This window comes from Meridianimarinicoccus marinus, from assembly GCF_040689105.1.
Classification (GTDB): Bacteria; Pseudomonadota; Alphaproteobacteria; order Rhodobacterales; family Rhodobacteraceae; genus Meridianimarinicoccus; species Meridianimarinicoccus marinus.
This window is the reverse complement of the sequence record NZ_JBFBVU010000030.1, coordinates 1-49,749: the sequence shown is the minus strand read 5'-3', so window position 1 is coordinate 49,749 and position 49,749 is coordinate 1. Positions and strand designations below refer to the sequence as shown.

Annotated in this window: 53 protein-coding genes, 1 tRNA gene and 1 pseudogene; 23 read left to right on the top strand and 32 right to left on the bottom strand. The window is 63.6% G+C overall.

From position 1 onward, the window contains the following. Nucleotides 1-345 precede the first annotated feature (345 nt). A pseudogene (locus AB0T83_RS17295) lies at nucleotides 346-1,029 on the top strand (IS3 family transposase); the annotation flags it as partial. A 454-nt stretch (nucleotides 1,030-1,483) separates the two neighbouring features. Here AB0T83_RS17295 and AB0T83_RS17290 read toward each other — a convergent pair. The 3 genes from AB0T83_RS17290 to AB0T83_RS17280 all read right to left on the bottom strand — a co-directional run bounded on the left by AB0T83_RS17290 (nucleotide 1,484) and on the right by AB0T83_RS17280 (nucleotide 3,560). After that, nucleotides 1,484-1,559: transfer RNA gene (locus AB0T83_RS17290), tRNA-Thr, on the bottom strand. Nucleotides 1,560-1,623: 64 nt separating this feature from the next. Continuing rightward, complete coding sequence (locus AB0T83_RS17285; protein WP_366194478.1) at nucleotides 1,624-3,270, bottom strand: ABC transporter permease; 1,647 nt, start codon at nucleotides 3,268-3,270, stop codon at nucleotides 1,624-1,626. A 26-nt stretch (nucleotides 3,271-3,296) separates the two neighbouring features. After that, nucleotides 3,297-3,560: a DUF2312 domain-containing protein gene (locus AB0T83_RS17280; RefSeq protein WP_366194477.1), complete on the bottom strand. Its 264-nt coding sequence runs from the start codon at nucleotides 3,558-3,560 to the stop codon at nucleotides 3,297-3,299. A 121-nt stretch (nucleotides 3,561-3,681) separates the two neighbouring features. Here AB0T83_RS17280 and AB0T83_RS17275 point away from each other — a divergent pair, with 121 nt between their 5' ends. Then, nucleotides 3,682-3,897, top strand: a complete 216-nt coding sequence (locus AB0T83_RS17275; protein WP_366194476.1) for a hypothetical protein — start codon at nucleotides 3,682-3,684, stop codon at nucleotides 3,895-3,897. Between the two features lie 28 nt (nucleotides 3,898-3,925). On the opposite strand, the gene AB0T83_RS17270 is transcribed toward AB0T83_RS17275, so the two are convergent. After that, a complete protein-coding gene (locus AB0T83_RS17270) occupies nucleotides 3,926-4,138 on the bottom strand; it encodes a hypothetical protein (protein WP_366194475.1) in 213 nt (70 codons plus the stop codon). A 351-nt stretch (nucleotides 4,139-4,489) separates the two neighbouring features. Here AB0T83_RS17270 and AB0T83_RS17265 point away from each other — a divergent pair, with 351 nt between their 5' ends. Genes AB0T83_RS17265 through AB0T83_RS17255 form a run of 3 tightly spaced genes read left to right on the top strand, consistent with a single transcriptional unit; the run spans nucleotide 4,490 to nucleotide 5,785 of the window. Continuing rightward, complete coding sequence (locus tag AB0T83_RS17265; protein WP_366194474.1) at nucleotides 4,490-4,918, top strand: YeeE/YedE family protein; 429 nt, start codon at nucleotides 4,490-4,492, stop codon at nucleotides 4,916-4,918. Then, nucleotides 4,918-5,349 (top strand): DUF6691 family protein, encoded by a 432-nt coding sequence (locus AB0T83_RS17260; RefSeq protein ID WP_366194473.1) that lies wholly within the window; start codon nucleotides 4,918-4,920, stop codon nucleotides 5,347-5,349. The genes AB0T83_RS17265 and AB0T83_RS17260 overlap by 1 nt, the downstream gene beginning before the upstream one ends. A 10-nt stretch (nucleotides 5,350-5,359) precedes the next feature. Beyond that, entirely contained in the window at nucleotides 5,360-5,785 is a 426-nt protein-coding gene (locus AB0T83_RS17255; RefSeq protein WP_366194472.1) for a protein tyrosine phosphatase family protein, read from the top strand. Here AB0T83_RS17255 and AB0T83_RS17250 read toward each other — a convergent pair. The 5 genes from AB0T83_RS17250 to AB0T83_RS17230 form a co-directional block, all read right to left on the bottom strand. Further along, nucleotides 5,782-6,762 carry a FliM/FliN family flagellar motor switch protein gene (locus AB0T83_RS17250; protein WP_366194471.1) on the bottom strand — a complete coding sequence of 327 codons (981 nt, stop codon included), beginning with the start codon at nucleotides 6,760-6,762 and terminating at the stop codon, nucleotides 5,782-5,784. The two genes, AB0T83_RS17255 and AB0T83_RS17250, sit on opposite strands and share 4 nt — an antisense overlap. 72 nt (nucleotides 6,763-6,834) lie before the next feature. After that, nucleotides 6,835-9,528: an ATP-binding protein gene (locus tag AB0T83_RS17245; protein ID WP_366194470.1), complete on the bottom strand. Its 2,694-nt coding sequence runs from the start codon at nucleotides 9,526-9,528 to the stop codon at nucleotides 6,835-6,837. Between the two features lies 1 nt (nucleotide 9,529). Further along, on the bottom strand, nucleotides 9,530-9,826 hold the full coding sequence (locus AB0T83_RS17240) for a hypothetical protein (protein WP_366194469.1): 297 nt from the start codon (nucleotides 9,824-9,826) through the stop codon (nucleotides 9,530-9,532). Further along, a complete protein-coding gene (locus tag AB0T83_RS17235) occupies nucleotides 9,819-10,190 on the bottom strand; it encodes a response regulator transcription factor (protein WP_366194468.1) in 372 nt (123 codons plus the stop codon). Before AB0T83_RS17235 ends, AB0T83_RS17240 begins: the two co-directional genes overlap by 8 nt. A 53-nt stretch (nucleotides 10,191-10,243) precedes the next feature. Then, a complete protein-coding gene (locus AB0T83_RS17230; protein WP_366194467.1) occupies nucleotides 10,244-11,584 on the bottom strand; it encodes a helix-turn-helix domain-containing protein in 1,341 nt (446 codons plus the stop codon). A gap of 416 nt (nucleotides 11,585-12,000) precedes the next feature. Here AB0T83_RS17230 and AB0T83_RS17225 point away from each other — a divergent pair, with 416 nt between their 5' ends. After that, on the top strand, nucleotides 12,001-12,906 hold the full coding sequence (locus AB0T83_RS17225) for a leishmanolysin-related zinc metalloendopeptidase (RefSeq protein ID WP_366194466.1): 906 nt from the start codon (nucleotides 12,001-12,003) through the stop codon (nucleotides 12,904-12,906). 93 nt (nucleotides 12,907-12,999) lie between these two features. Further along, a complete protein-coding gene (locus AB0T83_RS17220; RefSeq protein ID WP_366194465.1) occupies nucleotides 13,000-13,275 on the top strand; it encodes a hypothetical protein in 276 nt (91 codons plus the stop codon). 72 nt (nucleotides 13,276-13,347) lie between these two features. Here AB0T83_RS17220 and AB0T83_RS17215 read toward each other — a convergent pair whose 3' ends face one another. The 9 genes from AB0T83_RS17215 to AB0T83_RS17175 form a co-directional block, all read right to left on the bottom strand. Further along, nucleotides 13,348-14,337 carry an ABC transporter substrate-binding protein gene (locus tag AB0T83_RS17215; protein WP_366194464.1) on the bottom strand — a complete coding sequence of 330 codons (990 nt, stop codon included), beginning with the start codon at nucleotides 14,335-14,337 and terminating at the stop codon, nucleotides 13,348-13,350. A gap of 25 nt (nucleotides 14,338-14,362) precedes the next feature. Next, nucleotides 14,363-15,217: an ABC transporter permease gene (locus AB0T83_RS17210; RefSeq protein WP_366194463.1), complete on the bottom strand. Its 855-nt coding sequence runs from the start codon at nucleotides 15,215-15,217 to the stop codon at nucleotides 14,363-14,365. Between the two features lie 115 nt (nucleotides 15,218-15,332). Then, nucleotides 15,333-16,199, bottom strand: a complete 867-nt coding sequence (locus tag AB0T83_RS17205; RefSeq protein ID WP_366194462.1) for an ABC transporter permease — start codon at nucleotides 16,197-16,199, stop codon at nucleotides 15,333-15,335. A gap of 12 nt (nucleotides 16,200-16,211) precedes the next feature. Further along, a complete protein-coding gene (locus AB0T83_RS17200; protein ID WP_366194461.1) occupies nucleotides 16,212-17,036 on the bottom strand; it encodes an ABC transporter ATP-binding protein in 825 nt (274 codons plus the stop codon). A gap of 6 nt (nucleotides 17,037-17,042) precedes the next feature. Beyond that, on the bottom strand, nucleotides 17,043-18,503 hold the full coding sequence (gene hydA, locus AB0T83_RS17195) for a dihydropyrimidinase (protein WP_366194460.1): 1,461 nt from the start codon (nucleotides 18,501-18,503) through the stop codon (nucleotides 17,043-17,045). A 112-nt stretch (nucleotides 18,504-18,615) separates the two neighbouring features. Continuing rightward, nucleotides 18,616-19,347: a class II aldolase/adducin family protein gene (locus AB0T83_RS17190; RefSeq protein ID WP_366194459.1), complete on the bottom strand. Its 732-nt coding sequence runs from the start codon at nucleotides 19,345-19,347 to the stop codon at nucleotides 18,616-18,618. Continuing rightward, nucleotides 19,340-19,621 carry a hypothetical protein gene (locus AB0T83_RS17185; protein ID WP_366194458.1) on the bottom strand — a complete coding sequence of 94 codons (282 nt, stop codon included), beginning with the start codon at nucleotides 19,619-19,621 and terminating at the stop codon, nucleotides 19,340-19,342. The genes AB0T83_RS17190 and AB0T83_RS17185 overlap by 8 nt, the downstream gene beginning before the upstream one ends. Beyond that, complete coding sequence (locus AB0T83_RS17180) at nucleotides 19,615-19,902, bottom strand: hypothetical protein (protein WP_366194457.1); 288 nt, start codon at nucleotides 19,900-19,902, stop codon at nucleotides 19,615-19,617. Before AB0T83_RS17180 ends, AB0T83_RS17185 begins: the two co-directional genes overlap by 7 nt. 123 nt (nucleotides 19,903-20,025) lie before the next feature. Beyond that, entirely contained in the window at nucleotides 20,026-21,276 is a 1,251-nt protein-coding gene (locus AB0T83_RS17175; protein ID WP_366194456.1) for a Zn-dependent hydrolase, read from the bottom strand. A gap of 130 nt (nucleotides 21,277-21,406) precedes the next feature. Here AB0T83_RS17175 and AB0T83_RS17170 point away from each other — a divergent pair, with 130 nt between their 5' ends. Together AB0T83_RS17170 and AB0T83_RS17165 are read left to right on the top strand one after the other, a co-directional pair. Then, complete coding sequence (locus AB0T83_RS17170; RefSeq protein ID WP_366194455.1) at nucleotides 21,407-22,042, top strand: TetR/AcrR family transcriptional regulator; 636 nt, start codon at nucleotides 21,407-21,409, stop codon at nucleotides 22,040-22,042. A 133-nt stretch (nucleotides 22,043-22,175) separates the two neighbouring features. Continuing rightward, nucleotides 22,176-22,571: a hypothetical protein gene (locus AB0T83_RS17165; RefSeq protein ID WP_366194454.1), complete on the top strand. Its 396-nt coding sequence runs from the start codon at nucleotides 22,176-22,178 to the stop codon at nucleotides 22,569-22,571. 89 nt (nucleotides 22,572-22,660) lie between these two features. Here AB0T83_RS17165 and preA read toward each other — a convergent pair whose 3' ends face one another. Further along, nucleotides 22,661-23,965 carry an NAD-dependent dihydropyrimidine dehydrogenase subunit PreA gene (gene preA, locus AB0T83_RS17160; protein WP_366194453.1) on the bottom strand — a complete coding sequence of 435 codons (1,305 nt, stop codon included), beginning with the start codon at nucleotides 23,963-23,965 and terminating at the stop codon, nucleotides 22,661-22,663. A 57-nt stretch (nucleotides 23,966-24,022) separates the two neighbouring features. Beyond that, nucleotides 24,023-25,378 (bottom strand): NAD(P)-dependent oxidoreductase, encoded by a 1,356-nt coding sequence (locus tag AB0T83_RS17155; RefSeq protein ID WP_366194452.1) that lies wholly within the window; start codon nucleotides 25,376-25,378, stop codon nucleotides 24,023-24,025. Nucleotides 25,379-25,644: 266 nt separating this feature from the next. Between AB0T83_RS17155 and accB the strand changes: the two genes are divergently transcribed. From accB to aat, 3 genes are read left to right on the top strand one after another with little or no spacing between them, the layout of a single operon-like run. Beyond that, complete coding sequence (accB, locus tag AB0T83_RS17150) at nucleotides 25,645-26,145, top strand: acetyl-CoA carboxylase biotin carboxyl carrier protein (RefSeq protein ID WP_366194451.1); 501 nt, start codon at nucleotides 25,645-25,647, stop codon at nucleotides 26,143-26,145. A gap of 8 nt (nucleotides 26,146-26,153) precedes the next feature. Further along, a complete protein-coding gene (gene accC, locus AB0T83_RS17145) occupies nucleotides 26,154-27,512 on the top strand; it encodes an acetyl-CoA carboxylase biotin carboxylase subunit (RefSeq protein ID WP_366194450.1) in 1,359 nt (452 codons plus the stop codon). Between the two features lie 58 nt (nucleotides 27,513-27,570). Then, nucleotides 27,571-28,212, top strand: coding sequence for a leucyl/phenylalanyl-tRNA--protein transferase (gene aat / locus AB0T83_RS17140; protein WP_366194448.1), 642 nt, complete (start codon nucleotides 27,571-27,573; stop codon nucleotides 28,210-28,212). On the opposite strand, the gene AB0T83_RS17135 is transcribed toward aat, so the two are convergent. From AB0T83_RS17135 to AB0T83_RS17115, 5 genes are all read right to left on the bottom strand, one after another. Beyond that, nucleotides 28,176-28,535 (bottom strand): DUF2155 domain-containing protein, encoded by a 360-nt coding sequence (locus AB0T83_RS17135; protein WP_366194447.1) that lies wholly within the window; start codon nucleotides 28,533-28,535, stop codon nucleotides 28,176-28,178. The two genes, aat and AB0T83_RS17135, sit on opposite strands and share 37 nt — an antisense overlap. Further along, entirely contained in the window at nucleotides 28,532-28,978 is a 447-nt protein-coding gene (gene mlaD / locus AB0T83_RS17130; RefSeq protein WP_366194446.1) for an outer membrane lipid asymmetry maintenance protein MlaD, read from the bottom strand. Before mlaD ends, AB0T83_RS17135 begins: the two co-directional genes overlap by 4 nt. Before the next feature lie 18 nt (nucleotides 28,979-28,996). Beyond that, nucleotides 28,997-29,380, bottom strand: coding sequence for an NADH:ubiquinone oxidoreductase subunit NDUFA12 (locus tag AB0T83_RS17125; protein WP_366194445.1), 384 nt, complete (start codon nucleotides 29,378-29,380; stop codon nucleotides 28,997-28,999). A gap of 350 nt (nucleotides 29,381-29,730) precedes the next feature. Continuing rightward, a complete protein-coding gene (clpX, locus tag AB0T83_RS17120; RefSeq protein WP_366194444.1) occupies nucleotides 29,731-30,993 on the bottom strand; it encodes an ATP-dependent Clp protease ATP-binding subunit ClpX in 1,263 nt (420 codons plus the stop codon). A gap of 131 nt (nucleotides 30,994-31,124) precedes the next feature. After that, on the bottom strand, nucleotides 31,125-31,757 hold the full coding sequence (locus tag AB0T83_RS17115) for an ATP-dependent Clp protease proteolytic subunit (protein ID WP_366194443.1): 633 nt from the start codon (nucleotides 31,755-31,757) through the stop codon (nucleotides 31,125-31,127). Nucleotides 31,758-32,046: 289 nt separating this feature from the next. Between AB0T83_RS17115 and aroQ the strand changes: the two genes are divergently transcribed. Then, nucleotides 32,047-32,490 carry a type II 3-dehydroquinate dehydratase gene (aroQ, locus tag AB0T83_RS17110; RefSeq protein ID WP_366194442.1) on the top strand — a complete coding sequence of 148 codons (444 nt, stop codon included), beginning with the start codon at nucleotides 32,047-32,049 and terminating at the stop codon, nucleotides 32,488-32,490. Continuing rightward, on the top strand, nucleotides 32,487-33,242 hold the full coding sequence (locus AB0T83_RS17105) for a helix-turn-helix transcriptional regulator (protein ID WP_366194441.1): 756 nt from the start codon (nucleotides 32,487-32,489) through the stop codon (nucleotides 33,240-33,242). Before aroQ ends, AB0T83_RS17105 begins: the two co-directional genes overlap by 4 nt. Before the next feature lie 374 nt (nucleotides 33,243-33,616). Here AB0T83_RS17105 and tsf read toward each other — a convergent pair whose 3' ends face one another. Together tsf and rpsB are read right to left on the bottom strand one after the other, a co-directional pair. Further along, nucleotides 33,617-34,492, bottom strand: coding sequence for a translation elongation factor Ts (gene tsf / locus AB0T83_RS17100; RefSeq protein ID WP_366194440.1), 876 nt, complete (start codon nucleotides 34,490-34,492; stop codon nucleotides 33,617-33,619). A 78-nt stretch (nucleotides 34,493-34,570) separates the two neighbouring features. Next, nucleotides 34,571-35,377: a 30S ribosomal protein S2 gene (gene rpsB, locus AB0T83_RS17095; protein WP_435891188.1), complete on the bottom strand. Its 807-nt coding sequence runs from the start codon at nucleotides 35,375-35,377 to the stop codon at nucleotides 34,571-34,573. Between the two features lie 263 nt (nucleotides 35,378-35,640). On the opposite strand from rpsB, the gene AB0T83_RS17090 reads away from it, so the two are divergent. The 4 genes from AB0T83_RS17090 to AB0T83_RS17075 are packed head-to-tail and all read left to right on the top strand — an operon-like array spanning nucleotide 35,641 to nucleotide 38,856. Then, nucleotides 35,641-36,537: a PfkB family carbohydrate kinase gene (locus tag AB0T83_RS17090; RefSeq protein ID WP_366194438.1), complete on the top strand. Its 897-nt coding sequence runs from the start codon at nucleotides 35,641-35,643 to the stop codon at nucleotides 36,535-36,537. Beyond that, on the top strand, nucleotides 36,534-37,463 hold the full coding sequence (locus tag AB0T83_RS17085; RefSeq protein WP_366194437.1) for a pseudouridine-5'-phosphate glycosidase: 930 nt from the start codon (nucleotides 36,534-36,536) through the stop codon (nucleotides 37,461-37,463). The genes AB0T83_RS17090 and AB0T83_RS17085 overlap by 4 nt, the downstream gene beginning before the upstream one ends. A 59-nt stretch (nucleotides 37,464-37,522) precedes the next feature. After that, complete coding sequence (locus AB0T83_RS17080; RefSeq protein WP_366194436.1) at nucleotides 37,523-38,245, top strand: DUF502 domain-containing protein; 723 nt, start codon at nucleotides 37,523-37,525, stop codon at nucleotides 38,243-38,245. Further along, nucleotides 38,242-38,856: a LysE/ArgO family amino acid transporter gene (locus AB0T83_RS17075; RefSeq protein ID WP_366194435.1), complete on the top strand. Its 615-nt coding sequence runs from the start codon at nucleotides 38,242-38,244 to the stop codon at nucleotides 38,854-38,856. The genes AB0T83_RS17080 and AB0T83_RS17075 overlap by 4 nt, the downstream gene beginning before the upstream one ends. A gap of 44 nt (nucleotides 38,857-38,900) precedes the next feature. Here the strand turns inward: AB0T83_RS17075 and AB0T83_RS17070 are convergent, their stop codons facing one another. From AB0T83_RS17070 to AB0T83_RS17055, 4 genes are all read right to left on the bottom strand, one after another. Beyond that, on the bottom strand, nucleotides 38,901-39,017 hold the full coding sequence (locus AB0T83_RS17070; RefSeq protein WP_366194434.1) for an entericidin A/B family lipoprotein: 117 nt from the start codon (nucleotides 39,015-39,017) through the stop codon (nucleotides 38,901-38,903). Nucleotides 39,018-39,086: 69 nt separating this feature from the next. Further along, nucleotides 39,087-40,154: a patatin-like phospholipase family protein gene (locus AB0T83_RS17065; RefSeq protein WP_366194433.1), complete on the bottom strand. Its 1,068-nt coding sequence runs from the start codon at nucleotides 40,152-40,154 to the stop codon at nucleotides 39,087-39,089. Next, entirely contained in the window at nucleotides 40,151-40,498 is a 348-nt protein-coding gene (locus AB0T83_RS17060) for a pentapeptide repeat-containing protein (RefSeq protein ID WP_366194432.1), read from the bottom strand. The genes AB0T83_RS17065 and AB0T83_RS17060 overlap by 4 nt, the downstream gene beginning before the upstream one ends. Then, the gene (locus AB0T83_RS17055) at nucleotides 40,498-41,271 is read right to left on the bottom strand and encodes a 3-hydroxybutyrate dehydrogenase (protein WP_366194431.1); all 774 of its coding nucleotides are present in this window, start codon (nucleotides 41,269-41,271) and stop codon (nucleotides 40,498-40,500) included. Before AB0T83_RS17055 ends, AB0T83_RS17060 begins: the two co-directional genes overlap by 1 nt. Before the next feature lie 269 nt (nucleotides 41,272-41,540). On the opposite strand from AB0T83_RS17055, the gene AB0T83_RS17050 reads away from it, so the two are divergent. The 5 genes from AB0T83_RS17050 to AB0T83_RS17030 all read left to right on the top strand — a co-directional run bounded on the left by AB0T83_RS17050 (nucleotide 41,541) and on the right by AB0T83_RS17030 (nucleotide 48,124). Then, nucleotides 41,541-43,349, top strand: a complete 1,809-nt coding sequence (locus tag AB0T83_RS17050; RefSeq protein WP_435891187.1) for an extracellular solute-binding protein — start codon at nucleotides 41,541-41,543, stop codon at nucleotides 43,347-43,349. A gap of 6 nt (nucleotides 43,350-43,355) precedes the next feature. After that, the gene (locus AB0T83_RS17045; RefSeq protein WP_366194430.1) at nucleotides 43,356-44,474 is read left to right on the top strand and encodes a hypothetical protein; all 1,119 of its coding nucleotides are present in this window, start codon (nucleotides 43,356-43,358) and stop codon (nucleotides 44,472-44,474) included. Between the two features lie 57 nt (nucleotides 44,475-44,531). Further along, nucleotides 44,532-46,061, top strand: a complete 1,530-nt coding sequence (locus AB0T83_RS17040) for a class I adenylate-forming enzyme family protein (RefSeq protein ID WP_366194429.1) — start codon at nucleotides 44,532-44,534, stop codon at nucleotides 46,059-46,061. After that, on the top strand, nucleotides 46,058-46,693 hold the full coding sequence (locus AB0T83_RS17035) for a DsbA family oxidoreductase (protein WP_366194428.1): 636 nt from the start codon (nucleotides 46,058-46,060) through the stop codon (nucleotides 46,691-46,693). Before AB0T83_RS17040 ends, AB0T83_RS17035 begins: the two co-directional genes overlap by 4 nt. A 198-nt stretch (nucleotides 46,694-46,891) precedes the next feature. Next, on the top strand, nucleotides 46,892-48,124 hold the full coding sequence (locus AB0T83_RS17030) for a multidrug effflux MFS transporter (RefSeq protein ID WP_366194427.1): 1,233 nt from the start codon (nucleotides 46,892-46,894) through the stop codon (nucleotides 48,122-48,124). 6 nt (nucleotides 48,125-48,130) lie between these two features. On the opposite strand, the gene AB0T83_RS17025 is transcribed toward AB0T83_RS17030, so the two are convergent. Then, on the bottom strand, nucleotides 48,131-49,519 hold the full coding sequence (locus AB0T83_RS17025) for an aspartate aminotransferase family protein (protein WP_366194426.1): 1,389 nt from the start codon (nucleotides 49,517-49,519) through the stop codon (nucleotides 48,131-48,133). Nucleotides 49,520-49,749: the final 230 nt, after the last annotated feature.

Sequence of the window (49,749 nt, the reverse complement as noted above, 5' to 3'; positions counted from 1 at the left end):
TCAAGCACGCCTATGAGATGGGCAGATCGGAAGTGCATCGAACCCGCATCATGTTGGCAGTCTCCGCGCTGACCACGAACCGAAGTATGTACCCGAAGGATCTCAGGCGAAGGCCCCGCAGATCGACGAGGAGCAGGTCAAGGAACTGCATGCCAAGATCGGCGAGCTGGCCGTGGCCAACGATTTTTTGTCCAGAAAGCTCAAACCGTGGATCGGCAAGTGAGGCGAAAGATGGTCGAGCCCGCCAATCCCGGCCTGCCGATCGGCGAGCAGTGCAAGTTGCTGTCGATCTCGCGCTCGTCGTTCTACTACCAGCCCAAGAGCGAGACGGCGATGAATCTGATGCTGATGCGTCAGATCGACGAGCAGTTCCTGGAGACCCCGTTCTTCGGCGTCCGGCAGATGACATGGCACCTCCGCAACGAAGGCCATCTGGTGAACGAGAAGCGCATCCGACGCCTGATGCGGCTAATGGGCCTCATGCCGATCTACCAGAAGCCCAGCACCCGCAAAGCCGGGAAGGGACACAAGACCTGACCTTATCTGTTGCGCGGTCTGCGGGTCACACGGCCCAATCAGGTCTGGGCAGCCGACATCACCTATCTACCTATGCGACGGGGCTTTCTGTATCTGGTTGCCATCATGGACTGGCACACCCGCAAGGTGCTGGCATGGCGCATCTCGAACACGCTGGAAGCCGACTTCTGCGCCGATGCGCTGAACGAGGCGATTCACAAGTTCGGCCCGCCTGAGATCATGAATACGGATCAGGGCAGCCAGTTCACGTCCTTCGCCTGGACGGACCGGTTGCGCCGATCTGCTGTGCGCATCTCGATGGATGGCAAAGGCCGCTTCCTCGACAACATATTCGTGGAGCGGCTCTGGCGGAGCCTGAAATACGAGTGCGTCTATCTGCACGCCTGGGAAACCGGATCAGAGGCCAAGGCCGGCGTTGGCAAGTGGATCGAGTTCTACAACCGAAGGCGCCCCCATTCCGCCCTTGGCGGCAAACCACCAGCCATGGTCTATTGGCTGAAAAACGACGAAACCCAACCCGATCAGCAGGAGCAAAGAGTAGCTTAAACTACGCGGAAGTCTGTCCAAACATTGGGGAGTAGCTAACATGCCGACGCTCACCTCGCGGGCATATCGATCCCGAATCTCGCCAAACAGTTTCCGCGAGACGATCAGGTCGCGATTGCCAATTTCGTACTCTTCGCGCGCGGCCCAATCCTTCGCGGCCCGCTTGGCTGGGAACACTTTGGACCGCCGAACACCACCGACGCAGACATGCGCGCGCCACTTCCCATTGAACTGTTGAATCGATGCCATTGCCCAACGCGGTTTACGCACGATGTGTAATTCGTGCGTAAGAGGTTGCGCATTTTTTGCGCCTTCTAGGCAAGCACCCAAGCGCACATCGCAAAGAAGTCCTTAAAATGCAACGGGCTGCGCGTCAGTGACGTGCAGCCCGTTGCGTTAATGGTGCCGGTCGAGGGACTCGAACCCCCGACCACCTGATTACAAATCAGATGCTCTACCAGCTGAGCTAGACCGGCGCCATGCGCGCGGTGGGTACCGAGTTTGCCCTGGCGTGGCAAGGAAAAATTGCGTTTTCCGAGCCTACTTGTTCGACCGCGCCAGAACCAGTACCGCGGCCAGGCCGACGCCGATCACCAGCATGGCCGGCGGGGCCGCGTCGCCGATACGCTCCAGCGAGGCCTGACCATAGACCCGCGTGGCCAGCGTGTCGAAGTCGAAGGGGCGCAGCAGCAGGGTCGCCGGCAGTTCCTTGACAGAATCCACGAAGACCAGAAGCAGCGCCGTGCCGATGGACCCCGAGATGATCGGCAGATGCACATGCCGCAGCGTGCCGCCTGCCGTGCGCCCCAGCGAGCGTGCCGCCATGGGCAGACTGGGCGACACGCGCCCAAGGGCGCTGTCCGCCGCGCCCTGAGCGATGGCAAAAAAACGAACCGCATAGGCCAGAACCACCGCGAAGGCGGATCCTGTCAGCAACAGCCCCGGATCATGGCCCGTCACCGAGGTGATCAAATCGGCAAGGCGGTGATCGACGGCGGCCAGCGGCATCAGGATGCCCAGCCCAAGAACCGCGCCGGGCGCGGCATAGCCAAGCGTGGTGACCGGCAACACCGTGCGCGGCAGGCGTTTTCCGGACAGGCGCACGCCATAGACCATGAACAGCGCCGCCGCGACGGTCAGGATGGCCGCACAGCCGCCCACAAGCAGCGTGTTGCCAAGCGCCTGCACCAGCGCGGGGTCTTTCCATTCGGCCGCGTTGCGCAACGCCAGAAGGCCGATGACGCTGATGGGCAAGCCAAAGCCACCAAGCACCGGGGCCGCGCAGACGCCGGTGGCAATCCAGGCCCGCAGGCCCCTCAGGGTCTGTTTCTGCAAGGGGCGTTGCTGGCGGGACAGGCGGAAGAACCGGCTGCGGCGACGGCTGGATTTCTCAAGTCCGACCAGGAAAAACACCAAGGTCAGGATCACGATGGCGATCTGGGCGGCGCCGCCGGGGTTACCTGCCTCCAGCCAAGTCGTGAAGATGCCGGTGGTCAGGGTCTGGACTGCGAAATATTCCACCACGCCGAAGTCGCTGACGGTCTCCATCATGGCGATGGCGGTTCCGGCTGCGATGGCCGGACGGGCCAGCGGCAGGCCGATGCGGAAGAAGCGGCGCACCGGGCCGGCCCCCAGCGTGCGCGCCACGTCGAAGGCACAGACCGATTGTTCGCGGAAGGCGGCGCGGGCCAGCAGGTAGACATAGGGATACAGGGCCGCGCCCAGCACCAGAACCGCCGCGCCGCGCGACCGCACTTCGGGGAACCAGTAGTCGCGCGAACTGGTCCAGCCGAACAGCGACCGCAGGCCGGTCTGCACCGGGCCTGCGTATTCCAGAAGATCGGTCAGCGCATAGGCGCCGATATAGGCCGGAATCGCCAGCGGCAAAAGCAGCAGCCACTCCAGCCAGCGGGCGCCCGGAAAGCGGTACATGGTGATCAGCCACGCGGTGACCGTGCCGGTGACGGCGGTGGTCAGGCCGACGGCGATCATCAGGAACAGCGTGTTGGACAGGTAGCGCGGCAGGGTGGTGGACCACAGGTGCATCCAGATGCCGTTGCCGGGGGTCAGCGCCAGCCAACCGACGGCGATCAGCGGCGCGGCCACCACCGCCGCCACCAACAGCGCGCCCACCGACCAGACATCGATGCCCGCGCGGCGGATCTTCATTCCCAGTGCCTGCGCCATCCGTCAGCCCCTGCCCTGCGTGCCGCTCACATTCCCAGCGCTTCCTTGTAGAGTTCCAGAACCGCTTCTTCCTCGGCGATGTCGTCCTTGTCGCGCTTGCGCAACGCGACGACCTTGCGCAGCACCTTGGTGTCATAGCCGCGTGCCTTGGCCTCGGCCATGACCTCTTTCTGCTGCTCGGCCAGGTCTTTCTTTTCCGCTTCAAGCCGTTCGAAACGCTCGACAAACTGGCGCAGCTCGTCGGCGGTTACACGGTAGTTCGCATCGGTATCGGTATCGGTCGCGCTCATCTTGTCCTCTGGGTTGTCAGGGCGCAGGGATACCCCCGCACGCCGTGGCCCGCAAGGCCATGCGGGTTGAACATCGGTCAAGACCGCGCTACGCCCGGCGCGCAACTATTGGAGCGGTGCCATGGACATTCTGATCTGGATCGGGGCGGGAATTTCCCTGCTGGGCGTGGCAGGGCTGATGGCCTGTGTTCTCATCGCGACAAAGGCCAGACGGGCCGGGCTGTCCGATGACGAATTGCGCGCCAAGCTGAAGTCGGTGGTCGCCTTGAACATGGCCGCCCTGATGGTTTCTGCCATCGGGCTGATGTGCGTGGTCATCGGCATCATGTTGGGATGATGCCGATAATCGCCTCGTCCGGCCGGTGTCAGACCGGCAGATTGTCGTAGAATTCCTCGAGGATCTCGGCCTCGAGCGTTTCGATGGCTTCGCGAAGGTCGGCCGGAACCGGCTCCTGCGAGGTTTTCAGGATATCGACCATTACGCGCACTTCGTCGTGAAGATCCTTGGGCTGTGTATGCGGCTGCGCCAGTTTGCTGCGCAATGCGTCAAGCTTCTGCTTCAGAATTTCGGTGGCCATGTCGTGTTCTCCCTTTCTGTACTTCGACGCGATCCGTATCTTATCGCTTGGGTGACGACCAGCCTGCATGGAAACGGGGGAGCCGGTCGCGGATTTTGCCTGTTCGGCTGACAGTAGCAGCCCGTTTGCCCTGAAATGTGACAGCCGGGCACGGCTTTGGTGGCAATTTCAGCGCGTATCACCTGAGCTTTACCACGCGCACCCCCCTGGGGACGTTGATCAGCGTCAAACTGCTGGAAAAAGGTTTATCAAACCTTGCAATGCATAGTAAAGTTTGCATATGTGGCGGAAGCGCGCATGGCGCGAGATCGGGCGGGGAACGGACCACCGCTATAGCGAAGGGAACAGACAATGCCAGTCGAATGGATTTTCGGATTGATCGGAGGGCTGATAATCGGAACCGCCGGCGCGGTGTTCTTGCTGGCCAATGGCCGGATCATGGGCGCCAGCGGCCTGATCGGCGGGCTGGTCGACGGCTCGGGCCGCGCCAACCGCAATGAGCGTCTGGCCTTCTTGGCCGGGCTGGTGGGCATGCCGATGATCATTGCCCATGTCTTCGGTTTCGTGCCTGACACCGCGGTGACCGGCAAAATTGCCGCTCTTGTGGCCGCCGGGCTTCTGGTCGGAATCGGTACAAGGGTGGCCAACGGCTGCACCTCTGGCCATGGGGTCTGCGGGATTTCCCGGCTGTCGTTGCGGGGGATCGTCGCCACCGTGTTCTACATCGGCGCCGGCGGTCTGACCGTCGTGGTGTTCCGCCACATTCTGGAAGTGATCTGATGCGCAACCTTTTCGCAGCGCTGGCCGGCAGCCTGTTCGGCACCGGTCTTCTGATCTCGGGCATGACCGACACCCGCAAGGTACAGGGATGGCTCGACATTTTCGGGGATTGGGATCCGACGCTGGCCTTCGTCATGGGCGGCGCAATCTTGCCGATGGCGGTGGCCTGGCTCTATACAAGGGGCCGCAGCCCGCTGATGGGCGGGCAGTTTCCCGCCCCGCCCGAACAGAAACTGGGCCGAAATCTGATCCTGGGCTCGATCCTGTTCGGCATGGGCTGGGGGCTGGTCGGCCTGTGTCCTGGACCGGCCATGGCCTCGCTCAGTTTCGGTGGGCCGGGGGTCTGGATTTTCGTCCTGGCGATGGTGGCCGGGATGTGGGCGGCGCCGCATGTGCGGATGCGTCTGGACGCCCTGAACGCGAGCGCATAACCTGCGGCCCATGAACATCAAGCCACTCTCTGACAGCTACGCTGTCTCGCCCCAGATCACGCCCGACGACCTTGCCATCATCAAGGCCGAGGGCTTCACCACGGTCATCAACAATCGCCCCGACGAAGAAATTCCGTCGGAGCTGCAGGATGCAGCTATGCGCGCCGCGGTCGAGGCCGCGGGACTGGCGTATGTGGTCAACCCGGTCCGCCATTCCGGCATGACGGCAGACAATCTGACCGTGCAGAAGGACGGCATGGCCTTGGGCAAGGTTCTTGCCTATTGCGCCTCGGGCAACCGGTGCGCCATCGTCTGGTCGCTGATCATGGCGCCCGAGCTTGGCGCCGATGGCGTGCTGTCGGCCACGCGCGCCGTGGGCTACGACCACAGCGCCTTCCGCCCGCAATTTGAAGCCGCCGCGCAAGCAGTCGGCTAGACCGGCGTCGGGGTCGAGGGGACGAGCGCCCCTCCCCCACTTTCCGCGTCGGGCGACGTGTCCGAATCCGGGCGCGCTGTGACAGCCTTTGGCAAGGGCATAACTTTTTCTGCCAGTTTGACCGCCCGGAATTCGCCGCTTTTGCCCAGCATCACCCTGGCGACCTTGCGACCGTCGGTGCCGACAAGGTGAAGCCGGTCAAGCGTCTGTTCCGAAAACGGCAGGGTGTCGCCCGGCACAAGTCGGGACACTTTCGACAAGGGCAGGCGCACGGTCATCAGCACCGCCTCAAGCGTGGCGTTGCTGTCGAGGATGCGCTCGTGCCAATCGGCGGTCCAGTTATCCGGGCGCGGCTTGGGATCCTCGGCGAGTGTCGGCGGTTCGGTGGTCACGGGCTGCAACGGCAAGATCAGCGTCAGCCGCCCCCTGCGCTTGCCCTGGGCAATGTCGACATCAAGCCCCAGCACGCGATGTGGCGCATCCGCCAGAAGATGCGGCAGTCGTCGATGGCTGAGCACCTGATCGCGCGGCAGAAATCCTTGGGCCCAGTTGCTGTCCGGCATCCCCTGCAATCGCTCCGCCAGACTGCCCAAACAGATGGTCAGGAACCGCCGACACAAAACCGCGTCGGTTTGCGTGGCAACCCGCAGGGGCGGTTCTTCATCGGTGATCCGGCGGGCGGTTTGCGCCTGAAGGATGGCGGTCAGCAGACTGTTGTCGAAGGCCGCCATGCCCCAGGCCTGACCCGGACCGCGCAGGGACACCAGCAATACCGCGTCGGATGCGTGATCGGCGACCGCTTCCACCGTCATTTCGCCGACGTCCGTCCCCGCGACCGCCAGCGGCAGCTTCAACGCGTCCTGTCCGGCCCGCGACACGGCCAGCGCCGCCGCACGCGGCAGCGTCATCGGTTGATCCCCCGGCGCCAATCGGGAGGGTTTGGCCATGCGTTTCAACACCGGGGCGGGGTCAGTCATCGGGTATCCAGCAGCAAGAGGGTTCGCTGCCACATTGTCCCGGCAGGGTTAGTTTTTCCTGAACATTCCGGCTCAGGCGGCGCGTTCCATGGGAACTTTCGGCAGAATCACCCGAAATGCCGCGCCGCCCTGCCCCGGCAGATAGGTGACCGAACCGCCCAGTTTGGCCATGATCTCGCGGCAGATGGCCAGCCCCAGACCGGCGCCACCGGCGGCAGAGTGATCCGAAAGACGCGAGAATTTCTCGAAGATCAGGCTTTGGCTTTCCGTCGGAATGCCACTGCCATTGTCGACAAAATCCACCGCCAGAGCGCCATCCACCCGCACCACGCGGATGGTCAGACGTGGCCGCGGCGAATCGCAGTACTTCCGGGCATTGGCGATCAGGTTGATGAACACCTGGCTGAGGCGATCCAGATCGGTGCAGATCTGCACGGCCTCGCGCACCTCGTTGCGGTCGATGGTGAACACCCGGTCCGCCGACACCGCCGAGGTGGCGAACACCGCGCGGTCGATCACGTCGCGCAGGACCGCGCGCTCCTGTTCGATGGTGACGTGGCCGTGTTCCAGCACGTTGAGATCCAGAAGCGCGTCCAGCAGCCGGGTCAGGCGCAGCGCCTCGTCATGGATGATCCTGGAATACTTCGCCTTCTCCTCGGCATTCAGCGCATCGCCCAGCATCAGGATCTCGGAAAACGCGCGGATCGAGGTCATGGGCGTGCGCAATTCATGGCTGATCTGGCTAAGGAAGGCATCCTTCTGCACCGACAGCGCGGTGAGCTTTTCGTTGGCATCCCGTAGCTGCCCGGCGGTGCGCGACAATTCCTGCGACTGCGCTTCCAACTGGCTGGAATATTCCATGATCTGCGCGGTTTCATCGGCCACCGCCATCAGATCCTCGACCGACAGGGCAGAGCCCGAGGTCATCTGTCCGATCATCGCATGGGCCGTCGCCGCGCCCACCGACCCCGCCAGGACACGTTCGAAACTGTCGATGAAATCCGGCGTGATCTCGGGCAGGTAGCCCTGCTTGCCCTGCGCGTCCGCTGCCGCCTGGAACAGCGCCTGCGCTTCGCTGGGGCCCAGGATGCGCTGCGCCATGATCAGCAGATCCTCGGCATCGACATTGCTGCGGCTCCAGCCACGATGGCTGGCGGTATAGTCGAAGACATTGACGAATTGCGCGCCCTGCACCCGTTCCAGCGGGTTGGGGAAACTCAGCAGCGAGCCGATGCAGAAGGCGGTGGTGTTGAACGCCATGCTCCACAACAGCGCGTGGACCAGCGGATCGACGTCATGCAGGCCAAACAGGGCCTGAGGCCGCAGCCAGCCGATGCCCAGCGGCCCCTCCAGCATCATCCGGGCCGACAGCAGGACGTCGGGGCCAAAGCTGGGCAGGAACATGACATAGAGCCAGACCAGAAACCCCACAGATACGCCAAGCGCCGCGCCCACGCGCGTTGCCCCGCGCCAGAACACGCCGCCCACCAGTGCCGGCAGCACCTGCACCACGCCCGCGAAGGACACCAGCCCGATGGAGGCCAGCGCCTCGCCACCGCCCGAGAACCGGTAATAGACATAGCCCAGCCCCAGCACCGCCGAAATCGACAGCCGCCGCGACATCAGCACGACCTCGCGCACATCGCCCGAAACGGTAGCGGCTTGCCGGCGGATGCCCAGCCAGATCGGCATGACCACGTGGTTCGACACCATGGTCGACAGGGCAATCGCCGCGACGATCACCATCGAAGTGGCCGAGGAAAACCCGCCCAGGAACACCAGCATCGCCAGCGAGTTCTGCCCCTGCGACAACGGCAGGGTCAGCACGAAAAGATCCGGGTTGGACCCCTGCGGCAGCACCGCCAGCCCCATGGCGGCGATGGGCAGAACGAACAGGTTGACCAGCGCCAGGTACAGCGGAAACGCCCAGGAGGCGGTGGAGAGATGATGCTCGTCATCGTTTTCCACCACCAGAACCTGAAACATGCGCGGCAGACACAGGAAGGCCGCGCCGGACAGGAAGATCAGCGCCAGCCAGCGGCTGGAATGGTTCGGCACCAAAGCCATGGGCGACTCGTTGATCCGCTGGATGATTTCGCGCGGACCATCGGCAATGCCCCAGACCACGAAGGCGCCCACCGCCAGCAGGGCCGCCAGTTTGACCAGCGCCTCGACCGCGATGGCCATGACCACGCCGTGATGGCGTTCGTTGGCATCCAGATTTCGGGTGCCGAAGACAATGGTGAAGACGGCAAGCCCGACCGCGACCCAGATCGCCGTCGCGTGCTGGCTTTGCACGGGCCAGTCGCTGGGCGACGCGGCGGCGAACACGCCGAAGGACAGGGTCACCGATTGCAATTGCAGGGCGATGTAGGGCGTGGTGGCAATCACCGCCAGCAGGGTCACCAATCCGCCCAGCATCGCGGATTTCCCGTAGCGCGACGAAATCAGGTCGGCGATCGAGGTGATCCTTTGCATCCGGCCGATGCGCACCAGCTTGCGCAATCCCCACCACCAGCCGATCATCACAAGGGAGGGACCGAGGTAGATGCACAGGAATTCGATCCCCGACCGCGCGGCGTAGCCCACTGCGCCGTAGAACGTCCAGGCGGTACAATAGATCGACAGCGACAGGGTGTAGACCAGCGGCGAGCGCAGCCAGCCGATCTTGCCCTGTCGGGCGCGGCGGTCGGCCACATAGGCCACGATGAACAATAGCACGACGTAGCCGATGCAGACCTCGATAAGGATGTCGAAGGCGAACATCTCAGTCGGTCTCCGCCTCGCGATCCACCTCTTCCAGGCCCCGCGGCACGTTCAGATCGCCCGGCCGCAGCTTGAAGGCCAGCACCGCCGCAACGGCGACCAGGCTGAACCAGACCGCGAACATGTACAGAAGTTTTTCCGCCAGGAAGGCCTCGCGCCCGGATCCGACATCATCCCACAGCAGCGGGATCAGGAACAGGAACAACCCCAGCAAGGGCAGCAGCCGTGACGCGTCGATGACCCGGCGCCGCAGATAGGTCTGCCGGGCCAGGAACAGTTGCTTGGTCTCGTCAGCCATGTCCGACCATGCTGCGCAGTTTCTCCAACACCTCGGCGTTGGAAAACGGCTTGGTCATGAAACCGCTGCTGCCCAGTTGCTCGGCCCGCTCGCGGTCCTTGCTCTGGCCCTTGGCGGTCAGCATCAGCACCGGCAGGTCCCGCGTGCCGGGTGCGGCGCGCAATTCCTTCAGCACGTCGAAACCGCTGCGGTTGGGCAGCATCACGTCCAGAACAACGACGTCGGGTGTGATCCGGTTGACCTCGGACACCGCCGTTGCCCCGTCCGAGTGGCACGACACCTTCCAGCCATCGCGCGACAGGAAGAAGCGGATCGCTTCCATGATGTTCGGCTCATCCTCGATCAGAAGCACGTGATGGCTCATATGATGTTGTCCCCCCCAACGGGCTGTACCGTATACGGTATGTCCCAGACAGACTATTGGGATAATTGCGCAGCGGTGTCAAAGCCATCGGAAAGAATCGAAGGTTCGCGGCGTGCGGCGCAATTTTCGACCGGACAGATGCGGCACGAGGTGCCGATGACCTCGACCGGGCCTTCGGCTTCGGTCGGCTCTACCAGTGCCGGGGGCACAAGGATCATCGAGGCCTCGTAGACGGCGGGCCCTCCGAACCCAAGCGGATAGCTGGCGTGCGACATGGCATAGCACAAGAACCGGTAGCCCGGTCGGCCCGCATGTTCCAGAACCGCGCGCACCGGTGCCATTGGCCGGGTCAACGCCCGGTACAGCGGCCAGAGCGCACAGGCCGCGCCGAACCGCGGCAAGGGCAGCAATTCGGTTGCCTTGCGCAGGATCAGCGCCCCTGCCCCGTCGCAGACCACGAGGCCGATCCTTCGGCTGCCCTGATCGCTGGGCATCGAGGCCAGACGCCGGAACACCGCCGGAATATCGCATCCAAACCGTTGCGCCAGCCGCGCCGGGTCATAGCCAAGCTCCTCGGCGGCTTCGGTGAAATCCTCCAGCGGCATGGCCAGCGCCTCTTCGCGGTAGCGCCACAGATAAGTGCGCACCAGATCCTTGCCCCCGCGCGAGGTGATGGCCTTGTCCTGATCCAGTATGGACTCGGCCAGGTCCGGGACTTCGGTTTCAAGACCGTCGATGTGGAAGGCGCGACTGTTGAGGAAGGATTCCAGCTCTTCCTGCGGGCTGACCATCCCCAGCTCGGCATCGCCCTCGGCATCAAGGTAATCAACCAGCGACGATGCGCCTTCGGCCAGCTTGCCACTGTCCGCATGCAGGTTGCGATGGAAGCGACGCTGCCAGACCTCGTCCAGATCGTCGGTTTCCACAAGGATCGAGGCCGTGGACTGGATCGCCGACACTTTCGACAGGATGTCATGAAGGGAATCCGACAGGAACGGGTCGTGCGCCAGACGGTCCACCAGGCTGGCCACGTGGTGTTCCAATTGCACCAGCCGCCGTTGCTGGGCACTCATCAGCGCGGCCCAGCCGGGGAAGCGACCGACGAACTCGTCGATGCGATCAATCTCGGCGTTGACCTCGGGATGCGCTGCGGCGGCCGCACTCAACTGATCGACTTGCTCGGTCTCGGCGCCCTGCGTCAGGTTCGCGACCTCGACCTTCAGCGTGCGCGCGATACGCGACAGCAGCGCGCCACCGATCCGGCGCCGGTTGTGCTCGATCAGGTTCAGGTAGGACGGTGAGATTTCGACCGTGCGGGCCAGATCGGCCTGCTTGAGTCCCAACATCGTCCGCCGTTCACGGATACGTGTTCCGGTCAGCGCACTGCGTGGCATCGACGAAAGCTCCCCATCAGTCAGGCCTGCGCCGAGTCTCCATGACCCACGGAAATCAAGGTCAGGACAATCTGCACGACACGGCAAGGTTGCCTGCAACTGTTTGACAAACAAGGTCCGAAGGCAAGCGGTGATGCAGGCAACTGCTCCGGAACCCTCCGCGCGTCACATCCTGTCTTTGACCTGTCGGCAGTTTCCGGCCCAGAAACCCGTCGGCGGGAATCCACCGTCTGCGTCCTGAACCCACATTGACCGGAATCAGGACTAGATGCACGCTTGGCGCATCATTATGGCACCGAGTTCTTCAAATGTGCATTCAACATAAGAAATGTGCTCACATTCTGCTCGCGGCAATTTATTCTCTTGGCGCAACCTTGGCGTGCGCCTCGACCACATTACCCTTGCCGCCATCCGTGGTGACGCGCCCCCTGGTCGAGGTGCATTCCGCGCCAGCCACACCCTCCCTGCCGACCGAAAGCGCGCCGGTACCGGGAGGGCCATATTCCGGCGGGCCGTATTTCGACATCAATGTCGGCTTTTCGCTGCCGGGACTGACCAACACCCAGTCCCTGTTGGTGCAAAACGCCTATCAGTTCTCGGAATCCTTCTTTGAATCCGTCATCACCGGTTATCAGTTACCGGGTCCAATCATCGATCCGCTGAACCCGGGATCCTTCATTTCCGCGATAGACATCACAGCAAGCGTAAAGCCCATCGACGGTGTAGGCGGCGCCGTGGGACAGGCCGGACCCCGGCAGGTTGTCACCTATTCCAGCACCGCCGGCGACAAGCTGACCTATGTGACCGACGGCATCATGGAGTTCGACGCCGCCGATGTGATCAACTTGCTGGTCACGGGCACGTTCCAGAAGGTCGTGCTGCATGAAATGGCCCATGTTCTGGGCTTCGGCACGCTCTGGGATCCGGCTTTCTTCGATGGTGGTTTCGCCATCTACGACAAGGTCAACGCGCCCGGCCAATATGTGGGCAGCGCCGCGCTGGCCAAATACCAGCAGGAATTCGGCACCGCAGCGACCTTCGTGCCCGTCGAGTTCCAGACCAGCATCGACGGCACCGATCATTCACACTGGTCACAGTTCTCGACCCCAAGGTTTGCCGGCGGCGCACATGAGATCATGACCGGTTTCCTGAACCGGCCCACTTATGTCTCGGACACCACCCTGTTTGCTTTCCGCGACCTCGGCTACACCACCGTCGACTCCCTGAGCATGGTGTCCGTGCCCCTGCCGGCGGGCCTTCTTCTTCTGTCCGGCGCGCTGCTGATGCTGCGCGGCCTGCGTACACCGCGCGAAGGCAGATAGGCCGCAAGCGACGCTGCGCAGGCAGGCACTTACAAAAGGTTGTTTCCCCTGTTCCGCAGCCCTAGTCTTTGCGTGGACACATAGGAGAGACCAATGATCCGTTCCTTCGTACTGCCGCTGGCCCTCGTCTCGGCACTTGTCGTTTCGGCTTGCGACAACCCCAACGCACAGAACCAGGCGGGCACGGCCGTCGCCGCGGGCGCGATCGGCGCCATTGCCGCGACAGCACTTGGCGCCAACACCGCCTGGACCGTCGCCGCAGCCGGTGCCGCCGCCACCGCCGGCGCGCTCTACGCCCGCAACCACCAGACCAACGAATGCGCCTATCACACCGGCAACGGCGATGATGTGGTCATTCGCCCCTGCTGAGACCCCGGCCAGTTTCGGGAGCAGAAACACAAAAGCGGGCCCGAAGGCCCGCTTTTTTCGTCACCGGGCGCCTCAGTTCAGGGCCGCATCGGTGATGGCATGGGTCCAGGCCCCTTCCGGTTCTTTCGAGATCACCGGATCTGAGCCACCGGCCAGCAAAGTGGCCACCGTGCGCTCATAATCCGCCGGATCCAGTGCACCGTTCGACCCTGCGGTCAGCTTGGCAATCTCGCCCATCATCCGCACCTGGTGCTTTTCGGTCTGCGCCCCGGTCGCATCGTTGTCCAGCACGATCATCGCGGCGTCCTCGGGATTTTCCTCGGCCCATTTCCAGCCCTTCATCGAGGCCCGCACAAAGCGCACCATCTTGTCCACGAAGGCCGGATCCTCAAGATTCTCTTCCAGCACATACATGCCGTCTTCCAGCGTCGCGACGCCATGGTCGGAATACTTGAATGTCACGATCTCGTCTTCCGAGACGCCCGCGTCGATCACCTGCCAGTATTCGTTATAGGTCATGGTGGTGATGCAATCCGATTGCCGTTGCAGCAGCGGATCGACGTTGAAGCCGATCTTCTGCAAGGTCACACCCTCGTCGGAACCATCCATCGGAATGCCCAGTTGCGACAGCCAGCTCAGCAGCGGGTATTCATTGCCGAAAAACCAGGTGCCAATGGTCTTGCCGCGGAAATCTTCCGGCGTTTCGATCCCGGTGTCCTTCCAGCAGGTCAGCATCAGGCCCGAGGATTTGAACGGCTGGGCGATATTGACCACCGGCAGCCCCTTTTCCCGCGCCGACAGTGCCGAGGGCATCCAGTTCAACATTACATCGGCCCCGCCGCCCGCCAGAACCTGCGGGGGCGCGATGTCCGGACCGCCGGGCTTGATGGTGACGTCTAGGCCCTCTTCCTCGTAGAACCCCTTGTCCAGCGCCACGTAGTAGCCCGCGAATTGCGCCTGCGTGACCCACTGCAACTGTAGCGTTACATCGTCGTCAGCCTGCGCCATGCCACCGCTGAACCCAAGCGCGAGGGTCGCGGCGATTGCCAGTTTCTTTGTCATGTCGTCTCTCCTGTTAGTTGGTTTTTTACGTTTTCTGCCGCCGCTGCGACGGATGCCAGAATGTCAGAAGGCGCTCGGCCAGGGCCACCAGCCCGTAGAACGCCGACCCGGCCAGGGCCGCCACGGCGATCTCGGCCCAGACCATGTCCAGCGCCAGTTGGCCGACACTTGTGGATATCCGGAATCCCATCCCGACAATTGGGGAACCGAAGAACTCCGCCACGATTGCGCCGATCAGGGCAAGCGTGGTCGCAATCTTCAACCCGTTGAAAATGAACGGCAGTGCCGAGGGCAAGCGCAGCTTCCACAGGGTCTGCCAATACCCGGCCGCATAGGTCGTCATCAAATCCCGCTGCATCCGCTCGGCCGAGGTCAGGCCCTGCACGGTGTTCACCAGAACCGGAAAGAACACCATCACCACAACGACGGCAGCCTTGGACTGCCAGTCGAACCCGAACCACATGACCAGGATGGGCGCTGTGCCAATCACCGGCAGCGCGGCGATGAAGCTACCCACCGGCAACAGACCGCGCCGCAGAAACTCATAGCGATCCACCGCGATGGCCATGGCAAACGCCGCGCCGACACCGATCACATAGCCCGACAGCGCGCCCTTGATGAAGGTCTGACGGAAATCAGCCCAGAGGATGGACGTCGACACCGCGAACCGCGCGGCGATCATCGATGGCGGCGGCAGGATGACGCCGGGCACATTCAGGCCGCGCACCAACCCCTCCCACAAGACCAACAAGGTTACGCCGAACAGCATCGGGACCGCTGCCATGCCAAAGCGGGTATCGGCCATCGTCGAATTGGCCAGCCGGATGTTGGCCCACCATGCCAGCAACCAGAACAGGATTGCACCGAACGCGAGGATCACCGCGACTCCTCCCGTTGGAAACTGAACTTTCTTGCCTCCGGCGGGAGTATTTGAGCCAAGAAAAAGGCGCGCCCTTTGTCCTTTTGCTTGTTCCAAATACTCAGATACCGACGCTTCATGTGCGCATCCCCATCTTGTGGAGGGTAAGACGCTCCAGCAGGCTCACGATCCCGACCAGCGAGGCCGCCAGCACGGCCGCAGCGATTAGAGCCGACCAGATCTGAATGGTCTGTCCGTAGTAAGACCCGGCCAGAAGCCGCGCGCCCAGGCCTGCCACGGCGCCGGTGGGCAGTTCACCGACGATGGCGCCCACCAGGCTGGCGGCAATCCCGACCTTGAGCGAGGTGAACAGGAATGGCACCGAGGCCGGCAGACGCAGGTTCCAGAACACCTGGCTTTGGCTGGCGCTGTAGGTGCGCATCAGGTCAAGCTGCATCGGTGCCGGGCTGCGCAAGCCCTTGACCATGCCGACGACCACCGGGAAAAAACTCAGGTAGGCGGAAATTATGGCCTTTGGCAGCAGGCCGGTCACGCCCACCGAATTCAACACCACAATGATCATCGGTGCGATGGCGAGGATCGGGATGGTCTGGCTGGCGATGGCCCAGGGCATGACGCTCATGTCCATGGCCCGGTTGTGCACGATCCCGACCGCCAGCAGAACACCCAGCCCGGTCCCGATGGCAAAGCCTAGCAGCGTCGCCGACAGCGTGATCCAGCCGTGGTAGACCAAGCTGCGCTTTGAGGTGATTTTCTTTTCCGCCGTGGTTTCCCAAAGTTCCACCGCCACCTGGTGCGGGGCCGGCAACTTGGGGCGATCCTGCTGCATGGTGTCTTGCAAGACCTCGACGGTGGACAGGGTCTGTTCGGCCCGTTCGGCCTGTTGCAGGGTCCAGGTGGAATTCATCCAGGCGGCGGCCAGATACCAGATGCCGAGAATGATCAGCACCACCGTCAGGACCGGCAGAATTGACTGGCGCATCAGCGGGATCCCTCAGTCATAGGCATGTCCGGCGCGCAGCCCTTCGCGAACCCTATGTGCGATTTCAAGGAACTCCGGGGTGTCGCGAATGTCCAGCGGGCGTTCCTTTGGCAGCGTGTTGAGGATTACGTCGGAGATCCGGCCCGGCCGCGGGCTCATCACCACGATCTTGGTCGACAGGTACACCGCCTCGGGGATCGAATGAGTGACAAAACCGATGGTCTTTTCGGTTCGCGCCCAGAGCGCCAGCAATTGCTCGTTCAGATGATCGCGCACAATTTCGTCCAGCGCGCCGAAGGGCTCGTCCATCAGCAGGATCTCGGCGTCAAAGGCCAGCGCCCGCGCGATCGAGGCCCGTTGCTGCATGCCGCCGGACAACTGCCAGGGATACTTGCGCTCAAACCCCTCCAGATCAACCAGTTGCAGGACTTTCTTGACGCGGCTTTCCTGATCCGCCTTCGAATAGCCCATGATCTCCAGTGGCAGGCGCACGTTGCGGGCTATGCTGCGCCACGGATACAGGCCCGCCGCCTGAAAGACATAGCCATAGGCGCGGGCGCGCCGGGCCTCGTCCGGCGTCATGCCGTTGACCATCAGGGTGCCGCCGGTGGGCTTTTCCAGCCCCGCGACGGCGCGCAGGAAGGTGGTCTTGCCGCAGCCAGACGGGCCGATGAAGCTGACGAATTCTCCCTTTTCGATCGTCAGGTTGATGTCCTTCAGGGCCTGCACCGGGCCGTCATTGGTCTCGAACACCAATTGCACATCTCGTGCATCGATGACCGCTTCGGCGGGTCCATCGGGTGCAGTGAACCCGTCGATCTCGGTCTGGCTGAGCATCCGCGATCAGATCCCCGACGGGATGTTGAGCGGATCGCGTTCGATCTTGCGGGGTGTGTTGAGCGCCTTCCACTTGCTCAGCGCCGCCGCGGCAGAGGAGAACGCCGGGCGTGGCACGAAACGGCCCCGGCCCGGTTGCGGCGTGCTGTTCTTGCCCCAGCTCCAGATCACGTCGCCCCGGCTGAGCGTATGCCGGGCCTGCGCGGTCACTTCAAAGCCTTCGAAGACGTTGTAATCGATGATGGATTTCTGCGAGTTTGCCGAGATGGTTTTCGAGATCTTCGGATCCCAGACCACGATGTCGGCATCCGCGCCCGGCACCAGCGCGCCCTTTTTGGGGTAGATGTTCAGGATCTTGGCGATATTGGTGGAGGTGACGGCGACGAATTCCTCGGGCGTGATGCGCCCGGTTTCCACGCCGGTGGTCCAGAGCACTGACAGCCGGTCCTCCAGCCCGCCGGTGCCATTGGGGATCAGGGTGAAATTGTCGACCCCCATGCGCTTCTTCTCTGTCCCGAAAGCGCAATGGTCCGTGGCCACCACCTGAAGCGAGCCCGCCGCCAGACCATTCCACAACCCGTCCTGATGTTCCTTTGAGCGGAATGGCGGCGACATCACGCGGCGGGCGGCATGTTCCCAATCCTTGTTGAAGTATTCGCTTTCATCCAGCGTCAGGAACTGGATCAGCGGCTCGCCATAGACCCGGTGGCCCTTCTGGCGGGCCCGCCGAATGGCTTCATGCGCCTGCTCGCAGGAGACATGCACGATATAAAGCGGCGTGCCGACGGCATCGGCGATCATGATGGCGCGGTTGGCGGCTTCGCCCTCCAGTTCGGGAGGGCGGGAATAGGCGTGGCCCTCGGGCCCGGTGATCCCCTCGGCCAGGTATTTCTGCTGCAACTCCTGGATGATGTCGCCGTTCTCGGCGTGCACCATGGGCAAGGCGCCCAATTCCTTGCAGCGCTGGAACGAGGCATACATCTCGTCATCCTCGACCATCAGCGCGCCCTTGTAGGCCATGAAGTGCTTGAACGAATTGACGCCCATCTCAACGGCGTCCTTCATCTCGTTGAAAATGCTCTCGTTCCAGCCCGTGATGGCCATGTGATAGCCAATATCGGAACAGATCTGCGGCGTCGATTTGCGATGCCATTCGTTGATCGCGTTCTTGATGGACCCATCTTCGCCCGGCAGGCAAAAATCCACAAGCATGGTGGTGCCGCCGGTGGCCGCCGCCCATGTGCCGCTCTCAAAAGTTTCATCGGCGGTGGTGCCCATGAAGGGCATTTCCAGATGGGTATGGGGATCGATGCCGCCGGGAATGACATAGGCGCCTTCGGCGTCGATATATTCATCGCTCGACAGGTTCTCGCCGATCTCCTTGATAATCCCGTCTTCGATCAGGATATCCGCCTGATACTGGCGGTCTGCGGTGACGATGGTGCCGCCCTTGATGACCTTGCTCATCCCAGATGCTCCCCGTTTGTACTGGCCGCCTCGTTCCGTGCGGCGCCGTGTTGTATCCACATCATCACCGCGCGGATCAAAGGGCAAGACCCCGGCCCCCGCGCGGAATGGTTCAGTCGCGAAAGTCCGGTGCTTCGCGATCCAAAATGCGTTTCATTTCAGCGAAATGCGCAAACTCCGCCCCTTTGTAGAGCGGCCATTCCGCAGCCGTCGCCTCGGCAATTTCATCGGCCATCACCGCCAGCGGCTGCCCGGTGGAATAGGCCAGCACCATGGTGCGCGCGGCGCGTTCCAGATGGTACAGCGCGTCATAGGCCTCGGCCACGGTTTCGGCGACGGTGGTCACCCCGTGATTGCCCATCAGCACCGCCGAATGGTTGCCAAAGCTCCGGGCGATGCGCAGCCCTTCGGCCTCATCCGTGGCGATGCCGCCGAAATCCGGATCATAGCCCAGGCGGTTGTAGAACCGGGCCGTGACCTGATCGATGGGTTTGATCGTCGGGTCCTGCAACCCCGCCAGCGCCGTGGCATAGGGCGGATGGATGTGCAAGGCCACGCGGGCCTGCGGCACATGCCGGTGCAAAGCCGCGTGGATCGCCCAGGCCGAAGGGTCAGGCGAATCGTCCCGCGCCATGGTGGCGGGATCGTCCGCATCCACCAACAGCAGGTCCGACGCCCGGATCATCGAGAAATGCCGCCAGCGCGGGTTGATCAGGAATTGCCGCCCGTCGTCGGACACGGCGGCCGAGAAATGGTTGCCCACGCCTTCGTGCCAATCGGCTCGTACCGCCAGCCGGAAGGCGGCGGCCAGATCCTCGCGCAGGGAGGCCTCAGGTTCAGGCACGGTGCTTCTGCGCGATCGGCAGTTCCATGTTTGGCGTGTCGATCGAAACCCGGACGAAGGGTTCGGGGTGATCGTTGCAACAGGTCAGGACTTGTGCGGAAACGACATCAGGTTCCGACAGCAAGCCCTTGCTATAAATCATTTCTTTCTGGGCATCCCCCTCGATCCAGCCCAAGGCGATCTGGTCACTATGGGTCCAGCCTCCGCCGGCCCCGTACCGCTCCATCTGGGCCGAGGCGGTGGTTCCCGACAGGCTCAAACCAAGGGTCAGCACGCATAGTAGATGCGGAAACAATACCCTCGGACGCCATCGCTCCAGCACGGTGTCACGCCGTTGCTGACTTCGTATCCCTGCGCCCGCGCCTGCCGCCAGACCGCCCACGCGCGATCTTGCGTCGCGTAGGGGCCGTATTGCTGCCAGCATTGACCGTATTGCACGGGGTGCAGGATGGGGGGTGTTGCACGGGGTGGGGTCGCGTCGGTCCGCCGGTCTTCGGCCACGGCCATCTGCGCCGAAACCAGACCCCCGCACAGAAGTGCAGTCCACAGTTTCATCGTTGCCTCCTTCAAGGCCACACGATGAGTATACCATGAAATCCGCCGCCGCCCGAGCGGCACCGCCCGCCCCGTTTTGCATGGGCTCACGACTTGACAGGCAGGAGGGCGGCGCGCGGTGCATCACTCCACAATCTCCGCGGTCTCAACCACCGCGTGGAACAGGACATTTGCCCCCGCAGCGGCCCATTCGGGGCTAATTTCCTCGGCTTCATTGTGGCTGAGACCGTCGACACAGGGGCACATCACCATGGCCGTGGGTGCGACGCGGTTGATCCAGCAGGCATCATGGCCCGCACCCGAGATGATGTCGCGATGCGAATAGCCCAGCCGATCGGCGGCGTTGCGCACGGCGGTGACACAGCCTTCGTCGAATTCGACCGGATCGAAACCGCCGACCTTCTCGAACTCGATGGCCATGCCCATGTCGTCGCAAATCTTGTTGCCGCCGTCGATCAGCCGCTGCTCCATGTCCTGGATCATCGCCAGGTCGGGAGAGCGGAAATCGACCGTGAACACCACCTTGCCGGGGATCACGTTGCGCGAATTCGGGTAGACGTCGATGTGACCCGCCGCGCCCACGGCATCCGGGGCATGGCTGAGCGCGATCTCATCGACCAGTTCCAGCACCCGCGCCATGGCCAGCCCGGCGTTGCGGCGCATGGGCATGGGGGTCGATCCGGTATGCGACTCCTTGCCGGTTATCGTCACTTCGGTCCAGCTCAGCCCTTGGCCATGGGTGACCACGCCGATGTCCTTGCCTTCGGCCTCAAGGATTGGCCCCTGTTCGATGTGCAACTCGAAGAAGGCATGCATCTTGCGGGCGCCGACCGCTTCCTCACCCTTCCAGCCGATGCGCACCAATTCGTCGCCAAAGTTCTTGCCCTCGGCATCCTCGCGCTCATAGGCCCAGTCCTGTGAGTGGATGCCTGCGAACACGCCCGAGGCCAGCATCGCCGGGGCAAAGCGGGTGCCTTCCTCGTTGGTCCAATTGGTCACGACGATGGGGTGTTTGGTCTTTATTCCCAGATCGTTGAGGCTGCGAATGATCTCCAGCCCGCCCAGCACGCCCAGAACCCCGTCGTATTTGCCGCCCGTGGGCTGGGTGTCCAGATGCGAGCCGACATAGACCGGCAGCGCGGCGGGGTCTGTGCCCTCGCGGCGGGCGAACATGGTGCCCATCTGATCGACGCCCATGGTCATCCCGGCCTCTTCGCACCATTTCTGGAACAGGGCGCGGCCCTCGGCATCATCGTCGGTGAGGGTCTGGCGATTGTTGCCACCCGCAATGCCGGGGCCGATCTTGGCCATCTCCATCAGGCTGTCCCACAGCCGCTCTCCGTTGATCTTCAGGTTTTCTCCGGGGGCGGGCATGGGGCTCTCCTGCGTCTTGATGGGCCGGGGATCGCGGCGCTTGCGTCAACAGATTTCCTGACCATATGGTCAGGATCAACGAAGCACAGCAATTCGCACCGGTCAACAGATTACAGGAGGGCCGAAGCCCGTGGCCGACACCGCCCGCAATCGCAAGAAAAACATTCGGGCCGAAAACGAGGCGCTGATTCTGCAAGCGGCGGAAAAAGTCTTTGCCGAGGCGGGCTATGGCGGGGCGACCATGCAGTTGATCGCGGATGTGGCCGGGCTGCCGAAAGCCAACCTGCATTACTATTTCCCGACCAAGGACGAATTGTATCGCCGGGTCGTCGAGACGATCTTCCAGATCTGGCTGGACGCGGCCAATGTGTTTGAAAACTCGGACGGGCCCGCCGAGGGCATCGGCGCCTATATCGACGCCAAGATGGAAATCTCGCGCCGCCATCCCGCCGGGTCCAAGGTCTGGGCCTCCGAGGTCATGCATCGCGCCCCGGTCATCCAGGAATGGCTGGAATCGACGCTGAACGTCTGGACCGACGGGCGCATCGCGCTGATCGAAAGCTGGATTGCCGAAGGCCGGATGGACCCGGTGGATCCCCGGCACCTGCTCTACATGATCTGGGCCACCACCCAGCACTACGCCGATTTCGGCCACCAGATCGAGACCCTGAACAACGGCGCGCCGCTGGACGACGCGCAATGGGAAACGGCCAAGACCAACGTGCGCCGCATCATCCTGAAGGGCATCGGCGTCTCGCCCGACTAAGCTGCGCGCGGGTTTGAACGGTCTCCTCGACAAATACCGCTAAAATTAACCTCAACTCCACCTTCCGCCCCATCTGTCGAATGGATGCGGTAATCTACTCAAAGTTTAGACAAGCACGAGTGGAGTTTTCGACATGACCGCAATTGCCATCACCGCCGCCGCCTATGCACCCGCTGCCCGTCGCGTGATGCCGGTTGCGGCCGGTCCGATGGCCGCCGCGGCCAAGCCCGCCGCACCCGCGGTTGAATTGCATCAGGAGATCGTCTCCCCCATGGCCGAGATCATCGTACAAGCCAACGCCAGCACCCGCGCTGACAACGACCGCTATGACAACCGCGTCACCGGTGCGACCGAGAACGTCCGGTCCTTCGACCGGATGGAGAACATCACCAAAGGGTTCGAACATCTGCGCGAAATCTTCCAGAACCTGCAGGAAGAAAGCGCCCGCGCCGCCGAGGCCTCGCCCATGGCCGACGGTCAAAGCACCATGGCCCTGCCCGATGGCGCCACGCTGGACATGAAGGTCTGAGCGCGGGTTCGCATCGACACCCGTAAACGGCCACGCTGGGGAGCGTGGCCGTTGTCATTTTAGTCGGGTCTGAACTGGGTGCTGGCCGCCTATTCAGCCGCTTCCACCGCACCGGGATTATTGGGATGCGTGGTCCAGTTGGCGTAATCGTCGCTGACCACCTTTCCGGTCCTTGGATCGGTCTGGCCCGCCGCCATCGGCTCCATCGTGATGCAGCCGTCCACCGGGCAGACGTTGACGCACAGGTTGCAGGCCACGCATTCCTCGTCCTTCACGGTGAACACCCGGTCGTCGGACATGGCGATGGCCTGGTGGCTGGTGTCCTCGCAAGCCGCATAACAGCGGCCGCATTTGATGCAGGACTCCTGGTCGATCTTCGCCTTCGCCACGTAGTTCAGGTTCAGATACTGCCAGTCGGTCACATTGGGCACGGCCCGGCCCTGGAAATCGGCGATCGAGGCATAGCCTTTCTCGTCCATCCATTCCGACAGACCGGCGGCCATCTCCTGCACCACCTTGAAGCCATAGGTCATGGCTGCCGTGCAGACCTGCACGTTGCCGCAGCCAAGGGCGATGAATTCCGCCGCGTCGCGCCAGGTGGTGATGCCGCCGATGCCGCTGATCGGCAGGCCGTGGGTTTCGGCATCGCGGGCGATCTCGGCCACCATGTTCAGGGCGATGGGTTTGACCGCCGGGCCGCAATATCCGCCGTGGCTGCCCTTGCCGTCGATCGAAGGCTCGGGGCTGAAACTGTCCAGATCGACCGCCGTGATCGAACTGACCGTGTTGATCAGGCTCACCGCATCGGCGCCCCCCGCCTTGGCCGCGCGCGCCGGATAGCGGATGTCTGTGATGTTCGGGGTCAGCTTCACGATCACCGGCATGCGGGTGTTCTGCTTGCACCAGCGCGCCACCATCTCGATGTACTCGGGCACCTGGCCCACGGCGGCGCCCATGCCGCGTTCGCTCATCCCGTGCGGACAGCCGAAGTTCAGCTCGATCCCGTCGGCGCCGGTGTCCTCGACCAGCGGCAGGATATCCTTCCACGCCTGTTCCTCGCAGGGCACCATCAGCGAGACGATCATCGCCCGGTCGGGGTAGTCGCGCTTGACCGCCTTGATCTCGCGCAGGTTCACGTCCAGCGGGCGGTCTGTGATCAACTCGATATTGTTGAGCCCCAGAAGGCGCCGATCGGCGCCCCAGACCGCGCCATAACGCGGGCCGTTCACGTTCACGATGTGCGGATCCTGGCCGAGGGTCTTCCAGACCACCCCGCCCCAGCCGGCCTCGAAGGCGCGGCGCACGTTGTATTCCTTGTCCGTGGGCGGCGCCGAGGCCAGCCAGAACGGGTTCGGCGACTTGATGCCCAGAAAGTCGGTCGACAGATCGGCCATGGTATTCTCCCGGTTGCGGCGCCGTGGCGCCCGGCCCGCTGACGGGGCCTTGTCTGATTATTCGGCGGCGACGGAGGCTTGCCCCATCAGCGTGGCATGGATGTCCTCGGCGGCGTCGCGGCCCTCGGCCACGGCGGTGACGGTCAGGTCATCGCCCCCAGCCGCACAGTCGCCTCCGGCCCAGACCCCGGGCAGCGAGGTGCGCCCCGGCCCGGTTACGGTGATCTTGCTGCCATCCAGTTGCAGCCCGCCGGGTGCTTCGTCCAAGCGCTGGCCGATGGCCTTGAACACCTGGTCCGCTTTCAGGCGGAAGGTGGTGTTGGTCAGCACAAGGCCCTCCGGCCCGACCTCAGTATAGGCGAATTCCACCCCGGTGACGACGCCGTTGCCCAGTACCCGAAGCGGGGCCGCCCCGGTGATGATGCGCACGCCCTTCGAGGCCGCGTGCAACTGCTCATGCTCTGACGCGCCCATCTGCGGCTGCTCGCGGCGATAAACCAGCGACACGGTTTCCGCGCCCAGCAGCTTGGATTGCACGGCGGCATCCACGGCGGTCATGCCACCGCCGATCACCACCACATCGCGGCCTACGGGGATCTTGCTCTTGTCCGGGGCCTGGCGCAGGGCGGCGATGAAATCCACCGCGTCGTGGACGTTGTCATGCTCTTCGCCCTCGGCCCGCAGCGCATTGACCCCGGCCAGACCGACCGCAAGAAACACCGCGTCGTGATCTTCCTGAAGCTCGGAAAGGGCCAGTTCACGGCCCAACCGCACGTTGGTGCGCACGGTGATGCCGCCGATCTGCAATAGCCAATCCACCTCGGCCTGCGCGAACCCGTCGGGGGCCTTGTAGGCGGCGATGCCATATTCGTTCAGCCCGCCGGGCTTGGGCCGTGCGTCCATCAGATCGACGTCATGGCCCTTCATGGCCAGCCGGTGCGCACAGGCCAGACCGGCCGGGCCAGCCCCGACTACGGCCACCCGGAACCCGGTCGCGGGCGCGCGGCTGTAGGGATGGGCGCCGCTGTCCATGACGGCATCGGTGGCAAACCGCTGCAACCGGCCGATCAGCACCGGCTTGCCCTCGGCCGCCTCGCGCACGCAGGCGCCCTCGCACAGGATGTCCGTGGGACAGACCCGCGCGCACATGCCGCCCAGAATGTTCTGGTCAAAGATCGTGCGCCCGGCAGCCTTCGGCATCCCCGTCTGGATCTGTCGAATGAACAGCGGAATGTCGATCGATGTCGGGCAGGCCGTCACGCAGGGCGCATCATGGCAGAAATAGCAGCGATCCGCCGCTACCACCGCCTCATGCGCATCCAGCGGGCCATAGAGATCATCGAAGTTCGACTTGTAGGCGGCGTCGGCCAGACGACCGGGCACCACTCCTGGCGTGGTCTCGGAATTGGACATCGAAAACTCCCCGAATCCTTGTGTTGCGACGGGTTTTGATCCCGCTTGGCTGCATCCCGGCGGTCGCGGTCCTGCCTGACACACCGGGTAAGCCTGCAGCGTTGCCAGCAAAGATCGAAAAATCAAGGCTTCTGTGGCGGAAAGGTCGACCGGACCGCCGGAGATTATTGCAGCGCATCGCTTTTCACCGAATGCGTTAAGGTGTAAGACGCGGCATTGGCACGGCAAAGATCCGGCGAACCAGACCGACCACAAGCGAGGGTAAGATGACAGGCAATTCCCACGGCGATGATGTTGAATTCATTCGCGCACTTGCGGAGCTCTTGCGGGAAAACGACCTGACCGAGCTTCAGGTCAAACGCGAATACGGCGAAGACAGCGCCTTGAATGTCCGCGTCTCCCGCGTGCTGCAAGCGGCCCCGGTCCAGAGCTTTGCACAGCCCGTCGCGGCCGCCCCCGCCGTTGCCGCCTCTGCCCCCGCCGCTGCGAGCGCAGGCCCGGATGCCGGCGCTTCCGCCGATCCGGCCAGCCATCCCGGCGCCGTGACCTCGCCCATGGTGGGCACCGTCTATCTGCAGCCCGAACCGGGCGCGGACTCGTTCATCAGCGTCGGCCAGACCGTGTCGGAAGGCCAGACACTGCTGATCGTCGAAGCCATGAAGACCATGAACCAGATCCCCGCCCCGCGGTCCGGGACCATCTCGCGCATTCTGGTCGAAGATGGCTCACCGGTGGAATTCGGCGCTCCGCTCGTCATTCTCGAGTGAGAGGCCCCATGTTCAAGAAGATCCTTATCGCGAATCGCGGCGAAATCGCCCTGCGTGTCATCCGGGCCTGCCGTGAGATGGGCATCGCCAGCGTGGCCGTGCACTCCACCGCCGACTCCGACGCCATGCATGTGCGCATGGCGGACGAAGCCGTCTGCATCGGCCCGCCCCCGGCCAACCAGAGCTATCTGCTGGTGCCCGCCATCATCTCGGCCTGCGAGATCACCGGCGCCGAGGCGATCCATCCCGGCTATGGCTTCCTGTCCGAGAACGAGAAATTCGTGCAGGCGGTGCAGGATCACGGGCTGACCTTCATCGGCCCCGATCCCGAGCATATCCGCCTGATGGGCGACAAGATCACCGCCAAGGACACCATGAAGAAACTGGGCGTGCCCTGCGTGCCCGGATCCGACGGCGGCGTGCCGACGCTTGAAGATGCCCTGCGCATCGGCGAGGAATTCGGCTATCCGGTGCTGGTCAAGGCCACCGCCGGTGGCGGCGGACGCGGCATGAAGCTGGCCCGGTCGGCCGAGGAAATGAAGAACGCCTTCCGCACCGCGCGCTCCGAGGCCAAGGCGGCCTTTGGCAACGACGAGGTCTATCTTGAAAAGTACCTCGGCAAGCCGCGCCATATCGAAGTGCAGGTCTTTGGCGACGGCAAGGGCAACGCCGTGCATCTGGGCGAGCGCGATTGTTCGCTTCAGCGCCGTCACCAGAAGGTGTTCGAGGAAGCTCCCGGCCCGGCCATCGACGCCGAAACCCGCGCTCGCATCGGCAAGGTCTGCGCCGAGGCCGTGGCGGCCATCAATTATGCCGGCGCCGGCACCATCGAGTTCCTGTTCGAGGATGGCGAGTTCTTCTTCATCGAGATGAACACCCGCCTGCAGGTGGAACACCCGGTGACCGAGTCGATCTTCGGTGTCGATCTGGTACGCGAACAGATCCGCGTCGCCGCCGGTCTGCCGCTGTCCTTCTCGCAGGAGGACCTGCAGATCAACGGCCATTCGATCGAAGTGCGGATCAACGCCGAGAAGCTGCCCAATTTCACCCCGTGCCCGGGCCGCATCACGGCCTATCACGCGCCAGGGGGGCTGGGCGTTCGTATGGATTCCGCGCTCTACAACGGCTATTCGATCCCGCCCTATTACGACAGCCTGATCGGCAAGCTGATCGTCCATGGCCGCGACCGGCCCGAGGCCATCGCGCGGCTGGATCGTGCCCTGGGAGAGTTGATCGTCGACGGGATCGACACCACCCTGCCGATGTTCCGCGATTTGCTGCGCGAACGGGCTGTTCTGACCGGTGACTACGACATTCACTGGCTGGAATCCTGGCTCGAACGCGCCAATCTGACGGGCAACGCCTGACGAGTTCGCCGCCCGCCGCGACTGATGCGCGACGGGCGGCGAAAGGATGGCCAGTGCCATGGATCGCCGCGACATCACCCCGGACATCCTGCTGAAGGCCTATGCCTTGGGGGTGTTTCCCATGGCCGAGTCTCGCGAGGATCCCGAGATCTTCTGGGTCGACCCGCGTCACCGCGGGATCCTGCCGCTGGATCGGTTTCACATGTCACGATCGCTGGCGCGGCATGTCCGGCGCGGCGGCTTCGAGGTGGCGATCGATCGCGATTTCGCGGCCACCGTCGAAGGCTGTGCCGAGCGGGCCGAAACCTGGATCAACGCCACGATCTTCGATCTGTATCTTCAGTTGCACCGCAAGGGCCACGCCCATTCACTGGAAATCCGGCAAGACAACCAGTTGATTGGCGGCGTCTATGGCGTTGCCCTTGGCGGGGCGTTCTTCGGTGAAAGCATGTTTTCGCGTCGGGACAATGCCTCCAAAACCGCGCTGGCCTTTCTGGTCGACCGTTTGACGCGCGCCGGATTCATCCTGTTCGATACCCAGTTCATCACGCCGCATCTGTCCCGGCTGGGCGCGGTCGAGATCTCGCGGGCCGATTATCACCAGCGGCTGGAATCGGCGGTGGCGCGGCCTGCGGACTTCCGCGCGCCGGAAACGCCCACGCCTCAGGAATTGGTGCAGCGGATGACCCAGACGTCATAGCGCATGTGATCGAAGGCGTTCAGCGCCGGGGACGAGGCCACCATCCAGCCCTCGAACAGCGTGTCCCCGCTTTCCGTGCTGCGGATCAGCAGGAAGGCATAGGCGTCGCCGGCGGGGTTGTTCACCGGGTAGCGGCATTCGATGACGCCGATCCGCAGGCGATCCAGCACCACTTCGGACCCGGCGGGCACCATGAACTCGGTCAACTCTCCCGACAGCCGATCCAGCGCGCGCAATTCCGCGACGCGCCCGTTCTCGACCTGCTCGGCCAGTGCCGTGCCGGCAAGAGCGAGGGCAAACAGCCCCGTCAGGAGGGATTTCACGAGTCGCCGCCCCCGACGAACTTGGACAGCAGTTCGATCAGGCTGATGGCACCCTGGGTGTTGGACACCTCGTCGCCGGATTCATAGTTGAACGGCGATCCGCCGGGCTGGATCTCGACAAAATTGCCGCCCAAAAGCCCTTCGGAGGCGATGATGACCGAACTGTCGTCAGGCAGGATCACGTCGTCCTGGATCGACAGGTTGGCATCGGCGCGGAAAGTCTGGGGGTTCAGCGACAGATCGGTGACGGATCCGATCTTGACCCCGGCCAGGCGCACATCGGTGCCGACGCTGATCCCCTCGGCCGAGCGGAAGCTGGCGATAAGATCATAGCCGGCACGCGATTGCACCGCACCGACGGACGTGACGGCATAGGCCACAAATCCGATGGCCACGGCCAGAACCAGGGCACCGACGGCAAGCTCTGCGCGGGTTTCAGACATGGGGGTATGCTCCGCGCGTTATTCGGGCGACCAGGCTTCGTAGTCCTGCCGCGCCACCGGATCGGGACGACGCAGGGATCCCACGGGCGCATAGGCCATCGCGGTGCCGGTCAGGTTTTCCTGATGCGGCTTTTCCCAGGTCTTGTGCGGCAGCGGCGACTCGGTCGGGGGCTGATCCCAGGTGTGATGCAGCCACCCGTGCCAGTCGGCGGACACGCGACTGGCTTCGGCTTCGCCATTGAAGATCACCCAGCGACGCGCCTTGTCCCGGGTTTCATAAAAGACGTTGCCCTGTTCGTCTTCACCGACTTTCACGCCATTGCGGCGGGTGAACAACTGGGTGCCGATGGTCTGGCTGTTCCACCAGGTGACGGACCGGAGGAGAGTGTCAAGAATGGCCATGGGATACCTCTGCTCTTTGCTCGTTCATGGCCCAGACAGAGGCGCAGGTCCAGAGCCAATATAGACGCGGCGCCGCTGCGGAACGGATCGCCGTCCGGCGCGAACACTATACGAAAGTATAGGGGCATTCTCGAAAGAGCAGTGCGCTATACGCACGCATGGTGGTCGCCACACCGGTCACATGTCAGTTTCAGACAGTGGGGAAGCTGGTGCATTTTATGCATCGGCGCGGGGCGCGGTTTCCAGCAACTGCGCCCCGTTTTCCTTTCGGAAACACCAATTCCCGTTCTGATATTCTCCAACAAAAAAGACGCCTTGCGGCGCCTTCTTCATGTTGGTTTACGCGGAACCTACCCCGCCGAGACAGGTTCTTCCTTGCGATCGGCATAGATCAGCAGCGGGGACGCGTCGGAATTGACCGCCTCTTCGTTGACCACGACTTCCTCGACCCCTTCTGCGGTCGGCAGGTCGAACATCGTGTCCAGAAGAATGTCTTCCATGATCGAGCGCAGGCCGCGCGCGCCGGTCTTGCGCTGGATCGCGCGGCGCGAGATCGCCCGCAGCGCATCGTCGGTGAAGGACAGTTTGGTCTCTTCCAGATCAAACAGGCGCTGATACTGTTTGACCAGCGCGTTCTTCGGCTGGGTCAGAATGGTGACCAGCGCGTCCTCGTCCAGATCCTGCAGCGTGGCGATGACCGGCAGACGCCCGACGAATTCCGGGATCAGCCCGAATTTCAGCAGGTCTTCCGGCTCCAGTTCCTGGAAGATCTCGCCGATGCCACGGCCTTCTTCCTCGCGAACATCGGCGCCAAAGCCAATGGCCGAACCCTTGCCGCGGCGCGCGATGATCTTGTCGAGCCCGGCGAAGGCGCCACCACAGATGAACAGGATGTTGGTGGTGTCCACCTGCAGGAATTCCTGCTGCGGATGCTTGCGCCCGCCCTGCGGCGGAACCGAGGCCACGGTGCCTTCCATGATCTTCAGCAGCGCCTGCTGGACGCCCTCGCCCGAGACGTCGCGGGTGATCGAGGGATTGTCCGATTTACGGGTGATCTTGTCGACTTCGTCGATGTAGACGATGCCGCGCTGCGCGCGTTCGACGTTGTATTCCGACGCCTGCAACAGCTTCAGGATGATGTTCTCGACATCCTCGCCCACGTAACCGGCTTCGGTCAGCGTGGTGGCATCCGCCATGGTGAACGGCACATCCAGGATGCGCGCCAGTGTCTGGGCCAGCAGGGTCTTGCCGCATCCGGTGGGACCGATCAGCAGGATGTTGGACTTGGCCAGTTCCACCTCGGATTTGCCGGCGTGGTTCAGACGTTTGTAATGGTTGTGGACCGCCACCGACAGCACGCGCTTGGCATGCGACTGCCCGATCACATAGTCGTCCAGAACATCGCAGATCTCTTTCGGCGTCGGCACACCTTCCGAGGACTTCAAACCGGAGGTCTTGGTTTCCTCCCGAATGATGTCCATGCACAGTTCGACGCACTCATCGCAGATGAACACGGTCGGACCGGCAATCAGCTTGCGAACCTCATGCTGGCTTTTGCCGCAGAAGCTGCAATAGAGGGTGTTCTTGCTGTCGCCGCTCGAATTGTTCGCCATCCATATCCTCCGACGCCACTTTACGTGGCAGGCTGGCGTGCGGCCGGGCCGCACACTCAGCTAAGGTTAGGTCAGCACAAGGCCGCCCACAATGTCAAATTTCCATACGGTCCGCACGGGGGCCGAAGGGGTTAGTCCTTGTCCGCCGGCAGGGCCGCGCGGCTTTCCACGATTTCGTCGATCAGACCCCAGTCCTTGGCATCTTCCGGCGACATGAAGTTGTCGCGTTCAAGGGCGGCCTCGACGTTCGCAATCTCCTGCCCGGTGTGTTTCACGTAGATCCCGTTCAGCCGGGTTTTCAATTTCTGGGTTTCCCGGGCGTGGATCATGATGTCGGTCGCCTGACCCTGATACCCGCCCGAGGGCTGGTGCACCATCACGCGACTGTTGGGCAGCGAGAACCGCATGTCCTTCTGCCCGGCGGTCAGCAGCAGCGAGCCCATCGACGCCGCCTGCCCGATCACCAGTGTCGACACCGCCGGCTTGATGTACTGCATGGTGTCATAGATCGACAGGCCCGAGGTCACGACTCCGCCGGGGCTGTTGATATACATCGAGATTTCCTTGGACGGGTTTTCCGCCTCAAGATGCAGCAGCTGGGCCACGATCAGGCTTGACATGCCGTCATGAACGGGGCCGGACAGGAAAATTATCCGTTCCTTCAGAAGCCGCGAGAAAATGTCATAGGCACGCTCCCCGCGCGAGGTCTGTTCGACCACCATCGGCACGAGGGTGTTCATATAGGTCTCATAGGGATCTTGCATGGGAAGTGCCTTCTGCTCGGGGCTGCGCCGCTTGTCTCCCGGGAGTCTTAGTCGCCGCTCTAGGGGGCTGCAAGGGCCGCTCTGCCCGGGAAGATGGCAAGAGCCTCAAAGTTGACGAAAACATTTTTCAATTCCCTGTGCTTGCCGCATCGCCCCGGCGTCCCGCCGCGCGTGCAGCGGGTTGACCGTCCATGAAGTCACCATTGAAATGTTAATTGTCGGTTCCGACCACGCGGCCTCTCGACAGTTTCCACTGGGCAACCTTATGATCCGCAGCAAAGGGTGTGGAATGAAACAGTTACTTGTCTTGAATGGGCCGAACCTCAATCTGCTGGGCATACGCCAGCCCGAGTTCTACGGCGCAACGACTCTGGCCGATGTGGAAGATTTGTGCCGACAGACCGGCGCGGCGCTCGGGGCCGAGGTCACCTGCTTTCAAAGCAACCACGAAGGGGCGCTGATCGATCAGATCCATGCGGCGCGCACCACCCGTGACGGGATCATCCTCAATGCCGGTGCCCTGACCCATACGTCGATTGCCCTGATGGATGCGATCCAGTCCGTCGAACTGCCGGTGGTCGAGCTGCACTTGTCCAACATTCACGCCCGCGAAAGCTTTCGCCACAAGTCCTGGATCGCGCCGGTGGCCGTCGGTCAGATCTGCGGCTTCGGTCCGGCAGGCTATGACCTGGCCATCCGGGCGCTTCTGGCACATATCGAGGCGGCATCATGACCCTTCTGGACGATATCGAGGTTTTCATCAACGCCACCGAGGTAGAAGAGGTCTGGGATCGGCTGGTGACGCGTCTGGGCGGTTACGGGTTCGACCGGCTGATGTATGGGTTCACCCGCTACAAGACGCAAAGCGGTTTCGGCGATCCGCAGGATCTGTTGATCCTGACCAACCACGAGGCCCGCTACACCGACCGGTTTGTCGGCGAGGCCATGTATTTCCATGCTCCCATGGTGCGCTGGTCCAGCGAGAACGTCGGCGCCTGCAGCTGGAGCTGGATCCGCGATCATCGGCACAGCATGACGCCGGCGGAACAGAAGGTCGTCATGTTCAACCAGTCGATGGGCGTCACCGCCGGTTACACCATCAGCTTTCCGCATATTTCGTACCGCTATCGGGGCGCCATGGCGCTGACCGCACGGGTCGGCCTGTCTCAGGACCAGGTTGATGCGGTCTGGGCGGAACATGGCCGCCAGATCGAGGCGCTGTGCAATGTCGCGCACCTGAAGCTGACTTCGCTGCCGCACAACGGGTCGCGCCGGGCGCTGACCAAGCGGCAGCGGGAAGTGCTGGAATGGGTGGGCGACGGAAAGACCACGCAGGACATCGCGACGATCATTGGACTCACCCCGGCCACTGTGGAAAAACACCTGAGACTCGCGCGCGAAGCGCTTGAGGTCGACACCACCGCACAGGCTGTCATGAAAGCCTCGCTCAAGAACCAGATTTTTTTGATCGACGCAAAAGCCTGATTTCCACACACTTTTAACGGGAAATTTGGAAATTGTTGCACAGTGGGGAATTCCGCACTTCCCAAATCCTGCGAAATGCGCGAAAATTTACGGGTTCCCACGCTGGCGGTTTTACAACCGGGGAATATCCGGGGCCTCCGTTCGCAATTTCGATCGGAGCCCCGGTTCTTCGGACACGTCCGAAGCGTCCGGATGACGGTGGTTTTTCATCGTCGCTGTTCGGGCAACACCGTGATCGGGGCTGTACTCATCCCCACAAGCAACAGTCTCCGAAAACGATAAAGGGGCGGTTCGAATTACTTCGAACCGCCCCTTGACTGTCTGCATGGATCAGAAGCAGAGGACTCCGTGACAGCGCCCTCCGGAACTTCGTCTCAGCCCTGAACGGCCTTGGCCACCTCGGCTGCGAAGTCTTCTTCTTCCTTTTCGATGCCTTCGCCCACTTCGAGGCGCACGAAGCCGGTGATCTCCACGCCGGCTTCCTTGGCAGCGTCTCCCACGGTCAGATCCGGGTTCACCACGAAGGACTGGCCCAGCAGGGTCACTTCCGACAGGAACTTCTTCATGCGGCCGACGATCATCTTCTCGATCACGGCTTCCGGCTTGCCGCTTTCACGGGCAATCTCGATCTGCACCGATTTCTCTTTCTCGACCACGGCCGGATCCAGATCCGCTTCGGACAGCGATGCCGGGTTGGCGGCGGCGACATGCATCGCGACCTGCTTGCCAAAGGCTTCGTTGTCACCGCTCAACGCGACCAGAACACCGATTTTTCCCATGCCGTCGGCAGCCGCGTTGTGCACGTAGGACACCACGGTATTGCCTTCGACGCTGGCCATCCGGCGCAGGGTCATGTTCTCGCCGATGGTGGCGATCTTCGCGGTCAGCGTATCGGCAACGGACTTGCCACCCAGATCGGCCGCGGCCAGCGCATCAATATCGGCAACGTTCAGCGCGGCACCGGCAATGGCTTTCACCATCTGCTGGAATTCGGCGTTCTTGGCCACAAAGTCGGTTTCCGAGTTCACCTCGACGGCGACACCCTTGCCACCTTCGACGGCCAGGGCGACCAGACCTTCGGCGGCGGTGCGGCCCGATTTCTTGGCGGCCTTGGCCAGACCCTTGGTGCGCAGCCAGTCGACGGCTGCTTCCATGTCGCCATTGGTTTCTGTCAGGGCCTTCTTGGCGTCCATCATGCCGGCGCCGGTGCTGTCGCGCAGTTCTTTGACCAGTGCTGCTGTAATTGCCATGTCTGGCTCTCCTAAATCTCGCAGGGTTTCCCGCCGCAGTTGGACCGCAGCGAGTGACAGTTCTGTGACGTCCGGGGCTCAGCCCTCGGCGGGCAGCTCTTCGGCGGCGGGCTCGACGGCTTCGCCAGCGTCCGCGACGACTTCTTCTTCAAGACCTTCTTCAAAGGCCCCCAGGTCGATCCCGGCAGCGCCCATCTGGGCGGTCATGCCGTCCAGAGCGGCACGGGCCACCAGATCGCAGTACAGCGAGATCGCACGCGCCGCGTCATCGTTGCCCGGAATGATGTAATCCACGCCTTCGGGCGAGCAGTTGGTGTCGACCACGGCCACAACCGGGATGCCCAGCTTCTTGGCTTCCTTGATCGCCAGATCTTCTTTCTTGACGTCGATGACGAACAGAAGGTCCGGAACACCGCCCATTTCGCGGATCCCGCCCAGCGAGGCCTGCAGTTTGGCCTGCTCGCGCTCCATGCCCAGACGCTCTTTTTTAGTCAGGCCGGCAGCGCCGACTTCCATCTGCTCGTCGATCGCCTTCAGGCGGTTGATCGAGTTGGAAACGGTTTTCCAGTTGGTCAGCGTGCCGCCCAGCCAGCGGTGGTTCATGTAGTACTGCGCGCATTTCTCGGCGGCGTCCGCCACCGGCTTTTGCGCCTGGCGCTTGGTGCCGACGAACAGAACCCGGCCACCCTTGGCGACGGTTTCCTTGATGACGTTCAGCGCGGCGTCCAGCATGGGCGCGGTCTGCGTCAGGTCGAGGATGTGAATCCCGTTGCGGTCGCCGTAGATAAACGGCGCCATGCGCGGGTTCCAGCGTTGGGTTTGGTGACCAAAGTGCACACCAGCTTCAAGCAGCTGGCGCATGGTAAAATCAGGCGACATATCCATATCCTTTCCGGTTTACGCCTCGGCGGGGATCAAGGGGCAATTGCCCAACCGGCGGACCTTTGAGGATTTCTCCCCCAAGAGGCCCAGCCCCACCTGCGAAGTGTGCGTGCCCTTAAAGCAAGGTTGGCGGGATTGCAAGCACCCGGCGGCGCGAAGGCCATCGACCGGGGTGGATTTCCGCAACACCGGGGTTTCTGGCGTCAACCCGCGCAATCTGCCCAAGCCGCGCTTGCAATCCGGTCCTCATTGGCTTCACTAGCGCCATGGCTAAGAACACGTCTTTCATACCCTGTATCGGCTCGGTGCTGTGGGATTTCGTCGGTCGGCATCCCCATGCGATGCGACTGGGCGACGATCGCCCCGGCCGTATCACCCGCCAGACCGGCGGCGTGGCGATGAACGTCGCGGCAACGCTGGTCCGCTTCGGCGCGCGCCCCACTGTGCTGACCTGCATCGGCACCGACCCCAACGGCGAGGACCTGATGGCGGCCTGCCGCGAAAAGGGCGTGGACACCTCGCTGGTGCTGCGCCGCGCCGATCTGCCCACCGACCGCTACATGGCCGTTGAGGGCGCCAACGGGCTGATCGCGGCCATTGCCGATGCCCATTCGCTGGAGAAGGCCGGTGGCGATATCCTGGCCCCCTTCCGCGATGGCCGTCTGGCCAGTGCCGAGGCGCCCTATCGCGGCGCGGTGGTGCTGGACGGCAACCTGCCCGAGACCCTGCTGGCCGAGATCGCCGAGGATCCGATCTTCGCCGCTGCCGACCTGCGTATCGTGCCGGCCTCGCCCGGCAAGGCCCAGCGGCTGCGCCCGTTCCTGTCCGCGCCGAACGCGACGCTCTACATCAATCGCGAGGAAGCCGGGCTTCTCTACGACACCGAATTCCGGTCGTCAGCCGAGGCCGCGGCGGCGCTGGCGGCCAATGGCTGCGCACGTGTGCTGGTGACCGATGGCGCCCGCCCGGCCACGGATGCCAGCCCCGACCAGGTGCTGACCGCGCATCCGCCCATCGTCGAGCAACGCTGCGTGACCGGCGCGGGCGACACTTTCATGGCCAGCCACATCGCCGCCGAGGCCGCCGGGCACAAGCGCAGCTTCGCGCTGGAAGCCGCCCTGCAGGCCGCCGCCACATTCGTTTCCGGACAGGACATCGCATGACAGATCTCTCCGCCCTGCCGCTTGTGTTTTCCGACGAGGTGTCCCGGGCCCGCACCGAGGGTGCTGCATTGGTGGCGCTGGAAAGCACGATCATCACCCACGGCATGCCCTATCCGCAAAACCTGGAAACGGCCCGGGCCGTGGAACAGGCGGTGCGCGACAACGGCGCGGTTCCGGCGACCATGGCGGTGCTGGATGGCCAGATCCATATCGGCCTGAACGACGACACGCTTGAGCAACTGGCACAGGCCCGCAACGTCGCCAAACTGTCGCGCGCCGATCTGGCGGCCTGTCTGGCCACCGGCGGCACCGGCGCCACCACGGTCGCGGCCACGATGATCTGCGCGCGGCTGGCGGGCATCGGCGTGTTCGCCACCGGTGGTGTCGGCGGCGTGCATCCCGGTCTGGCCGAACACTATGACATCTCCGCCGATCTGCAGGAACTGGCGCAAACCCCGGTCACCGTCGTCTGTGCTGGCGCCAAGGCCATCCTTGACCTGCCCAAGACCTTCGAGGTGCTGGAAACGCTCGGCGTGCCGGTGATCACGGTCGGGCAGGACACCCTGCCCGCTTTCTGGTCGCGCAACTCGGGCCTGCCCGCGCCGCTGCGCATGGATGATCCCGCACAGATCGCCCGCGCCCAGGTGCTGCGCGGCGCGCTTGGCCTGCCTGGCGGGCAGCTGGTGACCCAGCCGATCCCGGAAACCGCCGAGATCGCCGCCGAGGTTCTGGCCCCGGTCATCGCACAGGCCCAGTCCGATGCCCGCACCCACAACATCAGTGCCAAGGGGCTGACGCCCTATCTGTTGCAGCGGATTTACGAGTTGACCGATGGCGCATCGCTGACGGCAAACATTGCCCTGGTGTTGAACAATGCCCGACTGGCCGCCCGCATCGCCCGTGAAATGCCTGCATCCGCAACCTAGAATCGGCCGCCGTCCACCCCTATGTTCCTCCCGTTCCCTGAAAGAAGCCCCGAAACCTGATGCTTGACCCGCACGATCACGACCACGACCGCCGCAAACGCGGCCTGCTTGCCGGGTTGCGCGCCAGTTTCCTGACCGGGATCGTGGTCATCGCCCCCATCGGGCTGACCGCCTATTTCCTGTGGTCGGTGGTGGGCTGGATCGACGGCGTGGTGCTGCCGCTGGTGCCGTCGGTCTGGCGGCCCGAACAATACATCGGCATCAACCTGCGCGGCGTCGGCGTGATCTTCTTCCTGGTCTTCACGGTCATGATCGGCTGGATCGCCAAGGGGCTGATCGGCCGGTCGCTGCTGGCCTGGGCCGAGGGGCTGGTGGATCAGATGCCGGTGGTGCGGTCGATCTACAACGGCCTCAAGCAAATCGCTGAAACCGTCTTCGCGCAACAGGACAGCAACTTTGAGAAAGCCTGCCTGATCGAATACCCGCGCCGGGGGATCTGGGCGGTGGGCTTCATCTCGACCATGGCCAAGGGCGAAGTGAACCGCATCGCCGGCGGCTCGGAACAACTGGTCAGCGTGTTCGTGCCCACCACGCCCAACCCCACGTCCGGGTTCCTGCTGTTCTTCCCGCGTTCGGAAATCATCGAACTGGACATGGGCATCGAAGATGCCGCCAAACTGGTGATCTCGGCCGGTCTGGTCTATCCCGCCGACAAGGGCGATGCCGAGGGCTTGCCCCTGGTGCGCAAGCCGGCCAAGGGCAAGCCCGAAAGCTGGCGATGAACGCGGCCCCGGCCGTCGTTGGTTTTGCCACGGCGTTTTCCCTGATCCTTGCCATCGGTGCACAGAACGCGTTCGTTCTGCGTCAGGGGCTGTTGCGGGCGCATGTGTTGCCGCTGGTTCTGTTTTGCGCGCTGTCGGATGCCTTGTTGATCACGGCGGGAGTTGCGGGTTTTGGCGCCATCGCGGACCACCTGCCCGGCTTTCCACGCCTGATGGCGCTGGCTGGCGCTGCGTTCCTGACCGTATATGGCGCGCTGCGGATGTGGGCGGCGTGGCGCGGCGATTACGCAATGACGCTTGCGGGCCAATCCGCCTCGCTGGGCGCCGTTCTGGCCACCGGCGCGGCCTTCACATGGCTCAACCCGCATGTCTATCTGGATACGCTGGCCCTGATCGGGGCGGTGTCGACGCAATACCCGGATACGGGCCGGAAACTGGCCTTCGGGATCGGCGCGGTCTCGGCCTCGTTCGTGTTCTTCTTCAGCCTGGGCTACGGGGCCCGCCTGTTGGCCCCGGTCATGCAGAGCGCGCGCGCCTGGCGCATTCTGGACCTTGGCATCGCGCTGGTCATGTGGGCGTTGGCGGCGGGACTGTTGGTGAGCGCGCCCTGACCGAACAGACGTCCGCCCGGACGCCCCGGCACATGTTAGAATGCTTATTTCGCAGCCTTTTCAATCGCTTGTCCGCTGGCCTGAAGGTCCTTCCCCACACCTTCGACGGTGTTGCAGGCGGTCAGGGTTACAAGGGCGGCGATCAGGGCCAGGATACGCATGGCGCAAACTCCAAGTTTCAGTCGCTCCGTGATGCAACGCGCGGTGTGCTCCGTCAAGATGGCACGGATCTAGCGGGGGTCGCGCGCGTCAGGACCGTCAAACAGCGCCCGCATGTTCATGCTGGACCTTTTGCCGATGTCGCCCTTGTGCGCGATCAGGAAGCGGTGCATTGCGGCGTGACCGGCATCCTTCAACTGCACCATCAGCGCCTTGGACGGAGTCATTTTCGACGCCACGCCAAGCTGGGTCATCAAATCGTCGTCCGCCACCGAATGCAGCCGGTTCTCGGTCATCCGGCCTTCGGGCAGAATGCCCTCTTCGATCAGCCGGTTGACCAGATCGATGGCGCGCAACTCTTTCAGCAGCGAACTGTTGAAGCTGATCTCGTTGATCCGGTTCAGGATTTCGGTCGAAGTGAAGGGCAGATCCTCGCGCACGATGGGATTGATGTGCACGATCAGGATGTCGCGGCAGGACGACCGGGAAAACAGCGGGAACAACGCCGGGTTGCCCATATAGCCACCGTCCCAATAGGCTTCGCGCCGGCCGGTCTTGGGATCGTCGATCTCGACCGCCTGAAACAGCGTCGGCAGGCAGGCCGAGGCCAGAACCGCGTCCGTCGTGACCTCGTCCCCGCTGAACACCCGCACCCGTCCGGTGCGCACATTGGTGGCCGCGATCAGCAATTTCGGGCCAGTATCCACGCAGACATCGCCCACCGCCATCATCTCGTCCACTACCGAGCGCAGCGGATGATAGCCTGTCGGGTTCAGCTGATAGGGTGAAAACGCGCGGGTGACGCCTTCGGCGGCCAGCGCTGTTGGGCTGAACTCCAGCATCCGCGACAGCACCGCCGGCGAGGGCGCGACCATCCGCAGCCAATCGCCCAGAACCTCGGCCACATGGCCATCGACACCGGCCAGCCGCAGCCAGAAATCCGCAAGCGCCTGCTTGGCCCCGGCCCGCCCGCCGCTGATCCATCCGGCCTTGAACGCGGTGGCATTCATCGCGCCGGCAGATGTGGCCGAGATCGCCTCGACCTCGATATCCTCTTCATCCAGAAGACGGTCCAGCGCCCCCCAGGTGAACGCGCCATGGGCACCGCCGCCCTGCAAGGCCAGATTGATCTTTTTCATTTCTTGCCCTCGTTCCACTTGGCCAGAAGGTCGCTGACACGGACGCCGTCGATGGTCATCCCGATCATGTTGGCGTTGGTGATCCGCAGGTCGCGCAGGTCGACATTGTCGATCACCGCACCTTGCAGGGTGACCTCGGTGATCGACATCTTGGACATGTTGGCATTGCGGACCGTGGTGCCGGACAGATCCACATCGTCCAAAGCCATGTCCGAAAGCTTGCAGCGCCGCAGGGCCGCCCCTTCAAGGCTGACGCGCGTCAGAAGCGAGTTCGGCAGCAGCCGGTTGTCCAGAACCAGCCGCTCGCCGCCGTCGCCGTCATCTTCGATCTCATCCGAGGGCATCACAGGGCCGTCCAGCCGCCATCGACACTGATTGTGGTGCCGGTGATCTGGGCCGCCGCGTCGGAACACAGAAACACCACGGTGCCGCCCATCTGCTCGACGGTGGCGAATTCCTTGGACGGCTGGCGCACCAGCATGACGTTCTTGATGACCTCTTCCCGGCTCATGTCGTATTCCTTCATGGTGTCGGGGATCTGGGCCTCGACCAGCGGGGTCAGCACATAGCCGGGGCAGACCGCATTGGCGGTGATCGGCTCCTGCGCGGTTTCCAGCGCGACGACCTTGGTCATGCCCACGACGCCGTGCTTGGCCGCCACATAGGCGGATTTGAAGGGCGAGGCGGTCAGCCCATGCGCCGAGGCGATGTTGACCACCCGGCCCCAGCCGGCCTCGCGCATCTTCGGCAGCGCGGCGGCGGTGGTGTGATAGGCCGAGTTCATGTTGATCGCGATGATCCGGTCCCAGGTTTCGGGCGGAAACTGGTCGATCGGCGCCACATGCTGGATGCCCGCGTTGTTCACCAGGATGTCACAGCGTCCCGCCTGTTCGATCAGGGCCCGGCAGTCGTCGCCCACCGACATGTCGGCCTTGATGTAGCGCGCCGTCACCCCGTGCTCGGTCCCGATCTTCTCGGCCAGCGCGTGATCCTCGTCCCGGTCGGTGAACGAGTTCAACACCACATCCGCCCCGGCCTTGGCCAGTTCGATGGCGATGCCCAGCCCGATGCCCGAGTTCGACCCTGTCACGACGGCGGTCTTTCCCTTCAGCGACATGATACGTCCTTTCAACTGTCACGATGGACGAGAGGCTATATCCTGCACCTGCGAAGGCCAGACGAAACTTGCGCAGCGATGCCGCAGGCAAAAAAAAGCGCCCGCACAAGGCGGGCGCAAGTCATTGAGGCAGGTTTCATACAGGCAAGAAACCTATCGAGCAGTGACTCCAATATAGGCAATTCGCCAACGGGCTCCAACCAAAAAATTGGATTGGTCGTTAAAGTTTGATAATTTCAGCAGCAGGTTAGAACGAGCAGGTAAAACCGATGTCCCCGATTACTTCCCTTGTGCTGCGCGCAACACGCGGCGCAACCATGGCGATTGCATTTGCAGGCGCCGCCTTCGCTGAACCCCAACATGGCATAGCTATGTATGGGGACCCGGCTCTCCCACCGGATTTTGTGTCCCTCCCCTACGCCAACCCGGATGCGCCCACAGGCGGGCGGATCGTATTCGGCGAAACCGGCGGGTTTGATTCTCTCAACCCGCATATTCTGAAAGGCAGGGCGCCCTGGGGCGTGCGCGCGCATGTGTTTGAAAGCCTGATGGGCCGGAATTATGACGAGCCGTTCACGCTTTACGGCCTTCTGGCCGAATCAGTAGAGACCGGACCTGATCGCGATTGGGTTGAGTTTTCGTTACGCCCCGAGGCGAAATTCTCCGATGGCAGCCCGGTCACGGTCGAGGATGTCATCTGGACCTTCGAAACCCTCGGCACCCAGGGGCACCCGCGCTTTCATTCGTCGTGGCAGAAGGTGGACAGTATCGCGGCCACCGGCCCGCGCAGTGTCCGCATCACCTTCAACCAGCCCGATCGCGAATTGGCCCTGATCATGGGCCTGCGCCCGATCTTCCAGAAGGCGCAATGGGAGGGTCTGGATTTCGCCGAGAGCTCGATGATCGCGCCCATCGCCACCGGGCCCTACGTCGTGGCCGAGGCCGAACCGGGGCGCAAGCTGGTGCTGAAGCGCAACCCGGACTACTGGGGCAAGGATCTGCCGTTCAACGCCGGGCGTCACAATCTCGACGAGATCCGCTATGACTTCTTCGCCGATGGCGGGGTGATGTTCGAAGCATTCAAGGCCGGTGTCATCAATTCGTACCGCGAAGGCGATGCGGCCCGCTGGGAAGACGGCTACGACTGGCCGGCAGTGACCTCGGGCGCGATCGTGAAATCGGAAATCCCGCACCAGCGGCCCACCGGCATCAGCGGTCTGGTGTTCAACACAAGGTCCGAGGTCTTTGCCGACTGGCGCGTGCGCGAGGCGCTGTTGCACGCCTTCAACTATGAGTTCATCGCCCAGACCCAGACCGGCGGCCGCGATCCCCGCATTCCCAGCTATTTCGGCAACTCGGTGCTGGCGATGCAGGACGGTCCGGCCGAGGGCCGTGTCCGCGAATTGCTGGAGCCTTTCGCCACCGATCTTCTGCCTGGCGCGCTGGACGGTTATGCCCTGCCCGTCGGCGATGGCTCTGCGCGCAATCGCAAGAACATCCGCGCCGCTGCCGCGCTTCTGGAAGAGGCCGGGTGGGAGCCCGTCGACGGTGTACTGATGAAGGACGGCGAGCCGTTCACCTTCGAGATCGTCATGCGGCAGGGCGAGGCCGACTTTCAGGCCATCGTGAACATCTACGTGCAGGCGCTGGAACGGCTGGGCATCACCCCTGTGGTCACTACCATCGACAGCGCCCAGTTTCGCGAACGCACCAACGCCTATGATTTCGACATGGCTTTCTATACGCGCGGCCTGTCGCTCAGCCCCGGCAACGAACAGATGCTGTATTGGGGATCGCGCGGCGTGACCGAGCCGGGGTCGCGCAACTGGATGGGGATGAACTCCCCCGCCGCCGAGGCGATGATCGAGACCATGCTCAACGCCACAAGCCGCGAGGATTTCATTGCCGCCACGCGCGCGCTGGATCGGGTGCTGACCACGGGCCGCTACGTGATCCCGCTGTGGTATTCCGACCGCTCCCGCATCGCTCATGCCGCCGAGTTGCGTTTCCCCGAGGAATTGCCGATCTACGGCGACTGGATCGGCTGGCAGCCTGACGTCTGGTGGTGGCAGGAGTAGCGGCGCATGGCCGAGGTCTCTGTCGTTCCGCTGACCGGCTTTGCGCTGGACCCTGCCGCCGGGCTGGTGCGCGACTATACCCGGCCCGAAGGCAACCGGCCCGAGAAATACCTTGAGCGGTATGACCGGCTGACCCTGGTCTACGACGCGTTCCGCAGCGCGGACGGCCGCCAGATCATCCTGAACGCCCCACCGATGCTGAACCTCTGGGCGCCGTTCAAGGCGGGGCTTCGGGCTGGCGGGCAGCCAGTGATCAGGATCAAGCGGCATGTCTGGAAACGCACCGATCAAATCCGCATCCCCGCCGCCGAGGGCGCGCTGTCGGTGAACATGGGGACCAGGACCTATGACATCCCGGTGCGCCCGGCCCAGACTGACCGGTTTACCGGGCTGAACTGCCTGTTGGCGCTGAACAAGAACAACGCCATCGCCTGGGTGCGCGACTGGGTGCGCTACAACGTCAACCGGCACGGGGCCGAGGGGGTTGTGCTGATCGACAACGGGTCTGACACCTATCCGCTGGAGGATCTGGCCGACGCGCTGCGTGACATTCCCGGTCTGAAACAGGGGCTGATCTATTCCGCCCCCTTCCCCTATGGCCCGACCATGGCCGCCTCGCGCAAGGGCGAGCGCAACCCGCGCTTTTTTCAAAGCACCATGCTGAACCTGGCCCGCAGCGATGCGCTGGCCGGCGCGGCGGCGGTGCTGAGCGTCGACATCGATGAGATCGTGCACGGCCCCGAGGGTCGCACCATCTTCGAGGTGACCCGCGCCAACCCGCTGGGCATGACCACGGTCTTGGGCTTCTGGGGCTATCCGGCCTCGGAGGCCGAAATCCCGGCCCTGCAGCGCGACCATCGCTATCGCACAGAGCCGAACAAGAAGTGCAATCGCAAATGGTGCATCGTGCCAGGCGGGATCATCGACCGGCTGGCGGTCTGGGATCCGCACCAGGTGGGCGGTCTCCTGCAAAACCTGTTCACCGTGTCCAAGGACTTCCGGCACATGCATTGCCGGGGCACAACCACCGGCTGGAAGACCACGCGCAAGCCGTTCCCCACCGAGTTGCACCATGATCCGGCGCTGGACGTGATGTGGGAGAGGTATTTGCCGCCCGAGACGTGACATCCGCACGCAGGCGTCCGTCTTGCGTCGGGCGCAACCGCATCCTAGGCCAACCCCATGACCGCATTGTTTGACAAGGGCCCCTTCGCGCCCTGCCCAACCCCGTTCAACCTGGCCGCCCATGTGTTGCGGCGGGCCGAGGCCTGTGGCGACACGCCGGCTCTGATCCTTGCCGGACCGGAGCGGGACACGGTCTGGACTTTTGCTCAATTGCAGGCCCGCGTGCTGGGCATTGCCGGGGGCTTGCAGGCACAGGGGCTGCGGCCCGGGGCGCGTATCCTGCTGCGGCTGGGCAACACGGTGGAATTCCCGCTGGCCTATCTGGGCGCGATTGCCGCCGGGATGGTGCCGGTTCCGACCTCGGCCCAGCTGACCACGCCCGAAATCACTGCGATCTGCGCCGGGCTGGCCCCCGACCTGATCATCGCGGGCAGTGGCGTGGCCCTACCCGCGCCGCTGCCCTGCCCGGTGCTGACGGAAGAGGCGTTCCACGCGCTGGCCGATCATCCGCCTGCCGCCTTCGATATGGGCGATCCGAACCGCGCCGCCTACATCATCTATACCTCGGGCACCGCCGGGGTGCCGCGCGCCGTGGTCCATGCCCATCGGGCGGTCTGGGCGCGGCAGATGATGGTGCAGGGCTGGTACGACCTACGCCCCGATGACCGGGTGTTTCACGCCGGGGCCTTCAACTGGACCTATACGCTGGGCACCGGTCTGCTGGATCCCTGGGCCATGGGCGCCACCGCCATCATCCCCGAGGCCGGACAGGCCAGCGCCGATCTGCCCGCGCTTCTGGCCCGGCACGGGACCACGATCTTTGCTGCGGCACCGGGGGTCTATCGGCAGATGCTGGCCGCTGGCCCCTTGCCGGAAACGCCGTCCTTGCGCCACGGCCTGTCGGCGGGCGAAAAACTGTCGCCGCAGATCCGCCAGCGGTGGGAGGCCGCCACCGGCACCGCCATCCACGAAGCCTTTGGCATGTCCGAATGTTCAACCTTCATATCCGGCGCGCCCACGCATCCTGCCCCCGATGGCACGCTGGGCTATCCGCAACCGGGGCGGCGGCTGGCCATTCTGGACGCGGAAGGGGTGCCGGTGGCAATCGACACCCCCGGCACCATCGCCGTGCATCGCAGCGACCCCGGCCTGATGCTGGGTTACCTGGGGGCCGAGGGCGACACCCGCGCCCGGTTCACCGCAGACGGCGCGTGGTTCCTGACCGGCGATCAGGGGTCCATGGCAGCCGATCACGCCATCACCTATCTGGGCCGCGCCGACGACATGATGAACGCGGGCGGCTACCGTGTCTCGCCGATCGAGGTCGAGACCGCCCTGCGCGCCCATCCCGGCCTGACCGAGGTCGCCGCCGTCGAGGTGCCACTGAAGCCCGGCGTCACCGGAATCGCCGCCTTCTACACCGGGCTGGCAGAGGTGCCACAGGACGAACTCGCCGCATTTGCGGAAACCCGTCTGGCCCGTTACAAGCGCCCGAAGCTGTACCGGAAACTGGACGCCCTGCCGCATGGGGCCAATGGAAAAATCCTGCGCCGCGCCCTGCGCGACGCCTATGAAGGACCACAATGACGAAACTCGAGATCTTCTCCGACCCGATCTGCCCCTGGTGCCTGATTGGCAAGACCCGGCTGGATCGCGCGCTGGCGTCCCAGCCCGATCACCCGTTCCAGATTGCCTGGTATCCGTTCCAGCTGAACCCCGACATGCCCCCCGGGGGCATGGATCGCCGCGCCTATCTGGAATCCAAGTTCGGCGGCCGCGACGGCGCGCTGCGGGTGTATGGCCAGATCGCCGCAACCGCCGAGGCCGAGGGCATCGAGGTGGATTTCGCCGCCATCCAGCGCACCCCCAACACCCTGAACGCCCACCGCCTGATCCATTGGGCGGGCATCGAAGGCCATCAGAACGCCGTGGTCGACGCGCTGTTCGCCGCCTATTTCCAGCAGGGCCGCGATATCGGGGATATCGAGGTTCTGGGCGACATCGCCGATGCGGCTGGGCTGGATGCCGCAGTGATCCTGAAGCTGCTGAAAAGCGACGTGGATGTGAACGTCATCCGCGAAGGCGACGACGCGGCCCGCAAGATGGGCATCAACGCCGCCCCCACCTTCATTGTCGGCGGCGCCCATGCGGTGCCCGGCGCCCAGCCTACCGAGCTGTGGCAAAAGGTGATTTCCGAGCTGACCGCAGCCGCCAGCTGACACGCCTCACCCGGCACCGGATCGCATCCTGCAATTCGGTGCCCGCGAGACAGTGTGCAGCAACGCACCGCGCATTGTGCATTCGGGGGGCTTGAGCTTCCCGACTGATTGGCTTTAAGGCTGAACCGAGCGGTTCAGTTTTCCGCCAGGATCGCGCGCGCCGCTCTTCGGCCCGTCGCAGCACAGACAGGCCAACCCATGACCCACCCCCAGCGTCCCGCCCGACGCCCCATTTCGCGCGTCGAATTCGTCGCCATGATGGCGATGATCGTCGCCATCGTGGCGTTTTCGCTGGACGCCATGCTGCCCGCCATCCCCGAGATCGGCGCCAGCTTGTCGCCCGAGCGGCCGGAGCGCGCCAGCCTGACGGTGCCCTTCTTTGCCCTGGGCATGGGATTGGGCACGCTGTTCGTGGGGCCGCTGGCCGATGCCTTCGGACGCAAGCCAATTCTGTTTGCCTTCGTCGCATTGTATTGCGCGGGCGCGGCGTTGGCTGTGGTGGCCGAGACGATGAACATGCTGTTGCTGGCGCGGGTGATCCAGGGGCTGGGTGCTGCGGGGCCGCGCATCGTCGTGACGGCGGTGGTGCGGGATCGCCATTCCGGGCGCGACATGGCGCGGCTGATGTCCTTCATCATGATGGTCTTCGCCCTGGTCCCGGCGATTGCGCCGGCTGCCGGGGCGCTGATCCTTGCGGTGGCCGGATGGCGCGCGATCTTCCTGGCCTTCATCGTGTTCGCGGTTGCGGTCAGCCTTTGGTACGCGCTGCGCCAGCCCGAGACCTTGGATCCGGCGGACCGTCGCCCGCTCAACTTCGCGCGCACACTGGACGGCGCGCGCGAGACCCTGTCGCATGACGTGGTACGCCGGTCGATCCTGGTGCAGGTTCTGGTGTTCGGCATGCTTTTTGGCAACCTGTCCACGATCCAGCCTTCATTCGACCAGATCTACGGCAAGGGCGCCGAGTTCCCGGCGTGGTTCGCGCTGATCGCCTGTTTCGGCGCCTGCATGGGATTCGTGAACTCGAAGGTGGTGATGCGGGCCGGGATGCGCAAGGTGATCCGCAACGCGCTGTGCGTGCAGTTCACCTGCTCGCTGCTGTTCCTGTTCAGCGGACTGGCCAACCTTGGCACCGGCACGGCAGGGTTTGCAGCCTATTACCTTTGGGCGGCCTCGGTGTTCCTGCTGGTGTCCTTCGTGCTTGGCAACCTGAACGCGCTGGCGCTGGAGCCGCTGGGACATCTGGCCGGGACCGCCTCGTCGGTGATCGCGGCCCTGTCGACAGTGGGCGCCGCGCTGGTCACGATCCCGGTCACGCTGGCTTTCAACAGCGCATCGCCCATGCCCGTCGCCCTGGTCATGGCCCTGCTGACGCTGCCCGCGCTGCTTCTGATGTGGCGCGTCCCGCGAGACGTCCCACAACCGGCCTGATCGACATCAGGCCGCTGCCATCAACCCGGTTTGTCGAAGGATGGCGTGGGTTTCGTCCAGCGCCTTGCATGCGCGCCGGATCAACTCGTCGACCTCCTCTTCGGTGATGGTCAGGGGCGGGGCAATGATCATCCGGTCGCCCACATGGCGCATCACCAGGTCGTTGGCAAAAGCCCGGTCGCGACAGATCTCGCCGACAACGCCCTCGTCCGCAGCAAAGGCCGCCCGACGCGCCTTGTCCGGCGTCAGGGCCAGGGCGGCCATCAGCCCGCAGGTCTCGGCCCGGCCCACCAGCGGATGATCTTCCAGCCCCTCCCAGGTGCGTCCCAGGTAGGGACCGATGTGGTTGCGCACCCGCGGGATCAGGTTTTCGGTTTCCAGGATCTCAAGATTGGCCAGCGCCACCGCCGCCGCCACCGGATGCCCCGAATAAGTATAACCATGGGCGAAATCGCCCGCCTGGCCTACCACATCGGCAATCTCGTCGCTGATCATCGAACCGCCGATGGGCATATAGCCGGAACTCAGCCCCTTGGCGATGGTCATGATGTCGGGTTTCAGGTCGAAGGTTTGCGATCCGAACCAGTTGCCGGTGCGGCCAAAGCCGGTGATGACCTCATCCACGATCAGCAGCAAATCATGGGCTTCGCAGATCGCCGTGATCTCGGGCCAGTAGCTGTCGGGCGGAATGATCACCCCGCCTGCTCCCTGTACCGGTTCGGCGATGAAAGCCGCGACCGAGTCGGGGCCGATGCGATGAATAGCCTCCTCCAACTCGCGCGCCCGCGCCTTGCCGAAGTCCTCGGGCGTCATGTTGCCGCCTTCACGGTACCAATGCGGCTGGCCGATCCGTGCAATCCCCGGAATTGGCAGCGCCCCTTGCGCATGCATCGCCGCCATACCGCCCAGCGAGGCACTGCCAACGGTCGAGCCGTGGTAGGCGTTCTTGCGCGAGATAATGACCTGTTTCTGCGGCTTGCCCCGGCACGCCCAGTAGTGCCGGACCAGGCGAATATTGGTGTCATTGGCTTCCGAGCCGGAGCTGGAATAGAACACATGGTTCAGATTGCCGGGGGCCAGTTCCGCCAGCTTGGCGGCCAGCGCGATGGCTGGCGGATGGGAGGTCTGGAAGAAAGTGTTGGAAAACGCCAGGTCACGCATCTGAGCGGCAGCAACTTCGGCCAGTTCGGCGCGGCAGTGGCCGATGTTGACGCACCAAAGCCCTGACATGCCGTCCAGCATCCGACGGCCATCGCTGTCGGTCAGCCAGACGCCCTCGCCCTTGACGATGACCCGCGCACCCTTTTGGGCCAGCGCGGCCTCATCGGTAAAGGGATGCATGTGATGGGCTGCGTCCTGAGCCTGCAGGTCGGTCGTGGATGGATGGGCGCGCACGAGAGGTCCTTTCCCGAAACAATCGCGCCTGACTATCCACGGCACGGCTTGCGCCGCAAGAGGGAGTTTCTGGAGCCTCGTCACCCCCCCCTTCGAGGGGTGGTTTTTTTTTGCTCTCAGGCCCCGGGTTTCTGTCCGGGGCCTGGGGTGTTTTGTCAGGCGATGCGGGTGAGCAGGTCGTCGAGGCTTTTCTTGGCGTCGCCGTAGAACATCCGCGTATTGTCCTTGAA

Coding starts and splice junctions, on each gene's coding strand:
- AB0T83_RS17045 (WP_366194430.1), top strand. CDS start 43,356: ATGGCCGAGGTCTCTGTCGTTCCGCTGACCGGCTTTGCGCTGGACCCT.
- AB0T83_RS17060 (WP_366194432.1), bottom strand. CDS start 40,498: ATGCCCTCGGATGAGATCGAAGATGACGGCGACGGCGGCGAGCGGCTG.
- AB0T83_RS17200 (WP_366194461.1), bottom strand. CDS start 17,036: ATGCTCAGCCAGACCGAGATCGACGGGTTCACTGCACCCGATGGACCC.
- clpX (WP_366194444.1), bottom strand. CDS start 30,993: ATGGCGAACAATTCGAGCGGCGACAGCAAGAACACCCTCTATTGCAGC.
- AB0T83_RS17040 (WP_366194429.1), top strand. CDS start 44,532: ATGACCGCATTGTTTGACAAGGGCCCCTTCGCGCCCTGCCCAACCCCG.
- AB0T83_RS17180 (WP_366194457.1), bottom strand. CDS start 19,902: ATGAAACTGTGGACTGCACTTCTGTGCGGGGGTCTGGTTTCGGCGCAG.
- AB0T83_RS17235 (WP_366194468.1), bottom strand. CDS start 10,190: ATGAGCCATCACGTGCTTCTGATCGAGGATGAGCCGAACATCATGGAA.
- AB0T83_RS17165 (WP_366194454.1), top strand. CDS start 22,176: ATGACCGCAATTGCCATCACCGCCGCCGCCTATGCACCCGCTGCCCGT.
- AB0T83_RS17055 (WP_366194431.1), bottom strand. CDS start 41,271: ATGTCGCTGAAGGGAAAGACCGCCGTCGTGACAGGGTCGAACTCGGGC.
- AB0T83_RS17175 (WP_366194456.1), bottom strand. CDS start 21,276: ATGCCCGCCCCCGGAGAAAACCTGAAGATCAACGGAGAGCGGCTGTGG.
- AB0T83_RS17250 (WP_366194471.1), bottom strand. CDS start 6,762: ATGACTGACCCCGCCCCGGTGTTGAAACGCATGGCCAAACCCTCCCGA.
- AB0T83_RS17075 (WP_366194435.1), top strand. CDS start 38,242: ATGAACGCGGCCCCGGCCGTCGTTGGTTTTGCCACGGCGTTTTCCCTG.
- AB0T83_RS17230 (WP_366194467.1), bottom strand. CDS start 11,584: ATGCCACGCAGTGCGCTGACCGGAACACGTATCCGTGAACGGCGGACG.
- AB0T83_RS17280 (WP_366194477.1), bottom strand. CDS start 3,560: ATGAGCGCGACCGATACCGATACCGATGCGAACTACCGTGTAACCGCC.
- AB0T83_RS17260 (WP_366194473.1), top strand. CDS start 4,918: ATGCGCAACCTTTTCGCAGCGCTGGCCGGCAGCCTGTTCGGCACCGGT.
- AB0T83_RS17080 (WP_366194436.1), top strand. CDS start 37,523: ATGCTTGACCCGCACGATCACGACCACGACCGCCGCAAACGCGGCCTG.
- AB0T83_RS17070 (WP_366194434.1), bottom strand. CDS start 39,017: ATGCGTATCCTGGCCCTGATCGCCGCCCTTGTAACCCTGACCGCCTGC.
- AB0T83_RS17030 (WP_366194427.1), top strand. CDS start 46,892: ATGACCCACCCCCAGCGTCCCGCCCGACGCCCCATTTCGCGCGTCGAA.
- aat (WP_366194448.1), top strand. CDS start 27,571: ATGGATCGCCGCGACATCACCCCGGACATCCTGCTGAAGGCCTATGCC.
- tsf (WP_366194440.1), bottom strand. CDS start 34,492: ATGGCAATTACAGCAGCACTGGTCAAAGAACTGCGCGACAGCACCGGC.
- mlaD (WP_366194446.1), bottom strand. CDS start 28,978: ATGTCTGAAACCCGCGCAGAGCTTGCCGTCGGTGCCCTGGTTCTGGCC.
- AB0T83_RS17205 (WP_366194462.1), bottom strand. CDS start 16,199: ATGCGCCAGTCAATTCTGCCGGTCCTGACGGTGGTGCTGATCATTCTC.
- AB0T83_RS17265 (WP_366194474.1), top strand. CDS start 4,490: ATGCCAGTCGAATGGATTTTCGGATTGATCGGAGGGCTGATAATCGGA.
- AB0T83_RS17090 (WP_366194438.1), top strand. CDS start 35,641: ATGGCTAAGAACACGTCTTTCATACCCTGTATCGGCTCGGTGCTGTGG.
- aroQ (WP_366194442.1), top strand. CDS start 32,047: ATGAAACAGTTACTTGTCTTGAATGGGCCGAACCTCAATCTGCTGGGC.
- AB0T83_RS17240 (WP_366194469.1), bottom strand. CDS start 9,826: ATGGCTGACGAGACCAAGCAACTGTTCCTGGCCCGGCAGACCTATCTG.
- AB0T83_RS17275 (WP_366194476.1), top strand. CDS start 3,682: ATGGACATTCTGATCTGGATCGGGGCGGGAATTTCCCTGCTGGGCGTG.
- AB0T83_RS17255 (WP_366194472.1), top strand. CDS start 5,360: ATGAACATCAAGCCACTCTCTGACAGCTACGCTGTCTCGCCCCAGATC.
- preA (WP_366194453.1), bottom strand. CDS start 23,965: ATGGCCGATCTGTCGACCGACTTTCTGGGCATCAAGTCGCCGAACCCG.
- accB (WP_366194451.1), top strand. CDS start 25,645: ATGACAGGCAATTCCCACGGCGATGATGTTGAATTCATTCGCGCACTT.
- AB0T83_RS17105 (WP_366194441.1), top strand. CDS start 32,487: ATGACCCTTCTGGACGATATCGAGGTTTTCATCAACGCCACCGAGGTA.
- AB0T83_RS17270 (WP_366194475.1), bottom strand. CDS start 4,138: ATGGCCACCGAAATTCTGAAGCAGAAGCTTGACGCATTGCGCAGCAAA.
- AB0T83_RS17215 (WP_366194464.1), bottom strand. CDS start 14,337: ATGACAAAGAAACTGGCAATCGCCGCGACCCTCGCGCTTGGGTTCAGC.
- AB0T83_RS17050 (WP_435891187.1), top strand. CDS start 41,541: ATGTCCCCGATTACTTCCCTTGTGCTGCGCGCAACACGCGGCGCAACC.
- AB0T83_RS17035 (WP_366194428.1), top strand. CDS start 46,058: ATGACGAAACTCGAGATCTTCTCCGACCCGATCTGCCCCTGGTGCCTG.
- AB0T83_RS17245 (WP_366194470.1), bottom strand. CDS start 9,528: ATGTTCGCCTTCGACATCCTTATCGAGGTCTGCATCGGCTACGTCGTG.
- AB0T83_RS17085 (WP_366194437.1), top strand. CDS start 36,534: ATGACAGATCTCTCCGCCCTGCCGCTTGTGTTTTCCGACGAGGTGTCC.
- AB0T83_RS17115 (WP_366194443.1), bottom strand. CDS start 31,757: ATGCAAGATCCCTATGAGACCTATATGAACACCCTCGTGCCGATGGTG.
- AB0T83_RS17155 (WP_366194452.1), bottom strand. CDS start 25,378: ATGTCCAATTCCGAGACCACGCCAGGAGTGGTGCCCGGTCGTCTGGCC.
- AB0T83_RS17220 (WP_366194465.1), top strand. CDS start 13,000: ATGATCCGTTCCTTCGTACTGCCGCTGGCCCTCGTCTCGGCACTTGTC.
- AB0T83_RS17125 (WP_366194445.1), bottom strand. CDS start 29,380: ATGGCCATTCTTGACACTCTCCTCCGGTCCGTCACCTGGTGGAACAGC.
- AB0T83_RS17285 (WP_366194478.1), bottom strand. CDS start 3,270: ATGGCGCAGGCACTGGGAATGAAGATCCGCCGCGCGGGCATCGATGTC.
- AB0T83_RS17065 (WP_366194433.1), bottom strand. CDS start 40,154: ATGAAAAAGATCAATCTGGCCTTGCAGGGCGGCGGTGCCCATGGCGCG.
- rpsB (WP_435891188.1), bottom strand. CDS start 35,377: ATGGATATGTCGCCTGATTTTACCATGCGCCAGCTGCTTGAAGCTGGT.
- accC (WP_366194450.1), top strand. CDS start 26,154: ATGTTCAAGAAGATCCTTATCGCGAATCGCGGCGAAATCGCCCTGCGT.
- hydA (WP_366194460.1), bottom strand. CDS start 18,503: ATGAGCAAGGTCATCAAGGGCGGCACCATCGTCACCGCAGACCGCCAG.